This window comes from Bacillus sp. T17B1 (assembly GCF_026796395.1).
GTDB classification, from domain to species: domain Bacteria; phylum Bacillota; class Bacilli; order Bacillales; family Bacillaceae; genus Bacillus; species Bacillus spizizenii_A.
In genome coordinates this window covers 1-57,671 of sequence record NZ_JALAYA010000017.1, presented here as the reverse complement: position 1 = coordinate 57,671, position 57,671 = coordinate 1, and the positions used below count along the sequence as shown (strand labels likewise).

Genomic DNA, 57,671 nt, shown 5'->3' with positions numbered 1-57,671 from the left:
CACCGGTTGAACAAGAGAAATTGCTCATTTTCGCGGCGGGGGAATTAGCCAAACAGCGCAAGGCGCGGGGCGTTCTGCTCAACTACCCTGAGGCTGCCGCTTATATTACCTGCTTTATCATGGAAGGCGCACGTGACGGAAAGGGAGTAGCCGAGCTGATGGAAGCCGGCCGCCATGTGTTAACGGAAAAAGATGTGATGGAGGGTGTTCCTGAGATGCTGGACAGCATTCAGGTGGAGGCCACATTTCCGGACGGCGTGAAGCTTGTTACGGTACATCAGCCAATTTCTGCGGAGGTGAAGTCATGAAGCCGGGAGCATTCCAAATTGCTGAGGGAACGATTACGATTAATGAAGGCCGTGAGACACGGGAGGTAGCGGTAAAAAACACCGGATCACGCTCCATTCAAGTCGGGTCACATTTTCATTTTGCGGAAGCCAACGGGGCATTATCATTTGACCGTGAACAGGCGATCGGCATGCGCCTTGATGTTCCATCAGGCACGTCGGTCCGTTTTGAGCCGGGCGAGCAGAAAACGGTGACGCTTGTGGAAATTGGGGGCCGAAAGACAATAAGAGGTTTGAACGGAATGGCCGACACGTTTATCGATGAACGCGGCAAAGAAAAAACGTTAGCCAACTTACATCAAGCCGGCTGGATGGAGGGTGTAATCCGATGAAAATGTCAAGGGAGCAATACGCAGAGCTGTTTGGCCCGACAACGGGCGATAAAATCAGATTGGGCGATACGGATTTATGGATTGAAGTCGAAAAGGATTTCACAATATATGGTGAAGAAATGATCTTTGGGGGCGGTAAAACGATCCGTGACGGCATGGGCCAAAACGGCAGAATCACAGGGAAAGACGGCGCTTTGGATTTGGTCATCACCAACGTCACACTTTTGGATTACACAGGCATTGTCAAAGCGGATGTCGGTGTGAAAGACGGCCGGATTGTCGGCGTCGGAAAAAGCGGCAACCCTGATATCATGGACGGAGTCGATCCGCATATGGTCATCGGCACGGGTACAGAGGTGATTTCCGGCGAAGGCAAAATTTTAACAGCTGGAGGAGTGGACACGCATATTCATTTTATATGTCCTCAGCAAATGGAAGTTGCGCTTTCTTCAGGTGTGACGACGCTTTTGGGAGGCGGCACAGGACCTGCTACAGGAAGCAAAGCGACAACATGTACGTCCGGCGCATGGTATATGGCAAGGATGTTGGAAGCGGCCGAGGAGTTCCCAATTAATGTCGGCTTCTTAGGAAAAGGGAATGCATCCGAAAAAGCGCCGCTGATCGAGCAGGTAGAAGCAGGCGCCATCGGCCTTAAACTTCATGAAGACTGGGGCACGACGCCAAGCGCGATCAAAACGTGTATGGACGTCGTCGATGAGGCTGATATTCAAGTCGCCATCCATACCGATACCATTAACGAAGCGGGCTTCCTGGAAAACACGCTCGACGCGATCGGGGACCGGGTGATTCATACCTATCACATTGAAGGAGCTGGCGGCGGCCACGCCCCGGATATTATGAAGCTTGCCTCTTATGCAAACATTCTGCCGTCATCCACAACGCCAACCATTCCTTATACCGTTAATACGATGGATGAGCATCTTGACATGATGATGGTCTGCCACCATTTAGATGCGAAAGTGCCTGAAGATGTGGCATTCAGCCATTCGAGAATCAGGGCTGCGACCATTGCGGCAGAGGACATTCTCCATGACATCGGAGCGATCAGCATGACATCATCGGATTCCCAAGCGATGGGGCGTGTCGGTGAAGTGATCATCCGAACATGGCAGGTAGCCGATAAAATGAAAAAGCAGCGCGGCGCTCTTGCCGGCGAAAACGGAAACGATAATGTGCGTGCAAAACGCTACGTTGCCAAATACACAATTAATCCGGCGATTACTCACGGGCTCAGCCATGAAGTCGGCTCTGTGGAAAAAGGAAAGCTCGCAGATCTCGTTCTGTGGGATCCGGTATTTTTCGGCGTAAAACCGGAACTGGTATTAAAGGGTGGCATGATTGCACGTGCGCAAATGGGAGATCCGAACGCGTCCATCCCGACTCCTGAACCGGTGTTTATGCGCCAAATGTATGCGTCTTACGGAAAAGCCAATCGCTCAACCTCCATTACATTTATGTCTCAGGCAAGCATTGAGCGGGGGGTGGCGGAAAGCCTAGGGTTGGAAAAAAGAATTTCTCCTGTCAAAAATATAAGAAAGCTGAGCAAGCTGGATATGAAATTGAACTCAGCATTGCCGAAGATTGAGGTTGACCCAAAAACCTATCAGGTCTTCGCTGACGGAGAGGAATTGTCTTGCCAGCCTGTCGATTATGTTCCGCTCGGACAACGATATTTCTTATTCTGACAAGACGCGGCCGGAGTGCATCCGGCCGTTCTATTGACTCAAAACGGTGCACAAGAACCCCTCTGTAGTGTATATTAAATGTTGACAAACGAATTAATTGTAACTATTATAGTTACAACGGTGGTGAAAAACATGATTAACAGCCGTCTTGCTGTTGCCATTCATATTTTATCCCTCATTTCGATGGATGAAAAAGAGTCTTCAGAAACCATCGCTGGCAGCGTCAACACCAATCCTGTTGTCGTGCGAAGAATGATCAGCATGCTGAAAAAAGCGGATATTCTCACATCCCGAGCCGGGGTGCCGGGTGCAAGCCTCAAAAAAGATCCGGCTGATATTTCTCTTTTAGAAGTCTATCGGGCTGTCCAAAAACAAGATGAACTCTTTGCGATTCATGAAAACCCGAATCCGAACTGTCCGGTAGGGAAAAAAATTCAAAACGCATTGGATGAAACGTTTGAAAGTGTGCAAAAAGCGATGGAAAATGAGCTGGCAAGCAAGTCATTAAAAGATGTTATGAATCATCTCTTTTAATCAAAAGAGATGACTTCATCACCGCTAACATGTAACTAAAATTGTTACAAATAAGGAGGAAATGAATAGTGAAAATTGGAATTATTGGGGCGAGCGGAAAAGCAGGAAACGAGATTTTGAAAGAAGCGAAAACAAGAGGCCATGAAGTGACGGCCATCGTCCGAAACGCTTCAAAAGTGCAGGAACAGGATATAGCGATTTTGGAGAAAGATGTGTTCGAACTGACTTCAGAAGACATCAAGCCTTTCGATGCGGTTGTAAATGCTTTTGGAGCAGCACCTGGCCAGGAACACCTTCACGTTGAGGCAGGCAGAGTGCTAATCAACATCTTAAAGAATGCGAAAGACACAAGATTGCTTGTCGTCGGCGGAGCAGGAAGCCTGTTTGTTGATGAAGCCAAAACAACCCGTTTAATGGATACACCGGAATTTCCGAAAGAATATTTGCCGACTGCATCAAATCAAGGGGAAAACCTAAAAGATTTGCAGCAAACAGACTCCATTTCCTGGACGTTCCTCAGCCCTGCGGCATTTTTTGATCCGGCAGGAAAACGGACGGGTTCTTATCAAAAAGGAAAAGACCATGTCATCGTAAACGAAAAAGGTGACAGCTATATCAGCTATGCAGATTACGCCATTGCTGTATTGGATGAGCTTGAACAACCTGCACACAAAAATGAACGCTTCACAGTGGTAAGCGAAGCGGAATAATGAAAAACCCGGAGTTTCCTCCGGGTTTTTCTCATTAATAAGTGCTGTACGTATTATAATCGCTGAAAAGGCCGTCAGCAATCCCAAGCATTAAGAAGACAAAGAAGGCGATAATCGCAAGAAGGGATATAGCAATGCTTACGATTAAATAAATCCCTTGCATCTTTACAAACTTCGCGTAATTCTCCAGCATTAAATCTTCAGACTGTTCGCTATTGTGTTCAGCCATTTGCCCTGCTTCTTTAGCTGAACGCATCAGAAAGATTCCGGAAATAATTTGCAGTACGCCCGGCACGGCACCGATTAAAAAAAAGAACGCGCCTGAAAGCGCGGTAATTGCGCCCATAATAATAAATAAAATGCCTGTCGCTTTTCCCCATTTTGAAATGCTTATGAGGGTTTTGTTCATTGTTTCAGGATTCATGTACCTGGCTCCCCTTTACAAAAAAATACTCACTTTTCTTTTATACACTATTTGTGTGAAGTTTTGTATATAAAGAATAACATTTTTGGGATTGACCCTGACGCTGCGTGTTTGTTTACGATAGATGAAGAGGAGGGGTTATAGATGAAATACCAAGTCAAACAAGTGGCGGACATAGCAGGTGTCAGCATTCGGACGCTTCATCACTATGATGATATACAGCTTCTGAATCCTTCAGCGCTTACTGAGGCAGGGTATCGTTTGTACAGTGATGCAGATCTGGAAAGGCTCCAGCAGATTTTATTTTTCAGGGAAATTGGGTTTCGTCTGGATGATATAAAAGAGATGCTGGATCATCCGAATTTTGACCGGAGAGCAGCACTTCAGTCGCAAAAGGATATGTTGATGAAGAAAAAACAAAGAATGGAGGAGATGATTCAAACGATTGACAGGACGCTTCAGTCTATTGAGGGAGAAGAACATATGAATAAGCGGGATTTATTTGCTGGGTTAAGCATGAAAGACATTGAAGAGCACCAGCAGACATACGCTGATGAAGTCAGAAAGCTGTATGGAAGAGAAATTGCAGATGAGTCAGAGAAAAGGACATCTGCATACTCGGCGGGCGATTGGCGTGGGATCATGGCTGAAATTGATTCGATTTACAGACGTATTGCGGCACGAATGATACACGGCCCTGATGATGAAGAGGTTCAGTCCGCTGTGGGGGCGTTCCGTGATCATATTTGCCAATATCATTACGATTGCCCACTTGGCATTTTCAGAGGGCTTGGAGAAGTGTATATCACTGACGAACGATTTACAAATTCAATCAATCAATATGGAGAAGGCCTTGCCGCTTTTTTGCGGGAGGCGATCAACATTTACTGTGACCAACAGGAAAAACCCCGGCTGTAAAGGCCGGGGTTTTGGCACATCTTATAAAATTGGCGACAACAGGCGCGAGACGGATTCTTTAATTCGAATCCACAAGGGGCGCTGCAGGTATTCCTCATAGGTGTATTTTCTGGATACAAGCAAATCTTCTTTAAATGTAGAAACCAGTTTTTTCGCAATTGTGATATCATAAATAAATGCATTAACCTCAAAGTTCAGCCTAAAGCTTCGGACGTCAATATTCGCTGTGCCGACTGATGCAATTTCGTCATCCACTACGATGGTTTTCGCGTGAATAAAGCCGTTATCATAGATATAGACAGTGGCTCCGGCTTTTAACAGCTCGCCGATGTACGAAAGTGTCGCCCAGTATACAAAGGCATGATCAGGCTTGTTCGGGATCATAATGTTGACGTCAATGCCTGACAGGCACGCGATCCTTAAAGCATCCAGCAGGCTTGCGTCGGGGATAAAATAAGGCGTTTGAATCAATATGGAACGCTTTGCATTCGAAATCATTTTAATGTAGCCATTTTTAATTTGTTCCCATTCGGAATCCGGGCCGCTTGTGACAATTTGCATCCCGACGTTGCCTTTTGGGCCGTAATCAGGAAAGTGAGTCGGAATATACGTCAGCGTATGGTGATGGGAGGCCTGGTTCCAGTCAAGGATGAAACGTGTCTGGATGGCGTGCACGGCTGTTCCCTGGAGCCGGATATGCGTATCGCGCCAATAACCGAATTTCGGATTAAGCCCGAGATACTCATCTCCGACGTTAAAACCTCCGACATAACCGATTATTCCGTCTATGATGACAAGCTTTCGATGGTTCCGGTAATTCAACCTCAAGTTAATTGGCCTGAGCTTTGAAGGGAAAAAGACCTCCACATGCCCACCGGCCTCACGGAGTTCTTTAAAAAACTTCTTTCTCAGCGTTCTGGACCCGAGTTCATCATAAAGCACCCTGACCTGAACGCCTTCTTTCGCTTTTTGGATCAGAGCGTCCCGTAATTTTTTGCCTAATTCATCACCTTTATAAATATAATATTGTAAGTGGATATGATCCTTAGCCTTTTCAATATCATTCAGAAGCCGCTGAAACTTATCCCGACCATCTGTAATGACGTCAACTGAATTATCCTCTGTAAACACCGCATGGTTATTCATGATCAGCATATAAATTAAATCTTTGTTATCAAAGGTCGCCCGGTTGTTAAATTGAAATTGCTTGTTTTCTAAATCCTCAAGCTGATGCTTCAGCAGCTTTTCAATTCCGATCTTTTTTCGGTCCTCCCATTGAAACAAATGCTTACGCCTGAGATTATGGCCGAATAATAAGTATAAAATAAAGCCTAAAACGGGAATAAAGAAAAGAACAAGCAGCCACGCCCAAGATGCGCTGGCATCGCGCCGTTCTTTAAAAATGACAATAATGGCCAAAAGAATATTCAAAATGAAAAAAAGTGATAGAAGGATGGAAAAAATACTCACTTTGTAACCCCGCTCATTCATATTTATCAAGAAGATTGCCATTAGTATTCCATGTATAACAGCGATCTGATTCCCATTACAAATTATAACACTCACATTTTAAAAGAATAAAGAGCGGTGATCCAGATTCTTCGTGAAAAATACGGGCAGATTTCTTTAAAACCAGCTTGCACCTGCGTTAAAATAAACACATATGATAACGTCCGTGAAGCCTTGCAACATCAAATAAAGGGGGAGGATTACATGAACTTTTACAGAGTCGAACAAATGCCGGGGTTCATTAAAACAGAAATGCAAAAAATTCAAAAGGCCGTACAGCCTTTCATGAAAAAAACCGTCATTTACCGTTTTCTTGCGATTCCGCTTGCTGCATTCTCTCTCTTTAATTTAGCAGCTTTTCTATTTCACGCTTCAGCTGACAGGGAGTCCCTGATCAGCGCAGGCATATTCGCCCTTTTGGCGGCGCTTGGGCTGGCATTTTTCAAAGAAGCAGGCTATCAGCATAAACAAATCCAAAAAACGGTTCACATCTATATGCTGAACAGGATCAGAAAGAGCGAAATCCTTTCAGAAGAGCGGAAAGACTCCTACACGCGACAGATTAAGGAAGAACCGTTTGCGATGCGAAGTTTTGTGGAATTTTTGACCGAGGAAGACAGACGCAAAAAAATGCAATTTTAAATCAAAAAGAGCTGAACACCAGAACTGCACCCCGATTTACTGAAAAGATCAGGGTGCAGTTTTTCATGACTTTCTCTCGTTCTTTAAAGCGGAGAGGGCGAACTAAGAGGTGGTATATAAACTATAATGAATCCCATTTCAGCGGTGTTCCTGCTGCAAAATGTTTCTTAGCTGTTCTGCCGATAATGATTTCATAGAATTTTGGTTCCAAGCCATAACCGGGTCGCACGACCTTAATGTTGTCTTCTGTGAAAATATCTCCGGCTTTTATATCTTTTTTTACATAAATAGAGCGGCGGAATTTAAGCGAAACTTTTTCCTCGTCAGTGGGCCCATACGTTATCTGTCCTAATGCTTGCCACGCCCTTTCAGTTTCAACGACAAGCTGCTTTAGTTCAGAGGGTTCCAGTGAAAAGGCAGAATCTACGCCGCCATCAGCTCTTGATAAAGTGAAATGTTTCTCAATTATAGTTGCGCCTAGAGCGACACTAGCGACAGCAACTCCTGTTCCCATTGTGTGATCCGATAAACCGACTTGGCAATTGAATAATTCTTTCATATGAGGGATCGTAGAAATATTTGTATTTTCTGGTGATGCCGGGTAGGTGCTAGTGCATTTTAGAAGTATTAATTCTTTACAGCCGGCTTCTTTGGCGGCCTTTATTGATTCATCAATTTCTGCTACTGTAGCCATTCCGGTTGAAATGATAATGGGTTTACCTGTAGCAGCCACCTTTTTGATAAGAGGGATATCAGTATTTTCAAATGAGGCTATTTTATATATAGGCACACCCAGGTCTTCCAAAAAGTCGACAGCCGATTCATCAAATGGTGTACTCAAAGGGATCATTCCAAGTTCCCGGCATTTATCGAAGATTGGTTTATGCCATTCCCATGGGGTATAAGCTTGCTGATATAATGTATAGAGCGTTCTTCCGGACCAGAGACTATCCTCATCCTCAATTTTAAAATCTTTCGTATTCATATTTAATGTCATCGTGTCAGCGGTATATGTTTGTATTTTTAAGGCGTGTGCACCTGCTTTGGCAGCTTCTTCTATAATGTTAAAAGCGCGTTCTAACGATTGGTTATGGTTCCCGGACATTTCCGCAATAATAAACGGAGGATCATTTGGCCCGATTTTTCTTCCTTCTATATTGATTTCTTTCATTTTTGCACCTCCTTGTAGTTTACAGTAATAGAGGCAAAGCAAAGGACTTAGACCAAGTGGTTTTCAGATCATCAGTTCATTAAAATTTGTATCAAGGTCTTTTTTATCTATTCCTCTATCAGCTAATTTCTTCATCACTTTCTGTTTTTCCGCCATCCATTCTTCCTTTAAAAGACCGTATCTGATCACATCAAGATATCTATTATTCCTTGCGATATGGTTTCGGAAATGACCTTCTTTGCTGAAACCAAGTGATTGATGATAAGATAAACTTTTTTCGTTATTCGATAGGACTTCTCCGTATACTTTCTCAACCTCTAACTGCTGAAATGCCCATTCTAATGCTAAAAATCCCATGACAGAACCGGAGCCTTTTTGACTCTGGGCCTCTCCGATATAAAAACCCCAATAGCAGTGGTTATTTTTATGATCAACATCTTTAAAACTTACAAATCCAGTGTCTGTATGATCAATTGTAAAGATAAAATAATGTTCTGTTTTGGAGGAATTCACATTCTTGAACCATTGCTGATGCTGTTTTTCAGTAATAATTTGGTCGTTATACATTGATTGTCTGATTCTTTCATCGTTTCGCCAACGGAGAACTGTGTCCAAGTCTTTTTCTTTTAATGTCCTAAGGGAGTATTTGAACATAGATTTAGCCTTCCTTACTTTAAAATTTCGAATAAAAGGTTTTGGCGATAATCATTATTTCCTTCTAGCAGCATTCTGGCTTTTCTTGATATTTGTTGCAGGGACAAGGGGTTATTTATCATTTCTTGAATGGCTGAGGCGATATCTGATTCATGGACTGATTCTTTCGGTCCCAGATATTTAATCGCGCCTAATTGATTAAGCGTTAACGCAATCGATTCTTGATTTTCTGCGACGGTGATTACGATGGCTGGAAGGCCGAGATAACAGCGCTCCCAAGTAGTTGATCCGCCCGCACCTATTGCCAGGTCGGCATTATACATTAATTCTGCCATATGATTCACTTGGCAGTGAAAGCTGCAAAAGGAATGTTTTTTACAAATGGCTTCAATTTCATTCTTGTGAGTATTGGTATGTCCAATTACGATATCAAGCTTAATATCCTGGGGGGTAAGCTGCTGAAAGGCTTTAATCACCTTTTTCGTTTCATTAGTGGGATCACTGCCCCCAAAAAAGACAAAAATCTTTTTTACATTTCCATCGCAGTTTTTGTGATTGGGTTGAAAAGAATAAAACTCGTCTCGCAATAAGACATATTTTGGTCCTAAAAATTGTTTGCAGCTTTTGGGGACTAGATTGACATACCGGTCTTTATAATGATGATATAGATTCTGATCCAATAATATATCACAATCGTGTGAACGATCAGCTAAGTCATCAATCACCATCACTTTTTTCACATGCTTTTTTACTTTCATCTCCCAATTGATATCAATTGCGTAGTGATCAATGATAAGGGTGGAAATGTCTTTGTTCATGTCTTTCATCGCGCTAATGGTTTCAGCTGAGTCAACATACCAAGGGACACCAAGCCAATCAGAATGGGGAGTTGCTTTAGGAATGAAAACATTCTTTTTAGGTTTTGGAAGCATAATGAGATCAAACTGCTTCTCTCGGATGAGCTCCGCTAGATGACCTTGTAAGTTTCGGCAGACAAATATAATATTTGCTCCCTTTTTACGCAACGCATGAGCGAGCGTGAGGCACCTCATGACATGACCTGTTCCTATTTCAATTGAAGCATCTGTTCTGAAAAGAATATTCATCACAGCACCTCATGATCACTTGGATTTATTTTCGGTATCATTGATGGTTTCTTTTTGTTCTATTCGGGCATTGAGTAATGACCATTCCGGAAACTTATTCAATAATGTTAAGGTATCTTCTAGGCTGAAGTCAGGTTTAGTTGGGTATAGTTTTTCAATAATTTTTTTGATTAATAAAAAATCCTCCGGTGTATCTACAGTCCATCTATGCCGTTTCTGATTTTCGGTATAGGTGATATTAGCTAAGCTGAATCGATCCGGGTTCATGTAAATAAAGGGTGTAACATGTTCCCGTTCGTAGTCAAGGCTGGACTCAAGATGAGCTGTTTCTAGCGAAGAAGCAGAAAAAACCTCTATATCCATTCCGCGGGGATAGGTTCGTTGTAAGGTGTTAGACACATAATCATACTGGCCATTTGCGTCCAGGTAACATTTTATTACCTTGTCAATCACACGATAATCAATAATAGGGCAGTCAGAGGTTAGCCGGACGACAGTTTCGGCGTTGCTTAATTTTGCTGCTTCGTAAAACCTTGATAAAACATCGTTTTCTGATCCGCAATAATGAGCAAGAGATAATTTCTTACTTAACTCAACAATGGGGTTATCTATCACATTTGTTGTGGTGGCGATCACTATATCATCAATAAGTGTTGCCCTTTTGACCCTCTCAATTTGATATTCCAGCAAAGGTCTATTCAACACTTTTTTTAACACTTTACCCGGCAATCTGCTGGAGCCCATCCGTGCTTGGATAATAGCCGTTACTTTCAACTAACCACCTCCTACGAATAGTAATTTACTACTTTTTTTAATGCTTTTATAACATCGTCTGCATCTTTTTCGTTCATTGATTGAAACAAAGGCAAGGTGATCATTCCTTTATACAGCTTTTCGGCATTTGGACATAAGCCCTCTTGGTATCCTAAACGCTGATAATAGGGATGTAAATAAACAGGTATATAGTGTACGTTAACACCTATATTTTCTTTCTGCATGGCGTTGAAAATGTCATCACGACTTCCTTTAAGTGAATCTAGCTTTAAGTCAATAATGTAAAGGTGCCAGCTTGAGGTTGAGGCTGCATCTTGAATTGGGAGATGAATGTGGGGGATTGCTTTTAATTTTTCGTTATAGGTCCTGGCAAGATGTCTTCGTTTTTCAATAAAATCATCTAATTTTTGCAATTGGCTGATGCCTAATGAAGCTTGGATATCTGTCATCCGATAATTGAATCCTAGAAAGTGCATTTCGTAGTACCACGATCCATGGTTTTGGCTTAGCTTTTTAGGATCACGGGTAATTCCGTGACTGCGGAATTGGAGCAGCTTCTCATAATATTCTCTATTATTAGTTGTTATCATTCCGCCTTCGCCGGTTGTAATATGTTTAACAGGGTGGAAACTAAACATTGTCATATCACTGATTGAACCGATTGTTTCCCCTTTATATGAAGCGCCTAATGCATGTGCAGCATCTTCAATCACGATCAAGTTATTGGCTTTTGCGATTTTTTGAATCTGATCATGATTTACCGGCTGTCCTGTGAAATCTACCGGTATAATGGCCTTTGTTTTGGGAGTGATCAGCTTTTCAATAGAATGAGGGTCAATATTGTAGGTTAGCGGGTTAATATCGGCGAAAACCGGTTTGGCTCCCATGTACAGAATGCAATTGGCACTTGCCGCAAATGTGATGGGTGTCGTAATGACTTCGTCTCCCTGTGAAATTCCCGCAGCAAAGCAAGCAGCATGCAAAGCAGCTGTTCCGCTGGAAAATGCAACAGCATAGCGGCTGCCAACATAGTCTGCGACTTTTTCTTCGAATACGTCGATTGCGGGTCCGGTTGTTAAATAGTCTCCCCGTAAAACATCAACTACTGATTGTATATCATTTTCATCTAACCATTGTCTGCCGTATGGAAGATAGGAATCTCTGACAGGCTTACCGCCCGTAATTGCTAATTTATTCTCACTGGTCATCTTACATTCTCCTATTAAATGAGATTCGTACTTTTGATCCATTCTTCTGTTTTTCTTATCCCTTCCTCTAAACTGACCTGTGGGCTCCAGTTAAGAAGTTTCTTTGCTTTTTCGTAGTTACATAACAATTTTGGAATTTCACTTTGAGGATGGATATGCTCTACATGATGAATCTTTTGCTTATCGCCTACAATTAATTCTGCTAATTCATTAATAGATATATCTCTTCCAAGACCTGCGTTTATAATTTCACCGTTTGCTTTTGGGGAATAACCAGCCTGCACGACGAAATCAGCACAATCCTCTACATATAAAAGATCACGGGTTTGTGTGCCGTCACCATATATATGCAGCTTTTTGCCGTCCAATTTATTTTTTATAAAAATAGCGACTACTCCGCCTTCACCGCCTGTTTTTTGGTAAGGCCCATACGTATTAAACGGACGTATAACCACCGCAGGCAGACCGTATGCGTGATAATAGGAGAGGACCATATTTTCAGCCGCGATTTTTGATCCGGCATAAGGAGAAGCAGGTTTAATAGGGTCTGTTTCTTTAATACCTTCAGCAAATGCAGCTCGGTCATATACCATACAGGTACTCATAAAAACAACTTTTACATTATGCTTCTTGCATAATTCTAAAATGTGAAAGGTGCCAATTGTGTCGTTTTCAAATGTGGTTTTCGGATCGTCAATGCTATCTTGTACGTTTATGCTTGCACCCAAATGATAGCAAATATCAAATTTTTTCAAGAAAAGATCTTCTAATGTTTTTACATCCTTTATATCCCCATGGATAAATTCGATAAAACCTGGGTCGTTCCTCAGGTCTTCTATATTTTCTAAACGCCCATTCGATAAATCATCCAATACCCATACTTGATGACGGTCTTCTAATAATTTCTTCACAACCCATCTGCCGATAAAACCTGCTCCTCCAGTAACGAGAACCTTCATGATCATCTTCCTTCCCGAATTAAATTAAATTTTGCGATTTTAATAATGCAAGGACCTCTTCTTTTGAAATTTGCTTCTGATCATTTGAACTATAAGTCCCTTCAGTTGCTTTTTTCGCTTGGGTATACTGATTTTTCTCCCGATAAGTTGAAGGTATCACAAACATGTCAGGCAGCTCCAAAGCCGTTGTCGACTCGTCATATGTCATGAGTTCTTCATACATTTTTTCACCGGGGCGCAACCCGATTTCCTGTATTTCTATCTCATCAATCTTCATATTGTGTTTTTTACTTGTTTCTTCAACAACGACTGACACTAAGTCATGGAGTGATATAACCGGCATTTTTAATATGAAGATTTCTCCGCCCTGAGATTCCTTTAGTGCACTAATTAATAATGATGTTGCCTGATCCAGTGTCATCATAAAGCGGTTCATCTTTAAATCTGTAACAGTCACTTTTTTTTGCGTTAAGATTTGTTCTATAAACAAGGGAACTACGGAACCCCTTGAACCAATTACATTTCCAAACCGAACACATGAAAAGACCGTCGCAGCATTTCCCTTACTGTATTCTGCAGCGGAAATTAATCTTTCAGCTGTGAGTTTTGTTGCTCCATATGCATTTGTTGGTGATATTGCTTTATCCGAACTTGTAAAAACTACTTTTTTCACGTTTTGGGCAACAGCTGCTTTAATGACATTATTGGTTCCTATAATGTTGGTAAGGACTGCTTCATATGGATTGTATTCACAAGCGGGAACATGCTTCATGGCAGCTGTATGGAAGACGTAGTCAATGCTGTCCATTGCATTTAACACCCGGTCATAATCTCGCACATCTCCTATTAAAAATCTAATATTTTTTCTGGTTCCAATTTCATTTTCCAGCATAAATTGTTTATATTCATCTCTGCTAAATATACGAACAACCTTTGGCTGATCCTTAAGAATTTGTTTTAGCAGGCTTTTTCCGATCGTACCTGTTCCGCCAATTATGAGTATTTTTTTGTCTTTGAAAAACACAAGTATATTCACTTCCTTTTTCTTAAATGGATGGAAAAATGTCAGATATTGAAGTATATGCTTGTTACAAGACGCTGTGTTTACTCTCGCCTAATCGAATTCAACTATTATTTTAAAAGCCATAAAAAAGTAGAGATGAAGGGCGATATTGTAACAGGATATCGTGGGGGAGAGGAGGAAAAGCTGCTTAGTGGCCTAAGTGTATAAAAAATAGAAACAAATGCTTTGTCATCATAGAAAACGTATAACAGTCTGTCTTGATCGTTTCTAACATCTAAGATAGGGATGCTATACAAAGTATGTCGCACTGAAGAGCGTGCCTGGATGAATGACGATAACACAGAGAATTTGAGGAGAACATAAAAAAGGCATGAGTCCGGTTCAATACCGTAGTCACGCCTCTACTACTCAAATCTGTTTTTTAAGGTCAACCCCCCCCACACTTTTAATCAAACACCGGATCATCCTCTATAAATATAATATTGTAAGTGGATATGATCAGCTGACAGGGAGCCCCTGATCATCGCAGGTATATTTGCCCTTTTGGCGGCGCTTGGGCTGGCATTTTTCAAAGAAGCAGGCTATCAGCATAAACACATTCAAAAAACGGTTCACATCCATATGCTAAAAAGAGCGAAATCCTTTCAGAAGAGCGGAAAGACTCCTACACGCGACAGATTAAGGAAGAACTGTTTGCGATGAGAAGTTGTGACCGAGGAAGACAGACGCAAGAAAATGCATTAAATAAGAACTGCACTCGAAATGTTGGGATTTGGGCAGTCTAATTAAAAATGCATCATTTTTGGGGAGATATTATTTGTTCTCCGTTGGCAACAACGTTGCTTTGTTGATTTCCTCCACTAGAGAAGACTGATCGATCCATTTGGTTGACACATCTTGATTTATTTTTGAAATATGTTGGTTTGCTGATAAATATTCTCTTAGCCGGCTGAAATAGAGCGGTTCGTTTTTGACATCCAGATTTCGATATATTTGTTCAAACAACTCTAGGTCTTTAGGTTCATCCAGCGTTAAACGCCAAGATGGATAATGGAGTTCTTCTGGCAGGCTGACTTGATTGATGGAAAATAGGGAAGGGTTGTTTAAAAAATAAAAAGAAAGATATTCTGTATGGGTTAACGGTTTTGGCTGCTGCACAAGCCGATGAAGGGCTTCAACAGTAATGACATTACCGGAAATCCCCGCTGAACTTGATAATTCCTGAGTGTAATCTGCTCCTTTTTGCAAGTGCCGGTCAATTAAATATTGAAGCACTTCAGGTGAAACCACTGGGCAATCACCTGTCACACGGATGATAATATCGGCTTTTGTTAAAGCTGCGGCTTCAAGCATTCTTTCTGCCACATTTTCAGGGGCGCCTCTCACGATTCTGACCTTTCCGTTTAGAGTGAAAGCTTCAAGTGGGTCGTCTTCAGGAAGATTTGACGTTGCCAATACAACTTCATGAACACCAGGGACAGCCAGGCAATTGATCAAACAGCGCTCAACAGATGGTATTCCGTAAATAGGGAGCAGCGCTTTTTTCGGCAAACGAGTCGATTTTAGCCGGCATATCACTGCTATCGCAATTGTTGGACTTTTTATTTCGTTGGGTGTAATGGGTTGGTTTAACGATAAATCAGCAGTTGCTACTTGAGGAAATGCGTCCTCGGCTTGTAAAGGCATTAATGCATTCTCATTTCCGCATCTTTTGGCGCTCGTTTTATCCAGTGTAATGATTTCTCCTTTTTTTATTTCCCGGTTGGCTGTCACGCGTAATGATGAATCATGCAAATACTTTCTTTCGGATGCATTTACTTCAGGTGAGCCAGCAGCTATTTGGGCCTGCTGGAGCTTTTCCGTCATCAGTTTGAATTCGTTTGGCTCTAGGGAAGAATAATAATCAAACCCTTTAGCTGCCCGTTGTAGGGTAATATGTTTTTCAATAACAGCTGCCCCTGAGAAAAATGCATAGACAGGAAGGTCGGCAGCAAGTGGATGTTCTGCGTCAATGTGATCAGCAAATCCAATTTGAACCTTGTATCTTTTTTGTAGATGTTGTATTCGTTTTAGGTTAATATCCTCTAATTTTGTCGGATACCCTTGAAATCCATGCATGAGAATGAGCTGATTTTCCATATGTTGTTTTACAAGCGACATCATCTGATCGATTTCTTCTTCGTACCACCCGCCAACTCCGATGAGCACAGGCTTCTCTGTCATACCGATCGTTTTCATGATTTCCGTGGATTGAAGGATGGTGGTTGGAAGCTTTATGCCATCAATATCATGCTGCAGGTGCAAAAAGAGCTCTGCCCCCCATGAATCGAAAATATCCACCCAAATTTCTAATCCAAGTCTTTTTCCATAAGCGACACAATCTTTCCATACATCTTCATTCAAAAACAGCTCGATATACGACTCATAAGCAAAAAAACACGGTGTTGCAATACAGTCATACTTGAACCACTGAAATTTTACACCATCTGCTCCGCTTTCTGCGGCAGCCTTGATGAGTGCTTTAAGGTTCTCCTCTTTTCCTTGATGGGCGTTTGCGATTTCAGCAATGACTTTTACTTTTTCCGGCAAGCTGCTATTTTCCACATGTCTCACTCCTTAACGTTATTGAGACAATCCTGCGGTAATACAAAGTTAGCAGGAGTCAGTCCTGATTGAAAATCTCTTTCTTTTATTGAATTATATGCTTTATAAAGGGCTCGATGCTTACGCCAGCATGCTTTGATTGATTACATATATAAAAGAAAAATAGGCAAATAAAAAGGCATGGTTCCGTCTTATATGGAACTCATGCCTCGTTCAATGGCTTATTCAAACACCGGATCATCCTCATAATAATAAGGATTCGGATCATCATACGTCTTGGTGTCCTCAAAAGCAGCAATTCCGATAACCACCAGCACGAAAATGACCAAAATGATCCCGATCAGGCCAGTGACGATACTGGATGCTGTGTAAAACAGCTGCATTTTAATAAATGTCCCGTAATTCTCAAGCATGCTTTCGCCAGCGCTGCCGGCAAGGTTTCCCTCGGCTTCCGCGGCCGCTTTTGCTGAACGCATCAGAAAAACGCCCGAAATAATGAGCAGTACGCCCGGGATGGCGCCGATGACTGTCACTAAGGTAGACAGAGTAACCAGCGATCCCATAATGATCAGCAAAATGCCTGACACTTTGCCCCACTTGGCAATGTCTGATAGCGACTTGACAGCAGAGGGGCTCAGCTGGCGGCTCTCATTTTCTGCAGGTTCAATCTCCTGGTCAGCGGGGGTATTTTCTTCATTATGATTTTCAATCTCATTTTCATCTTTATCCAGACTAATCATGACAGCTCTCTCCCTAAAATTTTTAAATCGTATCTTCTGCCGTCCATTTCGGCAATGCCGGGGAATAGTCCCCATTCTGCAAACCCGTGCTTTTCAAACAGCTTCAGGCTTGGTTTATTATGTCCGAAAATGAAGGCCATAAGTGAGCGGATTCCAAGATCCGGCGCAATTCGGAGCGCTTCCTGAAGCAAATACGATCCAACGCCTTTGCCGCGGCATGCTTCGTCAATGTATATGCTGACCTCCGCTGTTTTATTATAGGCGGGCCTTCCGTAAAATGTTTCAAAGCTGATCCAGGCAGCGACGTTTCCGTTTTCGTCCTCGGCAACATAGAGGGGGCGTGCCTCTGTATGGCCCAAAAACCATTCCATCCGGTCTTCGGGAGTTACCGGTTCGGTATCGGCTGTTACCATTCGAGAAGCAATCGTTGAATTATATATCGCAACAACAGCCTCCAGATCTTTATGTTCAGCTAGACGCAATGTCATGTTCATATGTTTTTGGCACTCCTCTCAAAAAAATGACATATTTTCGTATCAGTCTGCACAAACTACATCTAAAAAAGTTTTTTTGGATAGGTGTATATATTTTCAGAAAAGTGTTCAGAATGTTGCTGAGGTGATAAACAATGAGAGAGGAAGAAAAGAAAACTTCTCAAGTCAAAAAACTTCAGCAGTTTTTTCGTAAACGCTGGGTGTTCCCTGCAATTTACTTAGTCAGTGCGGCCGTCATTTTAACAGCTGTCCTTTGGTATCAATCTGTATCAAATGATGAAGTGAAGGATCAGTTGGCTGATAACGGCGGAAACTCCGCGTATGACAACAACGACGATGCAGTTGAAGTAGGAAAGTCAATGGAAAATGTCGCAATGCCGGTTGTTGATTCTGAAAACGTTTCTGTTGTGAAAAAGTTCTATGAAACCGATGCCGCAAAAGAAGAAAAAGAAGCAGCACTCGTTACCTATAATAACACGTACAGCTTAAGCAAAGGAATTGACTTAGCTGAGAAAGACGGAAAAGATTTCGATGTTTCTGCTTCTCTGAGCGGTACGGTTGTTAAAGCTGAAAAAGATCCAGTGCTGGGATATGTTGTAGAAGTAGAACATGCCGACGGATTATCGACTGTGTACCAATCTCTTTCTGAAGTAAGTGTTGAGCAAGGTGACAAGGTAAAACAAAACCAAGTGATCGGAAAGTCTGGCAAGAACCTTTACAGCGAAGACAGCGGAAATCACGTGCATTTTGAAATCCGTAAAGATGGAGTCGCAATGAACCCGCTGAATTTTATGGACAAGCCGGTTTCTTCTATTGAAAAAGCAGCAGCTGCTGAAGAAAAAGCTGCCACTGAAGAAACAGAAGAATCTATTCAGCAATCTTCCGAGAAAAAGGATGAATCGACTGAAAAAGGAACAGAAGAAAAATCCGGTGAGAAAACGGATGATTCAACTGACAAATCTGGATCTAAAGAAAGTGGCACAACAGAAGACACTGAACAGTCTTAATGAAGAAAACGTCTATCCTTGTGATGGGCGTTTTTTCTGTTACTCTTTTCTTTGTTTCACCGTCTATGTAGTCATACATAGACACGTTCGCTATAAAGGAGGTTATTGTCATGAACCGTCTATTGCTCGCGGGCTGGATCCTTTTTATTCTGCTCTCTGTTTGTACGGAAAGCTTCAGCGGCATGATCGTATCGCGAACGGTGGCTTTTCATTTTCAGCCGTACCCTGATCTGTCTCCATTTCTAGACATAGATTTTACTGAGCTTACTGTACCTGTAGCGCTTATCCAAAAAATCGGGCACGTATTTTGTTTCTTTGTGCTGACATATTTGCTGTTGAAACAGTGGGGCAGCATAAAATCTTCTGCCGCCGGCTCTTTCGCGTTTGCTTTTTTCACAGAAGTTCTTCAGCTCTTCTTCAGCAGGAACGGCTGTATTCGGGACGTGCTCATCGATACTGTTGGAATTGTATTGTTTTGTGGTTTATATGTGTTGGCGAAGCGGAGAAAGCTTGAAATGTCCGAAAAATATGAAAGCCGGCTGTCTTAGAATCAGACGCCGGCTTTTGTTTTTTCTAGAAATTTTGATCAGTTTGTTTCTTCGTCAGTTTATTGATGATGGTTTCATAGATTCTCACAATCAAATCGACGAATGGGCGAAGCAGATCTGAAAATCTAAAGAATAGGAACCCGATAATGATGGAGACAACAAGGCTGCCCAATACATCTACCGGATAGTGATGCCCTACCCAAATTCTCGAAAAGCCTGTCAAAAGCCCGAAAATGACAAGCGGCCAGCCGATTTTGCGGTTTCTAAATAGCATCGCAATAGAAATCGCTAACGCACCTGTAGTGTGGTCACTCGGAAAGGAAGCATCCGCATCATGCGGAATTAGCGTATGCACGGTGTGCGCAACGAACGGGCGCGGTTCGAAATAAACTTGCGTAATCAAAAAGTTGATGACAAGGCCCGCAATTCCTGTAAGTCCCGCGTAAAGCACATTTTTTCTGCTTTGCGTGTTCCCGAACAGCCAAATTGCCAACAGGATAAGGGCGTAGGCGACAATCGCATATTCTGTTATGAACACCATAATCGAATCGAGAACTGAATTGTGATGAGATAGTCCATGGATGGCTTTAAATATTTCGTAATTCAAATAATCACCTTTTACATTTTTACTAATAGACTCATTATACTCATAAAAAGTTTCAAATCAAAAAAGAGTTTGTTAAAATGCGTGACGCTTGAAGAGGATTCGAAGGGAGGACAGTGTTTATGGGGGTTTTTTCTATGCGAAAAAAAGAGATCCGGAATTCCGAATCTCTTCAATAACCATTACAGTGCTTCAGGTCCTTCCTCACCGGTGCGGATATTGATTGTATTGCTGATTTCATAGACAAATATTTTACCGTCACCCGGTGATCCCGTTTTCAGAACCCTTTTAGCGGTCTCAGTCACTTGGTCAACAGGGACCTTGCTGACCACAATTTCAATTTTCAAACGCTCATAAACATTGCTTTCTATTTTTACCCCTCTATAAAGCTCCGTGTGTGCTTTTTGAAGGCCGCAGCCGTGAACATTAGAGAAGGTCAGAGAGGTGACTCCGATTTTTCCGAGTTCCTGCTTCAGCTTTTCAAAATTTGCCGGACGTGTTACAATTTCTACCTTGAACATTTGACCGCTCATAGCGTCACTCCTCACATAGAATCTTGATATGCTTTTTCGCCGTGCATCGTTAAGTCAAGCCCAAGTGATTCTTCTTCCTCGGTTGCGCGAAGAGGAAGGAAGAGTCCTACAATTTTAATAATAACGAAAGTGACAATAAAGACAAAAACATAAGTGGCGGCAATGGCTACGATTTGTTTCCAGATTAAGCTGGCATCACCGTAGAATAATCCGTCCGCGCCTGCTGTGTTAACAGAGGTTGTCGCGAATAATCCTGTCGCGATCCCGCCCCATGTGCCGCCGATGCCATGCAGTCCAAAGGCGTCGAGCGCGTCATCGTATCCGAATTTCTTTTTAAGCGAAAATACACCCCAAAAACAAACCGCCCCGCCAATGATGCCGATAATTATGGAAGCGAAAGGTGTGACAAATCCGGCAGCCGGCGTAATTGCGACAAGTCCGGCGATTGCGCCAGATACCGCTCCAAGCATCGTTGGTTTTTTGTTAATGATCCACTCTACTAAGATCCAGCCGGCAATCCCGGCTGCTGCGGCAGTGTTTGTGTTGATAAAAGCGTACATGGCCACACCATCTAAGGTCAGAGCGCTGCCAACGTTAAAACCGAACCAGCCGAACCAAATTAAAGCCCCTCCTAAGAAGGTGTAAATAAGGTTGTGCGGAGAAGACGCTGTGCCGTCTTTCCGTTTGCCGAGCACAATAGCGAGAACAAGGCCTGCCACCCCGGAGGAAATATGAACAACGTTGCCCCCTGCGAAATCGAGCGCGCCAAGCTGGCCGATCCAGCCGCCGCCCCATACCCAGTGCGCAACCGGTGTGTAAACCAAAGAAGCCCATAAAACAGAAAATAAAAGAAAAGCGCCGAATCGCATCCGTTCTGCGAAAGCCCCGGAAATAATGGCCGTAGTCAGTACAGCAAACGTCATTTGGAACATCATAAATAATGAGTGAGGAATGGTATCGCTGTAATCTCCTGGATCAAATCCGACCCCTTTCAGGCCGGCCCACTCCAGTCCGCCAATGATTGAATTGCCTGGTGCGAAGGCAAGTGTATATCCGAACAGCACCCAAACGATGGAAACGATGGCGATAGAAGAGAAACTGTGCATTGCAGTGCTTAGCACATTTTTGCTTTTTACCATTCCTCCATAAAATAACGCTAACCCCGGGGTCATCAGCCACACGAGTAAAGCGCAAAAGAACATAAAAACTGTATCGCCCATTTGCATGTCTCATTCCTCCGTATCTTTCAGAAATATTATATTTCTTCATTATAGAGAAAAAAGAATGATAAAACATTTTCATGTTAGATTTCCTAACATGGTTTTTTAGGGAATGTTATCGAGGGATGTAAAGAATGGAAATGCCATTTTTTATGAAATAAGACTTTGTATCTATAAAAGAAGCCTGTCCATATGAATAGAAAAGGGAATTGACAATTATTAGTTTATCCCATACTGTATTAAGTGTACTAAATCAACTAGTACACAGGAGGAGAGGGTGCGTATGAATAAAGGTGGCAGGCTGAGGAGAGCGGTAAGTAAATCGATTCCAGCGACGTTCCGGTTGTTTTTAGCTTTTAATTTTTTCGTGTACGGCCTGGCGAAAGTGGTGATAGGCCAGTTTGGCGAGGTGACCCCTGAAATCGAGGCGTCTGTTGGAAAGGGGTTTACAATTGCGTGGACATTTTTCGGTTATTCTCATGTTTACGAACTGTTTATAGGTTTCGGCGAAATCGTTGCCGCTGTTTTATTACTGATTCCGCGAACATCTGCATTAGGGGCAGTTGTTTTTATGCCGATTATTGTGAACATCGTCTTGATTAACTATTGTTTTGATATTGGCGTGCAGGATCTCAGCACGATATTAATGGTCATGTGTCTCATCCTGCTTTGGGTGGACCGCCGAAAATTCATGGGCATTTTCTTCAGACAGGAGCCGGTAAACGGCGGGCAGGTGATGAAGCGATGACACCCCTTATGATTACAGTGCTTGCCGGACTGTTTGTATGCACGACCTGTTACTATTACATAAAAGAAAAATCATGAGAAAAGCGCCCCTTCTGTGAGTGTCACAAGCATTATAAAAGAACTTAGGCAGGGTGAAGAGTAAAATATGCAATGAGAGAAACACTAACAGCATCAGGAGGAGACGTATATGAACACACTCAATATTGATTTTCAAAAAACTGCATTGGTTATCATTGATTTACAAAAAGGAATTGTTCCGATAGATCAAAGCGGACAGGTTGTCCCAAATGCGAAAGAGCTTATCAATGAATTTCGTAAACATAACGGATTTATCAGCTTTGTGAATGTAGCTTTCCATGATGGAGCGGATGCGCTGAAGCCGCAAACCGATGAGCCTGCACAGGGAGGTTCGGGGGAAATGCCTGCGGACTGGGCTGAATTCGTTCCGGAAATCGGTGTGCAGGATGGAGATTACACTGTGACAAAACGGCAGTGGGGCGCATTTTTCGGCACGGATTTAGATTTGCAGCTGAGACGCCGAGGCATTGATACGATTGTATTGTGCGGCATCGCGACGAACATAGGGGTGGAAAGCACAGCACGCGAGGCATTTCAGCTTGGTTATCAGCAGATTTTTATTACAGATGCCATGTCCACGTTCAGCGAGGAGGAGCATGAAGCCACACTGCGCTTTATTTTCCCGAGAATCGGTAAATCGCGGACAACGGAAGAATTTCTAGCACAAGTAAAATGATGATATCAAAAAAAAGCCGTGCTGTTTTTTTGACAGCGGTGGCTTCAGGGACGATGCTGAATCCGCTGAACTCGTCTATGATTTCTCTTGCGCTCCATAGTATCCAGCATGAATTTCATCTATCGTTTACAACGGTTTCGTGGCTGATTTCCTCGTTTTATCTTGCGAGTGCCGTGGCTCAGCCTGTAACGGGAAAGCTCGGCGACTTGATCGGGCGGAAACGCTTGTTTTTATTCGGTCTCATACTTGTTGCGGTTTCAGCCATCGGGGCGCCGTTTGCGCCAACGTTTATGACATTATTGATCATGCGGCTGTTTCAATCGGTAGGAAGCAGTGCGATTTATCCGTCAGGAGTCGGACTGATTCGGAGTCATATTCATGAGCGGCAGGCATCAGCCTTGGCTGTGCTCTCTATTTTTGCGTCTGCCATGACGGCGCTCGGGCCGACTGTCGGCGGTTTTTTGATTGTGTGGGGCGGCTGGCCGGCGATCTTTATCGTCAATTTGCCGTTTATTATCCTCAGCTTCTTATTAGGCATGTACATGTTCCCGAAAGATCAGAAAAAAGGTGCTGGAATCAAAACGATTATTCGGCAGCTCGACATTCTTGGAATTGTTTTATTTGCCGGAGGAATCATTTTGCTTCTATCTTTTCTGCTGTCATTCAGCACGTCGCCGCATGCGGTTGAAGGTGTGCTTGGCGTGCTTCTGCTCGGTGCATTTGTTTGGCGTGAGCTGAAAACGGAAAAGCCATTCATTGATGTCCGTCTGTTTAAAACACAGCGAAATTTATCATCCGTGTATATTCAATTTATTTTACTGAATGTTTTCTTCTATTGTTTATTTTTTGGGCTGCCGAGTTATTTTCAGGATGAAATGCATCTTTCTGTTCAAACGAGCGGTCTGTTTATGCTGTTTATGTCTGGCATGAGCATCGTAGTGTCACCTATTACGGGCAAATGGATCGACCGATCAGGCGTCGTGAAGCCGATCTTTGCGGGAGCGCTGCTGATGACGGCTGGGGCTGTGCTCTTAACCATCTTTTTTATCAACGCTCAGGTGATCGGGAAAGGATTTATCCTGTCAATCCTGGGTATAGGCTACGGGCTTGGAAATGTCGCGCTCCAGGCAGCGATGCTGAAAACGAGCCCTGCCAACATGGTAGGAACGTCTTCAGGGCTGTTTCAAACCTGCCGTTACTTAGGTTCTATTTTGTCTTCGGTGATCCTTGGAACTCTTTTTGGGAAAGAAATCACGGCGGCCCATTTTGATATGATGGGAATCATTATGATCATTGCGGGCGGAGCAAGCCTGTTAATGGCTGTGAGATTTGCTGCATTAATGAAAACTGCATCATGAGAAAAGAGGCAGGCACTGAGTCTGTCTCTTTTTCTTGTTCAGGCTGTTCAAATAGAATCAGGAAAATTGTATATCATAGCCAATGTTATTGTCTGACTTTTTAGTTATATTAAGTGACATCGAATGTAAGAAAACTGAACATGTGACGAAAAACAGACAATATTGAAAGGGGAGCCGGCTATGAAATTAAAAGAGAGCCCGCATCAATCCAACAGACTGAGCAATGAAGATCTGCTGCCTTTGGGACAGGAGAAACGGACATGGAAAGCAATAAACTTTGCCTCCATTTGGATGGGATGTATACATAATATACCGACCTATGCGACGGTGGGCGGCTTAATTGCGATCGGCCTTTCGCCTTGGCAGGTGCTGGCCATTATTATTACGGCATCGCTTATCTTGTTTGGGGCCCTGGCTTTAAACGGCCATGCGGGGACAAAATACGGGCTGCCGTTTCCAGTGATCATCCGGGCTTCCTACGGAATATACGGCGCGAATATCCCCGCGCTTCTGAGGGCGTTTACAGCGATTATGTGGCTTGGCATTCAGACCTTTGCAGGAAGCACGGCGCTCAACATTTTGCTTTTGAATATGTGGCCGGGCTGGGGAGAAATGGGCGGCGAGTGGAACATTCTCGGCATTCACTTATCTGGTTTGCTATCTTTTGTATTCTTTTGGGCCATTCATTTACTTGTATTGCATCACGGCATGGAGTCGATTAAACGTTTTGAGGTATGGGCAGGGCCTTTAGTGTATCTGGTATTTGGCGGCATGGTATGGTGGGCAGTCGATATTGCCGGAGGACTGGGGCCGATCTACTCTCAGCCAGGAAAGTTCCATACATTTTCAGAAACATTCTGGCCGTTTGCTGCCGGAGTTACTGGCATCATCGGCATCTGGGCAACATTGATCTTGAATATACCTGATTTCACACGGTTTGCTGAAACACAAAAAGAGCAAATCAAAGGGCAATTTTACGGTTTGCCGGGAACCTTCGCGCTGTTTGCGTTTGCCAGTATTACTGTGACCTCCGGTTCGCAAGTTGCTTTCGGCGAGCCGATTTGGGACGTTGTCGATATTTTGACGAAGTTTGATAACCCTTATGTCATCGTATTGTCCGTAATTACGCTCTGTATCGCCACGATCTCTGTAAATGTCGCGGCGAACATCGTATCGCCCGCTTATGATATAGCGAATGCCCTGCCGAAATATATTAATTTCAAACGCGGCAGTTTTATCACTGCATTGCTCGCTTTATTTACGGTTCCGTGGAAGTTGATGGAGAGTGCGACAAGCGTATATGCGTTTCTCGGCTTAATAGGCGGCATGCTTGGTCCGGTGGCAGGCGTGATGATGGCTGATTACTTTATCATTCGCAAACGTGAGCTCTCGGTAGATGACCTGTATTCTGAAACAGGGCGGTATGTATATTGTAAAGGCTACAATTACCGTGCGTTTGCAGCCACGATTTTGGGTGCGCTCATTTCGCTAATTGGTATGTATGTTCCTGCATTAAAGAGCTTATACGACATTTCCTGGTTTGTAGGTGTGCTGATTTCATTTCTTTTCTATATTGTTCTGATGCGTGTTCACCCGCCGGCATCATCGGCGACTGAAACGTTCGAGCCAGGGAAGGTTCGCCAGGCTGAATAAGAAGTTCCACAGTATATTTTACTTTTTTGAAATGGTTTTCTATAAAAGAACATTACCGCAAATGAAGGCAATACGGGTAATCATAACGTGTACCATAAGGAAGCGGATCAAGATGGGTGGAAAGAATGAATAAAATTCGTTTTCGTCATATCGAAAAGCACCTCACAATTTATGCTGATCCAATGAATCGCTTGCATCCGATAATGTTACATTAGTTTCTGATTCACCTGCGCGGCGGGTCATTGAATAACATGTCAAAAGCGGCGTTCTCATCCGTTCCACGGAGCAGGACGCCGCTTTGTATATGCAAAAAAAAAAAAGACTGCCGGCAAATCCCGGCAGCCTGAGCATTATTCTGCAATAGACACTTTTCCAGCTTCAACAGGTTTTTTCTGGCTCCACGCGTAGAGAAGCAGAGCAATCAGAACGAACAGCCCCGCTGATAAATAAATCGCAGAGAAGCCGGCAGACGCTACAAACAATCCGAACACATACGATCCTACAGCAATTCCGCTGTCAAAGAAGGTAAAGAACGTTGCCGTCGCAAAGCCTGAGCGGTGAGCCGGAGATTTTTGGATCGCCAATGTTTGCATGCAAGGAACGATTGAGCCGTATCCGAGACCGATAACCGCTCCTGAAAGCAGTAGCATCAAGCCGCTATGTGTGAAGGACAGCATACAGAGTCCCACTGAGAAAATCAATATTGAAGGGTAAATGACAATGCCCGGTCCGACTTTGTCGAACAATTTCCCTGTGAACGGGCGTGCAATCATCATTGTCACCGCGAAGCAAACAAAGAAATATCCGCTGATATTCGAAAGATCAACTGATTTGGCGAATACAGACAAATACGCTGTGACAGTTGAATAGCAGAAAGAAATAAATAATCCGACCGTCGCAATCTTAAGTGCGCCTTTTTCAAACATATCCGAGAATGAAAAACGGAATACAGTCGTACCGCTGTCTTGGTTTTGGGGCACCTTTATCAAGAACGAAACAAGTAAGCCTGCAACCATAAACAGCGCAAAGGCTGTAAAGAATACAGAGAAGTTTACGACCTTCATCAAATTCAGTCCAAGGAAAGGCCCGATTGCCATGGCGAGGTTCATAGACATAGCAAAGTATCCAAGCCCTTCACCGCGGCGTTTAACCGGAATGATGTCCGCTGCGATTGCACCTGTAACAGTCGTTAAAATGCTGAACCAGATCCCTTGGAAGAACCGCAAGCCAAGCAGCAGGTAAAAGTCATGAATCGGCATATACAGAAAAGAAGACAGGGCGAATAACGCCATTGAGACAATCGCCATTCTTTTCTTCCCGAAACGCTCAACGATGGCTCCGGAAAAAGGCCGTGTAATGATCGCTGACAGAAGGAACAGGCTGATTAACAGCCCGCCTTGTGATTCTGTGCCGCCAAGCTCTTGAAGCGTATAGATCGGCAGTACAGTTAAAAATGTATAAAAGAACACAAACACAAATAAATTGACGAGCAGGACCATAATAAAATCCTTCGTCCATATGGCATCCGTTTTTTTCAAATGTATGTCACTTCCTTATTTTCATTGTTGTAAGAACATGCGAAATAAATGAGCAAAAGCTTCCTTATCTTCATCACGGAAATCTGCAAGCAGTTCTTCCTCAAATTTCAGCATTTTCATATTGATTTCTTCGTATTTTTTCTCGGCTTCTTTTGTGAGGACAACCAGTTTTTCCCGTTTGTCTTCACCTTGCCGTCTCTGTACCCAGCCGTTTTCTTCCAGGCGTTTGATCGTCCGTGTCACAGTCGGCGCTTCCACATTTAAATAGGACCAAATCTCTTTTTGAGTCATTGGTCCGATCGTACGCAAACAATATAAAACTGACCATTGAGATGAATAAAGGCCGAATGGCTCCAGCTGTTCATTGGCTTTCTTGGCAATCAGGCGGGCGCTTTGGTTGATTTGATGAATGAGGTGTCTGTTGACGTAGGTCATTTCGGTCTCCTTCTAAAAAACTTACCTAAGTAACTAATTGCTATCTTATTGTACAGGAGCGCTGGATGGATGTAAAGCTAAAAATTTAGCGACACGAAATAAATTCACTAAAGTTGAAAAAGTTCGTTTCACCCCTTGTCCTTATTGAGTTTTTAGCATATTCCCAAAAGAATGCTAATACACTGTTACAAACCTAACAAAGAGAGTGTTTGAGGTGAGGGATCGTGGGCATATTTCACAAACTTACTTTTAAAACCATACAACGAAGAAGCGGCATAATGAACGACTCTTTACAGAATACGGATCTCATTTCACACTTCTCACATCCATTTTAGGGAGGTCGAGTGGTGTGCACGATTACATCAAAGAGCGAACAATCAAGATAGGGAAGTACATCGTGGAGACAAAGAAAACCGTTCGTGTGATAGCGAAGGAATTTGGTGTTTCCAAAAGTACAGTACACAAGGATTTAACAGAGCGTCTGCCTGAAATTAATCCTGATTTGGCAAACGAAGTGAAAGAAATACTCGATTATCATAAATCCATCAGGCATTTAAGAGGAGGAGAAGCGACAAAACTCAAATATAAAAAAGATGATATTCTCGAAGGAGAGCCTGTTCAGCAATCGTAATTCAACCATTTATTAGTTGGCATTGTCTTCTTGAAATCGTTCATAAAACATCCGCGAAAAATGTAAAGAACTTAATGCGCTTCCAACTTTTTTTCTATATTTTATGATAATATATATAATTAGGGCACAATGTGGATATTTACTGTGAAACAGATTTTCAAGGAGGATATAAATAGATGTTTGCAAGGGATATTGGTATTGACCTCGGTACTGCAAATGTACTGATCCATGTTAAAGGTAAAGGAATTGTTCTGAATGAACCTTCCGTAGTTGCACTTGATAAAAACAGCGGCAAAGTGCTGGCGGTTGGCGAAGAGGCAAGACGAATGGTTGGACGTACACCTGGGAATATTGTTGCGATCCGCCCGCTGAAAGACGGAGTTATTGCTGACTTTGAAGTAACAGAAGCAATGCTGAAGCATTTTATTAACAAGCTGAATGTAAAAGGCTTGTTCTCAAAACCGCGCATGCTCATTTGCTGCCCGACGAATATTACATCCGTTGAGCAAAAAGCGATCAAAGAAGCCGCAGAAAAAAGCGGCGGTAAACATGTGTACCTTGAAGAAGAACCTAAAGTTGCCGCTATCGGCGCGGGTATGGAAATATTCCAGCCAAGCGGTAACATGGTTGTAGACATCGGAGGCGGGACGACGGATATCGCGGTTATTTCAATGGGCGATATTGTCACCTCCTCTTCTATTAAAATGGCTGGGGACAAGTTTGACATGGAAATCTTAAATTACATCAAACGCGAGTACAAGCTGCTGATCGGCGAACGTACTGCAGAAGATATTAAGATTAAAGTTGCAACGGTTTTCCCAGACGCACGTCACGAGGAAATTTCCATTCGCGGACGGGATATGGTTTCCGGTCTTCCAAGAACGATTACAGTAAACAGTAAAGAAGTTGAAGAAGCCCTTCGTGAATCTGTAGCTGTTATTGTGCAGGCTGCGAAACAAGTGCTAGAAAGAACACCACCTGAACTTTCCGCTGATATTATTGACCGCGGCGTAATAATTACGGGCGGAGGCGCGCTCTTAAACGGCCTTGACCAGCTGCTTGCTGAAGAGCTGAAGGTACCGGTGCTCGTTGCTGAAAATCCTATGGATTGCGTAGCCATCGGCACAGGTGTCATGCTTGATAATATGGACAAGCTTCCTAAACGCAAACTAAGCTGATTTCACAAACCTCATTCTGAAAAAGAATGGGGTTTTTTTATAAAAAAGCTTCACGAATGAACGATAAATGCCGATAATAGGATAAAATACTGATTTTTATTATAGAACGAATGTTCCTGTATGACAACTGGAAAAAATGCCATTTTAGAGGTGGGAAATTTGTTAAAAGGATTATATACAGCAACATCCGCAATGATTGCCCAGCAGCGAAGAACGGAAATGCTTTCAAATAACATTGCAAACGCAAATACATCTGGATATAAAGCAGATCAAGGGTCAATGCGCGCGTTCCCTGAGATGCTGCTCAGCAGAATAGAATCAAAATCTCCGGCTGGAACATCAAGGACGGAAATCGGTTCCGTGAATACCGGTGTGTATATGCAGGAGCTTAAGCCTCTTTTCACACAGGGAAGCTTGAAGTCCACAGATCAGCCTACAGACATCACATTGGTCGAAAATCAAGTTCCGGTTAATACAGAAACCAATGAAAACGCGGCTCTTTTTTATCCGGTTCAAACAGCGGACGGAATCCGTTATTCAAAAAGCAGCACTTTTTCACTAAATGAGAATAATCAGCTGACGATCAACGGGCGTCCTATTTTATCGACGGATGGCCAGCCAATTATTGTTGATAATGAGAACTTCACTGTGTCTGAAAACGGTACTGTGACAACGAACGGACGGACAGCCGGCCAGATTGATGTCAGAATGGCGGAGGATGTCCGTAATCTGAAACGGGATGGAAACGATCTGTACAGCACGGCGGACGGCAATGATCTGCCAAGCGCAGCCGGCAATAACCAGGTATCCTATTCATTAAAACAAGGCGTCTCTGAGCTTTCGAACGTAGATGTGACAAGCGCCTATACAGAAATGACTGAAGCGTACAGATCGTTTGAGGCCAATCAGAAGGTTATTCAGGCTTACGATAAAAGTATGGATAAAGCAGCCAATGAAATTGGAAAAATCTAAGATAACGGAAGAAAAAACGGGGGACATCAACTATGCTCAGGTCAATGCTAACGGCATCAACCACCTTAAACCAGCTGCAGCAGCAGATTGACACAATCAGCAGCAACCTTTCAAACAGCAACACAACCGGCTATAAGGCAAAAGATACGAATTTTTCTGAGCTAGTCAGACAGCAATTCGATCAGGTTGATGAAAAAAATGAGGAAGTGGCAAAAGCTCGAAAAACGCCGCCCGGCTTGCGCCTTGGCGTCGGAGCGATGATGAATTCACGCCTTGTATCTGATCAAGGAAGCATTCAGAAGACGGATCGCGATCTGGATATCGCGTTTACGTTACCATACCAATATCTTCAGGTTAACGTGAATGGAAACCGCCAGTACACGAGGGACGGAGCGCTGTATGTAACGCCTTCAGCTGCAAATGCCAACCAGCTTCAGCTCGTTACTGGAAATGGGAATCCGGTGCTTGATGAATACGGCAATACAGTGAACATCGACAGCTCAATGAAAAATATCACCATCGATAAACACGGAACGTTAACCGCATCTGACGGAAACGCGGTCCAGCGGTTTAATCTCGGAGTTATCCAAGTTAATAACCCTCAAGAGCTGAAATCGGAAGGAAATAACCTGTTCTCTATTGATAATGCGGCAGCATTTGACGAGCTGAATGGCGCTAATAGACAAAACATCGGCATAGAGCAGGGCTCGCTTGAGATGTCCAATGTTGATATGTCAGAACAAATGACAGATTTGATCACGTCCCAGCGTTCATATCAGCTGAACAGCAGAACGATTACAATGGGAGATCAAATGCTCGGTTTAATCAATTCAGTCAGATAATAAGAAGTGGGCGTTTTCAATCAGCCGCGCATGATAAAAAAAGCGGCTTTTTCGAAATCGTCCTTTTTTTTGTAGTATTCCGTAATGTCTTCTAACAGCACCTCTAAATCCACCCACGCTTCAATTTTTTCTAATTCAAGCACATATTCGAGCAGCTGATCATAGGGGTCTTCAACTGATGTGTAGAGCGCTTCGAGCGTTTTTAATTTCAGATAGATGGTTTGAATGTCTACCTTTTCAGATAATTCTAAACCTTTTTGCAGGACGGCTTTCGCTTCTGAGATCTTTCCTGTTTTAAAGAGCGCTCTGACAGATTCGTACACACAGTGCAGATACGATACTGGAGAATTCGTTTCAAATTCTTGATTCCTTAATACTTTTTTAAAGTAAAGAAGCGCTTCCTGGTCTTTTTTTTCGGCTGCTTTTAAAAAGCCAAGGTTATAATAAGCGTGGCATAGCAGGTTTTCGTCATGTAATTGCTGGGTTCTCCTAATGATTTCTTTAAAAAGATGTTCAGCTTTTTCATAGCGTTCTTGGTCAATATAATTAACGGCGAGCAAAAGCTTACAGGTGATCACCTTTTTTATATAGCCGAATTGGTGTAAATAGATCTGTAATGCTTTTTTGACGTATTGGATGGAAAGCGGCGGTGATTTCATCAAGTAATAGGCGCCAGCGGTTTGATAATATAATTCAGCGGCTTCAAACGTGTTTTGAATGGCGCCCAGGTACTGTTCAGCTTTTTTAAAATGATTCACTGCAAGTTTCGGAGCTGTTTTTACCATTTCATTTAATCCTGAGAAAAAATACAGATAATATTTCAATTCATCATCCATTTTGTCTTCCAGGCCGTACAGATCATCGAATAATGAATCAAGTCCGTTCTGGTTCTCAAAAAGCAGCTGATGGCGGGCTTGAAACAATTGATAACGCAACCAAAGTTTTGTGTTCTTTTTGATCTTCGGATGGTGCTGGTCAATTTTCTCTTTCAGTGTGCAAACGTGATTCATTTTGCGTTTGCTCATTGCGGAATACCACTCATCTAACATGTTTTGCATCCTTTTTTCAATAAACTTCGAAATCATTTTCCTACCTCTTTGCTATTGGTAAAATTTATAATTATCATATCATAACTTTTGACGGCTCTCATTGACAGTAGGTTACATTTTAGCGCGGTTGAAAAAGAGATTAATTCATAATATACTTTTCAAATGTACAGATTGGATCTTTAATGATTGCTATACATACTAATGCAGATGAAGGAGATGTCAAGAGAATGCTTGATACTCAGCAGATTAAAGAAATTATTCCTCACCGTTATCCGTTTTTGCTTGTAGACCGGATTACGGAGGTTGAAGAGGGTAAACGGGCAAAAGGCTATAAAAATGTAACCGCAAATGAAGAGTTTTTTAACGGACATTTTCCTCAATATCCGGTCATGCCCGGCGTATTAATCGTAGAAGCGCTTGCTCAAGTCGGAGCTGTTGCGATGCTGATTAAAGAAGAAAACCGCGGCAGACTGGCGTTCTTTGCGGGTATTGATAATTGCCGGTTTAAAAAACAAGTCAAGCCTGGTGATCAGCTTCATCTTGAGGTTGAAATCATTCGTGCGCGCGGCACAATCGGGCGCGGAAAAGGCGTTGCCACAGTTGATGGCGAAGTCGTTTGTGAAGTCGAACTGACTTTTGCTCTCGGAGAATAAATGAAAAAAAGGCAGATGGGCAGCAGCACATTTGTCTTTTTTTTCTTTTAAAACATGAGAAAGCAGGTGATTGTATGTGGAACGAATTTAAGGCTTTTGCCATGCGCGGGAACATCGTTGACCTCGCAATTGGTGTGGTAATAGGCGGCGCGTTCGGGAAGATCGTCACATCTCTAGTCAACGATATCATCATGCCTTTGGTGGGCTTGCTGTTAGGAGGGCTTGATTTTTCAGGTTTATCGTTTACGTTTGGAGATGCTGTGGTGAAGTACGGCAGCTTTATACAGACAATTGTGAACTTCTTAATCATATCGTTTTCCATATTTATTGTGATTCGGGCTTTGAATGGGTTGAGACGCAAAAAAGAAGCAGAAGAAGAAGAGGAGGCGGAGGAAGCGTTGGATGCGCAAGAGGAGCTGCTGAAGGAAATCAGAGATCTGCTGAAGCTGCAAACAAAGTCGCCGGAATAAGAAGACTGCCGTTTCAAAACGGCAGTCATTTTTTATTTTCAATTCCTTTCATGTAATGCCGTGGGACTTTCCATTGTTTCAGCGAGATGGATGAGCATTGAAACAGAGGTTCCGGCTTCCGGAGTGCTGCTGATCTTCAATTCGCTTCCGCAAAAATGTTTCAGCCGCTGGTTAATATTTTTCAAACCGACGCTGCGATCGAAATCCGCAGATAAGAGATCTTCTTGTTTTTCAGGAGCTATGCCGGCACCGTTATCTTCTACTTTGATGTAATACTCATTCTCGCTTTGTTTTTTAGCTGTCAGCCTGACCCATCCGCCGCCTCTTTTCTTGCTGACACCGTGAAGAACGGCATTTTCCACCAAAGGCTGAATCATTAAAGGAGGAAGGATAAAGTCAATATCTTCATCTATATCAAAAAGGATGTCCAGCCGATCGCCGAAGCGTGTCTTTTCTATGGAAAGATAGGAACTGATAATAGAAAGCTCATGTTTGAATGAACTGATGGCAGATGTATTTTGGAAATCAAAGCTCATTCTTAAATAGTTGGTAAATTCCTCTGTTACGTCACGCGCTTTTTCAATATCCAAATGGCTGAGAGAAATGATCGTATTTAATACATTGTAAAGAAAATGAGGCTTGATTTGAGATTGTAAAAATGCCATTTCCATTCTAGTGGCTTGATTTGCTGTATGTTTCATCATAATCAGGTTTTTGATACGCGCCATAAATTCAGAGTAATGATAAGGCTTTTGCAATATGTCATTCGCTCCGGCAAGAAAAGCCTTGTATTTGTCATGGCCAATAATGGCTGCTGTAATCATTAGAACTGGGAGATCAACCAAGCTGAATCGATCACGAATTTCCGTGCAAACTTCGAAACCAGACATATCCGGCATCATCAAGTCTAAAATAACCAAATCAAGCTTCGTACAAGAGATGACTTCTAATGCTTCCTTACCGTTTTTTGCTGCAATTACATTGTAGGGTACACCTTCAAGCATATCGCTTAAAATTTTTAAACTGTCAAGGTTATCATCGACAATCAGAATGGTTGGAGCGTCAATTTTCTCAGAGTAATAAGGCGTGCTCAAAGAGATATCTAACATCTGAATCCCGGGTTGTAAATCAGGATGACCCTTCTTTGTCTCAGGCACAGATTCATTTTGAGCAATTGGCAATGTGAAATGGAATGCCGAACCTTTTCCCACTTCCGATTCAACCCAAATTTCTCCATTTTGGAGTTCAACCAGCTGTTTGACAATGCTTAGGCCAAGACCGGCTCCGTTGTCTTTATTCGTTTCGGCTTGCTGAAAAGACTCGAAGATGGTTTGGAGATCGGCCTCGGAAATGCCGCTTCCGGTATCCGTTACTGTCACCTTAATCATGTTATCGTCCAATCTTGAAGCAGAAAGTGTGATTTGGCCCTCCGCTGTATACTTAATTGCATTGTCTACTAGATTGGTAACAATTTGCCGAAAACGGTTTTCATCTGCGAGTACCAAAGGAAGGCCGGGTGGAATATGATTTATCATATTCAAGTTTTTATGTCTGGACAAGAGATTGTAGAAATTCATTTCCGAACAGATTAAAGTGTAAATATCAACAGGAACCTGGTGTATCTCAAGCATGCCCTGTTTTATTTTTTCTAAATCCAAGATGTCATTCACCAGATTGGACAGCCTATAGCCCATGCGGATGACAAGCTGCATATTTTCTTTCTCTTCTTCTATCGTTCTTTTTCCTTTGCCGGCCAGCAGCGTCTGGCATATATTAATAATGCTGTTCAGCGGCGTTTTGAATTCATGCGATGTTTTGGCAATAAACTCATCCTTTAGCCGGTCAATTCTGAGCAATTTCCATGACAGCACTTCATTTTCGCGGAAAGCGCCGGCGAATTGCTGTGCCATCAGTAGAACGATCGCCAGCAAAGCGATAACTGTTGGCAATGAGTAAATCGAGTTAAATGAAAAGGCCGACTTCCCACTATAAGCTGAAATGGTCGTTAAAATAACAAAAGCACTCATTGATATAGAAGCGATGGTAAGATACAGGCTTCCTTCCATTTTGCGAATCGCTGCAATTGTAAAAATATATGTAATATAAACAAGGGTCGAAACGGCTAGCACAGAATGTAATATGTATGAGGCATGGCCAATAAAACCCTTGGTTAAAAAATCTGTGATCAAGACCAGCCCGGAAGAAACAGTGGCTATGAGAATAAAACGTTTTGACACAATCTCCCGGTAAGCGAAATAGAGATAAAGAAAAACCGCAATGCTGACAAACACTGTAGAGATTGCCCTCATTGAACTTAGCAATGAAAATGAAATGGACGGGTAGAGGAGAAATATAATCCGCTCTTTTCCGATCATCAGTATAATGAACGAAAACAGAAGACACATAACAGAAAAAAACAACAAATGCTTATCCTTTTTTCTTTGCAGGAAAAAGCCCAGAAAATATAATCCCGTAATGAAAAATGCCGTAATCATGACCGTATCATTAAGAAAGGAAATTTTGTTTTCCCGCAATATTTGATCCTGAGTTCCAAAGGTAATCGGCTTTGCGATACCCCACCCCGGCGTTTTTTCAAAGTTCGAAAATTGTACGACAAGTTCATTATCACCCTTGTGAAGCGTAAAAAAGCTCGTATACGGTCTATTTTGCGCTGTGAAATCAGGTTTATTTGTAGGGCTGCCGCTTTGTCCTATGAGTTGTCCGTTAAAATAAATGCGATTTGCGCTGTAAATAAAAGACGTGCTGATCCCGAAAACCTGATTGTCTTGGTTTGATCTGATCGTCAGCTTGTACGTTCCGTAATCCACGTTAATACCTTGCTTGGCTACTTTCACATTGCTGGGGACATCAACGAAGAGGGGATCTTTTCCTTTTGCAGAAGCGATCTCTTTTGACGACAGAATCTGGTTTGGATATAAAGTCCACTCTCCGTTCAGCTGAACATTCCCATCCTTCTGAAAATCCCATTTCTCCAAATCCATGACTCCATGCTTTGCTTCAGGAAGTGTTGATCCAGAAAAATGGTCAACGGCTATAAAAGCCATAAAGAATGCGGCATAACCGAAAATAATTGAAATGAAAATAATTTTTTCTTTCATATTAGTGCTCCTTTATCCAATAGGGTTTTAAATTCCTATTTTTATTCATATTGTAAGTGTAAACTTTCAAAGATAGAAAGAAAAATAATCCAGATAAAGGGACAATTTGGCATGATATAATAAAAGTTATTTACTGGTATCTCCATTTTACATATAGGGTGTGATGTTTTGTGAAAGCGTTAATTGTTGATGATGAGCACCTGGCATTGCTTCACTTAAAAAACATGCTTGAACGGACAAACGCATTTCAATCTATAATGGCGTATCAAGATCCGATTGAAGCTCTGGAGCATCCAGAGATTCCTGCTGTAGATGCAGTGTTTCTTGATATTGAAATGCCGGGGGTTAACGGCATTGAGCTTGCTGAAGAGATTCAATCGATGAATGAAAACATCCAAGTGGTTTTCATCACGGCCTATAATGAGTTCGCTATCAAAGCGTTTGAGCTGAATGCCATTGATTATTTGCTGAAGCCCGTAAATTATAAGCGGCTCGAGACAACTGTTGAACGAATTAGAACGAATAATATGCTCAGAGCATCTGCAGAAAATACTGAGGCGCATTTTTCGATCCAATGTTTTGGAAACCTGCAGTTTTATCAAACCTTAAAGGGTGTCAAAACAAACATTCCAGTCAAGTGGAGAACGTCGAAAGCACGCGAAATATACTTATTTTTACTTCACAACCTAGGCCGCGTAGTCAGTAAAGACATGCTAATCGATCTTTTTTGGATCGATTATGATGTGACAAAAGCAAGCACCCAGCTCTACTCAACCATTTATCAGATACGGAAATTACTCAGCCAGATTCCCTTCAGCCAAACAATTGAGAAGACCGACACAGGATATATTCTTCGGCTTTCAGATGCAAAAATTGATGTTGCTGAATGGGAAAAGTCACTAAAAGAAGCTCCTCCGCTCAATACAGCTACATTACATCTGCACACGGATATTTTCATGGCCTATCAAAATCATTACCTGTTAGAGCACGGCTATTTGTGGGCAGAACCGGAAAAGACACGTCTCGCCCAGCTTTGGCTTGGAAAGGCTTATGAACTGATCGATTTCCTTATTCGTGAAATGAATGATCATCAAGCGATGGATATTTGCCTGCAGGTCGAGAAAATGGAGCCTTGCGATCAAAAAATTATGCAATACAAGCTGCAGCTATTCAACAAAAACGGGAGGGTAGAAGAGGCGATAAAAGAATATCAGCGTTACAAACAATTGAAAGATCAGGTTAATTGAAAAGAAAAAAACCTTCTTCAAACCAGTGTGTGTCGATTTCCTGCCGATGTACACTGGTTTTTTTTACAAGTCACCTAAAGGAAGGGTTTCGCCATATGTCTCCGCTAGAAATTTCAAATCTCCCATTCATTCCGTTTTTAGTTGTACAGAATTTGTATAGTTCCATTTCATACAATGTAGTTTGGTTCGGGTGGCAATTCTTAGTTTTGAAACTCATTCGGCATTAGCAAGCATTTTTGGGGGATGAGACATGACTTTATGGTCTCACGGATCAATCGGCAAGTGAAAAATAGATATGAATGGGAGGAATGAAAAGTTGAGAACGAGGAGTTTTCCCTTATGGCTGAAAAAAAGCGGGCGGATCATTATGATCATAAGCCTGGCCATCTTTTTCTTCTTCAGCCAGATCGCCAGCTATACTATTACAGCACAGGCTATGGACGTCACGTCAAGCGACAGCCAATTCTTCGATTCGGTGACGGTCAAGGAAGGCAACGACCAGGTTGTTGACGGCACAAAAGGAAACGAACCGGCATTAAAGCCGGGGGATAAAGTGACACTGACATATGAATGGTCATTAAAAAAAGGTAAAGATACAGAAAGTGAACAGGGTATCAATGTGGAGATACCTAAAAGCTTTACCTTTGATAAAGGTGCAGACGGTGAGATTACATCTGCTGACCAAGTCATCGGCAGCTATCATTTGCCGGCGGGCGGCAGCACCATGACGGTAAAAGTAACAACTGCATCCGCGGATTCTCCTGATGCCAAGGGCGCCATTACACTGTCAGCCACGTTTACTGCAGATGTAAAAGAAGATGAACATACAGTGGCAGCCCTTTTTCAACTAGGGGCAGGCAAAACCCAGCAGGTGATCATCCCTGTTAAGAAAGATAAGACACCAGATGCCGAGTCGGAAGAGCCAAAAAATGACTCTTCTGAAACTGAGGGTGATCAGGAAGGGACAGATGATAAATCTGCACCATCAGCCAGCAAGGATCAAAAAGAGGAAGAACAACAGCCGTCAGCCGACTCTAAGAGCAACGATTCCTCTCAGAGTGATGATTCAAAAAAAGTGTCATCCTCAAGTCAATCAGATTTCAGAAGTCTGCAAACTGAAGAAAAACAAATCACACAACATATTTTAACCGGCGTGACATTGACGGATGAAAACGGAGAGCCATATGACAAGAGCAATCGCGCCAGTACAGATTCTCCGGTGAACATTTCAATTGATTGGGCCATTCCTGACGATTTAGGAAAGACAATCAATGCCGGGGATCAATATGAATTTGATTTGCCTAAAGAATTTATTATGCATAATGACATTGTGAACCTGCCATTAAGCGCCGGAGACACCACATTCGGGACATTTTCTATTGATACAAACGGACATGTGGTGATGACATTTAACGGCGAGGTAAAAGAACATTCTAATGTCAAAGGCACATTGGTGATCAATACGCAGTTTAATGAGAAGAAAATAACGGGATCGACAACACAAAAGATTCCATTTCCTGTGAATTCCGATACTCCTGAGACAACGGTTTATTTCAAACCAAATGTGAGTAAAACCATTGATAAATCAGGTGTGCTGGATAAAGGCATCAACCCCGGTAACGTAACATGGACGGTCGATGTCAATAAAAAATTGGATCAAGTCAAGAATGCCAAAATCACGGAAAGTCTTCCGGACGGCTTAATCTACCGTTCAGTTAAAGTGTATGAACTTAATGTGAACATTGATGGTTCTGTCAGCAGAGGAAATGAAGTGTCTTCCGGCTATAGCGTTGATACAAAAGGAAATGTCACATTTGATGGGACAATTGATTCAGCCTTCCGCCTTGTATACGAAACTGACATTGACAATAGTGCAAAGCCGAGTGAGGGCGGAAATATAACGCTGACAAACAAAGCAGCATTCAGCGGAGACAACCTGGAACCCATTTCTGCCGAAGCCACTGTTGCAGCCAAATATGGAAAAATGATTGCAAAATCATCAACCGGCTATAATGGAGATTCTCAAACATTCAGCTGGGCTCTTTTATACAACTACGGTGAGAAACAGATCGACCAATCCAAGGCCAGCATTAAAGATTCTTTTGGAACTGGCGATTTGCATCTTGTGAAAGATTCTTTGAAGGTTATTCCTATTACCTTTGGACAGAACGGCAGCGAGCAAGCGGGAACGCCTTTAAAGGAAGGCGAGGACTATACGCTGATCGATAATGGAACCGGATTTGAAGTCAAATTTAATAAATTCATTACTAGCGCTTATAAAATCACATATCAAACAAAGGTCAATAGCGGAGTGATCATTGATAAAACGACAGCATACACCAACAGCGTGGTGACCGGAACAGGGGATTCAAAAGAAGCTTCTGGAATAGCCATTCAACAAAACCTTATCAAAGGGTATTCAAATGTTGATTATGAGAAGAAGACGGCTGATTGGACGATTACAGTTAATAAAAACAACTATGAGATGAACAATTGGACGCTGGATGATCAATTCGAAAGCGGCGGATTGGTTCTGATTGATGACTCGTTCAAAATGCAAGACACCACGAACAACAAAACGTTGGAGAAAGACAAAGACTACACATTGACAAAAAAGCCCGAACATAAAGGCTTTACTTTGGCATTGATCGGGGATTACAAAAAAACAGACAGTCAGTTTAAGATCACTTACACAACAACATTCAATGCTGACTATTCTAACGAAAGCGTCAAGAATACAGCACATTCAACATGGACTGATCAATACGGCAATGAGCGCACGAATAAGGTATCAAGCGGCTTTACGCCGAATCATCAGACGACAAACAATGGATTCAAAAATGGATCATACAACGCAGTTTCAAAGGAAATCACGTGGAAAATCGGCGTCAATTATAATGGCGAACCCACAAAAAAACCTTATATAAAAGATGCCATAACAGATCCTCAACAATTTGTGCCGGGTTCCGTTGTGGTAAAGAGCTATACAATTAATAAAAACGGCTCCATCACAGAAGGAGACGTCCTTGATCCTTCCAAGTATGAGGTCGAAGAGCCTTCAGAAAAAAATGAACGCACTCTGACAGTACACCTTAAAACGAGCGAATCGGTGCCATACCTGATTGAGTTTAAAACAACGCTCAAAGGAAAGGTCATTGATCAGAATAAGTACACAAACAAAGCGACCTACCATAATGATGGTTATGCAGACCGCACCTTGACGGGCTCTGTCTCCGTTGTGGATGGAGGAAGCCTGATTTTTAAGGGCGGAAAACAAAATGGAAGCTACATCGATTGGAGCATCAATGTCAACTCCAGCCAATCAACGCTGGATGATGTAAAAGTCACTGACACGCCGGATGAAAATCAAATACTGGATGCAGATTCTTTTAAAGTATATCAAGCAAAATATGATGAAAATGGAGTGGTCAAAGACAGCAGCGGAAATCTGACCGCGGGCGATATCGAACTTCAAAAAGACAAAGATTACACGTTAGACATCAAAACCAACAATACAACAGGTGAACAATCGTTTGTCCTGACATTCATAGGCAGCTATAAGCAAATTGACCGTGCCTATGTGATCAAATACCGGTCTCTGATTAACATAGCGGGAACGAACGGCCACGTTAAAAATAAAGTGTCCATTTCAGGAACAAATGTGAAGGAGCAGACTCAAGAAACCAGCAGCTCGATTTTTGTTGCCATTTCAAGCGGCGACGGTTCGGGATCCGGTGAAAAAGGAAGCCTGACGATCTTTAAAACAGGTGAGGACAATAAAGCACTAGAAGGCGCAGACTTTCAATTATGGTCTGAAGACGCCAAGCAGCTTCTGCGTACAGGTACGACAGATTCTGGCGGGAAGCTTACATTCGGAAATATCCGCTACGGTTCCTACGTATTAAAAGAGATAAAAGCGCCTGACGGATATAACATCAGTGATGCTTATGCAAAAGGAGTCTCTGTTAAGATAGACAGCAATTCCTCCAAGACAGGGGCGCTGTACAAAGTCGTAAATCAACAGAACAAGGTGACGCTTATCAAACAAGACGAACACAACAATCCTTTGGCTGGTGCTGTTTTCAAGCTGGAGAAAAAATCAAATGACGGCACCTATACACTTATACGAACAGATATAAAATCCGGTAAAAACGGTAAAGTAGAAATGAACGGTTTGCCGGCGGGCTACTACCGCTTGACAGAAACACAAGCTCCAGCAGGCTTTATCGTGAATACAAAAGCGATACACTTTTCAATCGCAAAGAATGAAAACAATCAAGTGTCCGATGTCAATTTAGGAGAAATGACCAATTATCAAGGGAAAGTCTCTCTAACGAAGGAAAATGCTGAAGGCCAGAAACTTGAAGGTGCAGTATTCAACATTGTCGATCAGGATGGAAATCCTGTTCAAGAGGGACTGACCTCAAATAAGGACGGAAAAATAGAGGCTTCGGGCCTTGCGCCGGGCCGTTACGCCTTTGTGGAAACAAAAGCTCCATCCGGCTATGTGCTGAACACAAAGAAAAAAGAATTTACCATCTCAGAATCTGCAGCAGGAAAGCCTGAAGCGGCAGATGCCGGAATTGCCGTTAACGATAAAGGCTCTGTTGAGCTGACGAAGGAAGATGCCGATGGCCAAAAGCTTGAAGGTGCCGTCTTTAGGATTATTGACAAGGAAGGAAATACGGTTCAAGAAGGGCTGACCTCAGATGAAAACGGGAAAATAACAGCCTCAGGCCTTGCGCCGGGACACTATGCCTTTGTTGAAACGAAAGCGCCAGCCGGCTATGTGGTAAACACGGAGAAAAAAGAGTTTACGATTTCTGATTCCGCAGCAGGAAAGCCGGAGCCAGTGGATGCCGGGGTCGCTATCAACTATAAAGGCTCTGTTGAGTTGGCGAAGGAAAATGCTGAAGGCCAAAAACTGGAAGGTGCAGTGTTCAACATTGTCGACCAGGAAGGTAATACGGTTCAAGAAAAGCTGACTTCGGATAAAGACGGAAAAGTTAAGGCTTCGGACCTTGCACCGGGACGCTACGCCTTTATTGAAACGAAAGCGCCATCTGGCTATTTGTTAAACACAGAGAAAAAAGAGTTTACCATTGCTGAATCTGCAGCAGGAAAGCCAGAATCCGCAGATGCCGGAATCGTCGTGAACGATAAAGGATCAGTTCAGCTGACGAAGCAAGATCAAGATGGAAAAGGCTTAGCAGGCGCAGTATTCAAAATCGCTGACAGCAATGGGGAAACTGTGAGAGAAGATCTAGTCTCAAAAGAAGACGGCAAAATTGAAGTTGATGGGTTAGCGCCGGGAACCTATCAATTTATTGAAAAAGAGGCGCCAGATGGATACCTTTTATCCGAAAAACCAGTGTCATTCACCATTAAAGCTGAAAATAGCGGCAAACCTGAACAAGTGAAAGTAACAGCGGTTAATGCCAAGAATCTTGTTGTACTCACCAAAGTGGATCAGCATGATAAAAACAAAGCTCTTCAGGGCGCGGAGTTCAATCTGACAGACGCCAACGGAAAAGTGCTGAAATCCGGCTTGACTACTGATGACAAAGGACAAATCACAGTACATGGTCTCAATGCTGGTGAATATCAGTTTGTCGAAACAAAAGCGCCTAAAGATTATCATTTAGACCAAACACCAATATCGTTTAAGATCACAAATACAGACACGAAACCAGTTGAAATCACCGCTGAAAACATATTGACACCAGGTGACGCGAATGTGACGAAAGTGGATCAAGACGATAAAACGATCGTTTTGGAGGGTGCTGAATTCAAGTTATTGGACGCAAGCGGCAAGCCTGTAAAAGCTGACGGCTATGGCAAAGAGCTGCCTGAACTCTGGAAAACGGATAAACAGGGGCAGTTCATAGTAAAAGGCCTTGCGCCGGGAAGCTATCAATTGATTGAAACAAAGGCACCAGAAGGTTACAAACTGGATGAAACACCGATTGAGTTCACAATAGAAAAAGGACAGCCAAAAGCTGTTGAGCTTGTTGTTTCTAATCAGAAAGTGAAAACACCAACGCCTGACAAACCGGATAAACCTACACCGGATGGAAATGTGAATGGAGATGGACATCATTCGAAAACCAATGGTAATGATTCGAACACAGACAATTCCCTTCCAAAAACCGGAGATTCTGACAGCACATTAACAGTAATGATCGGTATCCTGCTGTTAATGGCAGGAGGAGGCTTAGCTGTTGCCTCAAGAAAGAAGCAAAGAAAGGGATAAATATGAAAGCACCTGATCATTGAAGAATTGATCAGGTGCTTTTTTAAAAGTGATACAAGTCATTTTAGAAGGAAGGAAAGGAATTTTGTTTATGTACAAGAAAATGATCATTACGATGTTCATTCTTTTAGGACTGCTGCTAATCTGTTCTCCTTATTTGAAAGAAGGAATCATAGCTTATCTTAGCAAAAGCCAGAGTGAGTCGGCCTTAACTGTGGAGCAGCTGAAAAAAAATAATGAGAGAGAGGCAGATTTTGAATTTGATTCAATCACGCCACCTGATTTGATGGAAGCAATAAAGGCTGGCTTTAATCACGATCAAAAAGCAGTTATCGGGCGGATAACGATTAAAAGTGTTAATCTGGAGCTTCCGATCGTAAAAGGCACAACCAACGAAAACCTAATGATCGGGGCGGCAACAATGCGCCCGGATCAGAAAATGGGCGAGGGGAATTATCCTTTGGCTGGCCATCATTTGAAGCAAAAGAGTCTTCTGTTTGGACCTCTTGAAAACATAAAAACAGGTGCTCAAATTGTCATCACTGATTTTAAAAAAGACTATATTTATTCTGTGACATCCAAAAAAATCATGTCGGAAATGCATGCAGATGTGATTGAGGAGACAAATGAAAAAGAGATTACGTTAATCACATGTGACAAGGCGGCCGAAACCGAAGGGCGCCTCGTTGTTAAAGGGGAATTGGTTGATGCTTTTGGCCATACAAATTAAATATGCAAGAGTGAAAGCACGAAAATAAAAGCTGCCGTTTAAAAACGGCAGCTTTTTTAATATAGAACCTATTTATGCAAAATGTTGATTGTGGCGCTCTTCGCACCTGAACGGTTTCGGGGAACGTCTCCCCGCATTTTTATATCTTTTGCTTAAATGCCTCAATGAGCTTTGTTCCTGTATAGCCCTCTTTTACAAGGGATTCGAGGATGGTCTCAGTGCCTTGCTGTTTTCTTGTGACCATTTGTCCGTAGATTAAAACCTGTATGCTTTCTTCCAGCTTGACGATATTTTTCACTGCTGCTGTCAGCTGGGCGGGGCGATTGCTTTTTTTCGTGATCGTTACAAATACTTTGGCTTCAGTTTGGCTATTTTGAAGCTGCTCAAAAAAAGACAGGTGTTCTTTCGCTACAAGCGCTTCAATCAGCCAGTGATTTTCACCGTCTTCTTTATTTATAATCAGTCCGTCAATAAGGGGAAACTGTTCAATTGATTTTTCTTCCTTGTCCACTCGTTCCACATTCAAGTCAACCAGTTTAAAGGTTTTCATTTCTATTCTCACCCCGATTATTTCCAAAGATTTCTTGCCTATCATTATAACATAAACGTTTTAGAGGAAAAAATGCTACAATTCTAGGGCTAAAGAATTATGTATTAGCGAAACATTTAATAATTTCTAATTTTTCATTATACTGTAATTGACTATGGATTACGGAGAGATGTGGTATGAATCAATTTCGTTTAAAAGAAATTTATATTGACGGCATTCCTTCTGAGGACTGTTTAATTCAAAAGGAAGTAACATATATGGTAAGCCGTAAAGAAGTGTTTGAGGTTCATCTAAACAAAAAAGGAAGCGTAAGCTTTTTATACGAAACGCAAGACGGCATGGAGCAGTATAAAATTAAGGTGTCACTGCCTGAAAAAAAGCTGAGCTTTCAGTGGTTTGCATGGGATGGTTCTTCCTATGTATGTATGAATACAGAAAATTGGCTGACAAAGCAAATCTTTTTCCGGTTTTTAAAAAGTACATATTTCTTTAAAGGGAAAGAACAAAAGATGTTTTTAGCTGAAGGAAAAATGAAAACGAAAGATAAAAACAGGGGATGAAAGCCACTTTTACGCGTTTTTCTTTTCTCATTGCATCATCTACAATGCATATAACCGCAAGGAGAGGAGGAATCGCATGTTCAATCAGGTCATGCTTGTCGGACGACTTACAAAAGATCCTGAGCTTCGCTACACTTCCGCCGGTGCGGCAGTCGCACACGTTACGCTCGCGGTAAACCGCAGCTTCAAAAATGCTTCAGGTGAAATCGAGGCCGATTACGTCAGTTGCACACTTTGGAGAAAAACAGCTGAAAATACAGCGTTGTATTGCCAAAAAGGTTCTCTCGTCGGCATAAGTGGACGGATTCAGACAAGAAGCTATGAAAACGCAGGAGGCGTTACCGTCTATGTAACGGAAGTGTTGGCTGATACTGTTCGTTTTATGGACCCTAAACCCAGGGAAAAAGCTGCCGATTGACATCCTCTGATCCTCCCCGTTTTCTAGCCATTCATATGATTCTAATCTCCGCATCATCCCCTCAAAAGTGACCAGTCGACCAGACTGGTCTTTCTTTTGTATCGACTAGGAAAAATTGGTTCTTATGATGCATTTTCACTTAAAATCACTTAATAATATTGAATGAAATTGGATAAAAACTTATAATTGCTTAAAGATGATTGATAAGAAAAGGAATGAGGGCGTGTACCAAGAAGAAAGATTAGTAGCGATTTTGGATTTTTTAAAACAGCATAACCGAATTACAACGGAGCAGATTTGTAGGCTCCTTCAGGTGTCGAGGGATACAGCGAGACGGGATCTTGTGAAGCTGGAGGAACAGAATGCCATCATCCGTACAAGAGGCGGTGCCATTTTGCCGACTGTGCATCAGAAAATCCAAAGTTATTCCGGACGCTTGAAAACAGTGTCCGAGGAAAAAAACAAGATCGGCAGGCTTGCCGCATCGCTCATTCATGATGGTGACCGGGTAATTTTAGACGCTTCTACAACCGTTCAGGCATGTGCAAAGCATTTGAATGCGGATGGTTGTACGGTAATCACCAACTCGATTAATCTCGCAGAAGTACTGTCCGATAAAGAGGGAATTGAAATCTATCTGCTTGGAGGCAAGCTGGAAAAGGAGCACCGCTTTCTTTACGGTGCCTCTGTAATTGAAAAGCTCTCAAGCTACCACGTAGATAAAGCGCTGATCGGTGTGGTCGGCATCTCCGAACATGGCATTACAATTGCGCATGAAGAGGATGGCATGGTGAAGCGAAAAATGATTCAGCAGGCAAAGCAGGTGATCGCGCTTGCAGATCATTCGAAGCTGGGGAGCACCAGTTTTTATCAGTATGCGGACCTGAGTGAAATCGATCTCTTAATCACAGACAGGCTGCCTCATCAGGCGTTTTGTGACTTGCTTGACCGTAACGGTGTGGAACTACTCGTGACAGAGCAGGATGAAGGAAAGGGCTGACAAACGTGAAATTGATTGCGATTGATTTAGATGGAACCTTACTCAATAGCAAGCATCAGGTAAGCGTGGAAAATGAAAACGCGCTGCGGCAGGCGCAGCGGGATGGCATAGAAGTAGTGGTGTCAACTGGGCGCGCTCATTTTGATGTCATGTCGATCTTTGAGCCGCTCGGGATCAAAACATGGGTCATCAGCGCAAACGGCGCCGTCATTCACGATCCTGACGGCAGGCTTTATCATCAGGAAACCATTGATAAACAGCGGGCGTATGACATTCTCTCATGGCTTGAGTCTGAAAACTATTATTACGAGGTATTCACAGGTTCAGCCATATATACGCCACAAAACAGCAGGGAACTTCTTGAGGTTGAGCTGGACCGATTCAGGAGCGCGAATCCGAAAGCGGATCTTTCTGTCCTAATGCAAGCGGCCGAGGTGCAATACAGCCAATCCGGCTTCGCTTACATCAGCTCGTTTCAAGAGCTGTTTGAGTCTGATTACCACATCGATTTTTATAATATTCTCGGTTTTTCTTTCTTCAAAGAGAAGCTTGAGGCAGGCTGGAAAAGATATGCGCATGCTGAAGATTTGACGCTTGTCAGTTCGGCTGAGCATAACTTTGAGCTTTCTGCCCGCAAAGCTTCCAAGGGACAGGCGCTGGTGAGGCTTGCGGAACGGCTGAATATCCCGATTGAAGAAACCGCAGCTGTCGGTGACAGCTTAAATGACAAATCGATGCTAGAGGCGGCGGGAAAAGGTGTAGCGATGGGCAATGCGCGGCAAGATATCAAGGCGATGGCAGACGCCATCACCTTGACCAATGACGAACACGGCGTCGCACATATGATTAACAATTTGCTGTAGGTTTATATGCTGCACCAAAAGTGCATCCTGTTGGTAACCGGCGTAACGGATTCTTTGGAAATTCGGCGTGACGGCTATGAACGGAAAAAAGCTGGCTCTTTCAGGAGCCAGCTTTTTTAATCATCGCGCTGAGGCGCTTAATGTAAACAATTCTTCGAGTTCCTGTGTAGAAAGCTCGGTAATCCAGTTTTCACTTTGGATAATTTGATCGTTCAGCGTTTGCTTCGATTCGAGCATGACATCAATTTTTTCCTCAATTGTTCCTGTCGTAATCATTTTATGAACGTGGACAAAACGCTCCTGGCCAATGCGGTATGCCCGGTCAGTGGCCTGGTTTTCAACCGCCGGGTTCCACCATCTGTCATAATGGATGACGTGATTGGCGGCGGTCAAATTAAGTCCGGTGCCTCCGGCTTTCAGTGAAAGAATGAGTGTCGGGTATTCTTTCTTCTGAAATTTCTCAACGAGTGTATCCCGCTCTTGCTTGGAGAGACTCCCGTTTAAAAACTGCACAGGTTCGCCGAACGTTTTTTCAATTAGCCTTTTCATCATGTTCCCCATCTGAATGTATTGCGTAAAAATGAGGCAGCTTTCGTTTTGGGCGCGTATCGCTGTCATGAGTTCCAGCAATTTTTCGAGCTTGACTGATCTGCCGGCCAGCAGCTCTGTTTGATCTTCTTTTAAATAGAGCGCGGGGTGATCGCATATTTGCTTGAGACGTCCGAGCATGCTGAGGATCAACGCTTTTCGCTGCATGCCGGTCAGTGACGTCATATGGTCAAATGTGTCTTTGACAAGCTGCTCATAAAGTGATGCCTGTTCGGCTGAAAGCGGAATAAATTCTTTTTCTTCCAGCTTCTCAGGAAGATTAAGGGCGACCTCCTCATCCCGTTTCGTCCGCCGGAGAAGGAATGGGCGGATTAACTGCTGAAGCTGTCCGATTCTCTTTTCGTCCCGGTCTTTTTCAATCGGCAGCACATAACGTTTATGGAAGCCTGTCAGACTGCCGAGGTAGCCTTTATTCATGAAGTCAAAAATGGACCACAGTTCAGTTAAGCGGTTTTCCATTGGCGTGCCGCTTAGCGCGATATGGTGAAGCCCTTTCAGCTTTCTGATTGCCCGTGATTGCTTCGTATGCGCGTTTTTAATATTTTGCGCTTCATCAAGGCAGATTGTGTTCCATGTCACAGAAGTCAGCTCTTCCGAATCGGCGTGCGACAATCCGTATGAAGTGAGTACCACATCTGCGTTTTCATAATGCGCGGCGAAATCATCACCTTTTGGACGGCGCGGCCCATAATGGAGCGCGACAGACAGGTCAGGAGCAAAGGTTTGAAGCTCCCGCTGCCAGTTGCCGAGCACGGATGTCGGCGCGATAATCAAATTCGGCGTTTTTTGTCGGCCGCTTTCCTTTACGTGCAGGAAATAGGCGATCATTTGAATCGTTTTCCCAAGTCCCATATCGTCAGCCAGACAGGCGCCAAAACCGCTTTCTCGCAGAAATAGCAGCCAGTTCATGCCGTATTTCTGATAGGGGCGGAGAGTTCCTTGGAAAGAAGGGCTGACTTCGTGTTCCGGCAGGTTTTCCGCGGCTGTAAGCTTCCGAATCAGTGACCTGAGCTGTTTGGACAGATCAAATTGAATGCCAGCAAATGCGGATGTATCCATCAACTCTGAATCTTCAAGCCCGCCTTCCCCCTGATCCATTAATTCGCGCGCCAGAATATCAGACATGTGGAGTCCTTCCGATTCCGCTTTTTCCATCAGTCGTTTCATTTGTTTGATAAACTGCGGATCGATTTTTACCCATTGCCCGCGTATATTAACGAGGCGTCTGTTGCTGGCGACAAGCTCATTAAATTCAGCCTCAGTCAGCTCAATTCCATTTGTTGCAAACCGCCAGTTGAAATCAAGCAGCGCATTCATGCCGACAAATGACTCGCCGCGCGGGGCGGACGACACCTTTGCCTTCAGCATCATGTTACTGTCTCTGACAATCTGCCACCAGGATGGGAGAAGAATTTCCACGCCCATATCGACAAGCGTCTCACTCGCTTCTGACAGGAAGATCCAGGCTTCTTCCTCTGAAATCAGCGTTGTCCCGGAATCAAATGACAGCCACGGAACCGTTCTGTGAAAGCGGTCCTGCTCACGTGCGATTTTATCGCTATACGCCTGCCACGATTTCTTAAGGCTCTTCAGCCCGTCAAAAAATTCAACAGCGCCGCTCTTTTTATCCCGTAAAAACATCTCGATTTTCCAATCGTCTCCGTCAAAGTCTGGCTCATTTAAGCGCAGGCCGACTGTAAATGGAGATTGATCGTCAATCCAGCCGATCCCTTCAAGAAAATCCTTCTCATCGAGAAAATGTCCGCGGAATGTCGTGACCGCAGGCGATTTCTCCTTAATGTATTCCCATTTTTCCTGCAGGCCATCGTCGTATTGGATATAGTCCTGCACTGCAGCGGAGAACCAATCCGCAGTAAAGCCATCTAGTATATTGTCGCGGTCCTTCCAGCGAAAAACACCGTTTGTCCATGCTTCATAGTCAGGCAGAAAATCGCCGTCTGCGATAAATTCATAGATGGTCGATGCCGCCTCGATCAGCGGCTCCGTTTCATCTGTAAGCTGCACGGAGCTGAATGAGTTGAACGAGTTTTTGCCGAGAAGCTCTACAGTCATCCATGGAGAAAGCAAAACAGCGGTTGTCCCGATGAAGCTGACGTCCTCAAGAAAGGTTCCATAAAATGAGGATTCATGCCATTGGAACAAATGCCTTTTCATATGGCTGTAGGGAAGTGGCTGCTCATTCTCATCAAAGGCTGAGAGCGTAAATGACCCATCTTCCATTTGTTCTACGTGGATGAGAATTTCTTTAAGACTCGCCATCAATCAACTTTCCTTTCTGCAGTTCTTCTTGAAGCGCGCGCAGGCGCTTGTAATGCGTGCTCAGCTGCTGAATATACCGCTCCCACACCTTCAGTTTCTTCGCTTTTCTGTACAGGGTGCGCAGTTTTTTCAAATACCGGGCGGCTTCCTTGTACGAGCTGCGGTTTTTCTGATCGATAAAAAAGGCCACTTCTCTGTGGTAAGCCGGGATCAGCGCCTCCGGATCGCTCGCTGCAATTTCCTTCAGCATCATTTTATCCATTTCATAGATGGAAAAGCCGACAAGGCTGTGAATTTCAATCCACTCGGCATATCGTTTTTTCTCATATAAATGATGGCTGTATTCTGTGAACGTAAACGGCAGACAGCCTGCAGCATAGCGTTCAAACAGCGCTTGGTCATTGGTTTGCTTCACATAGGCATTCAGCAGAAGGGACAATTCACTAATCACGTCGCGAATCTCTTTAAACGGTTTATCCAGTTTCGTATAACCCATCGCAATCGGTTCAATCCGCTGGTACCATGTTTTCAGCCGTTTCCAATCCTTCTTGGCCGTGATTTCACTCAGCCACTGAAACGTATACGGCAGCGCTTCCGGCGGGAATTCATCGGCTTCCGCAAAAATAACGTCATCATTCTTCTGCAGGAATTCCAAGTGAAGGCGCCCGAATTGCAATTCAGGTGAGAAACGCCGTCCGGCTTCTTTTTTCAAAATCTCCTGTTCGCGCGCCACCCATTTTGGCCGCGACAGCAGCGCGCTCCAAATTTCACCGAAGATGCGGATGCGTTCATATTGAAAAATATCTTCTTTCAACAGCAAATGTCGGATAACTTCCGGTGTTTTTTCCAAAAACGGATCTAGCGCAAATGACAGCGCGTATGTTTTTAATTTATCAATAGAGCTGTAGATCGTATCCATCAGCTGTTCAACATATGGATTGAGGGAATAAAAGTCTTGCTCAGGGTTCAATTTGCCCGCTTCAATCAATGTGAACATCCGAAGCCAAACCGCAATCGCGGAATGAATCTGGTACAGGCTTTTCAGCTCGGGTTTGTTCGGCGCATGCTTTTTTAATGCGGACAGGTAGCCGTAATAGAGGCCCTGCATGTTTTGGCTGCTTTCCGGCGTCCGTGCCTGCCAGAGAGAGAACTCTGAATCAAAAAAAGCGAGCCAGCTTGAAAGCGATTCTTCATTAGGCAGCACCTTTTCCTGGAATTGACGGCGGACGAGTTCTTTGCTTTCCTCCAGCTTTTCCCTCTCAAGCCAATACGCTGTAAGCGTACCCACACGCTCAAACATTGCATATACATATAAAAAAACAGCCAGCATATGGCGGCAGATTCTTCCGGACGGACATGAACAGCCGCTTTTGGCTATGACAAACAAGTTCAATGTGACCCGCACAGGCACAACATCCTGCACGTAAGCCGTAACTTCCGTCGGACTCACTGCTTGTAAACGATAGACTGAATCCTGCCGATATAAAATAAGGGCTTTTTTGATCAGCTGAACATTTTCCTCATTGTAAGGAAGGAGTTCTTTCAACTGTTCAGCAGATGCCAGCACATCGTCTTTAGAAATCATATTCTGAAGCATGATTATCGCTCCTAACCGAGTCACGTAATAAAAAGATCCAATTTCTCTATTATATCGCAACACATCGGCCTGAAAAAGTTTTTCCTAAAAAAGGACATAAAAAATGGGATGTGTCGAATGATGTATTAGAGATTGCAAATTGATAACCGGCATCATATAATAATCGTGTTTTCAACTTAATGGAAGCTGAAAGGAATAAAAATGATGAGTGAAAAGAAATTGAATCAAGAAGAATTTCTGAAAATTTTGATGCATGCACATGAAATTGGTGAGCAGTCATCTGAAATGACGACGAAGGAAATGCTTGAAAATTTAATTTCTCATATTAAAAATGGATATGCAACGTAAGAATCCCGCACGCCTTTTGCGGGATTTTTTTATGCGTGATGACATAACTGGAATTAGGGTACAGGTCTGTCAAAACAGTGTGTAAAGCGCTTTCATTTTAATTGTCACACAACGTTTTATGAAAAAAATGTCGAATAATGTCATGGAAAAGCTGGAGAATTGCGGTTTGTACGTTGTATAATCGTAGATGGAAAAGGATGCTATAAGAGATTTGGAGGTATCATGGGAGAATCTACTAGTTTAAAAGAAATAATATCAACGTTAAGAAAACACATGCTTTTGATTATGATTGTAACCGCAGCTACAACTGCTGCCGGCGGACTCATCAGTTTCTTCGCACTTACACCCATCTATGAAAATTCAACTCAGATTCTGGTCAATCAATCGAAAAACGACCGAAAAGAAGTCCAATTTAACGATGTCCAAACCAATCTTCAGTTAATCAATACGTACAACGTCATCATTAAGAGCCCTGCCATCTTAGACGAAGTTATTAAAGATATGGGCCTGTCGATGACATCGCAAGAGCTGAATGACAAAATTACCGTATCCAGCGAACAGGACTCCCAAGTGGTCAACATATCAGTCAAGGATGAAAATGCGGAAACAGCGGCTCATATAGCCAATACCATCGCATCTGTCTTTCAAGACAAAATCACATCCATTATGAATGTTGACAATGTCAGCATTCTGTCAACAGCCGAGGTTACAGGACATCCGTCACCTGTATCGCCAAAGCCGCTTCTTAACATTGCCATCGCGTTTGCGGCGGGATTGGCGGGAAGCATCGGACTGGCCTTCCTGCTTGAGCTTTTGGATAATACGATCAAATCGGAAGAGCAGCTCGAATCCTTGCTGGACATACCGGTTTTAGGGACGGTTTCCACGATTGCGAATAAGCAGAAAACAGCGAAGAGCCTACACGGTATCCAATCTAAAAAAGTGAGGAGTGAACATTTTGGCGCTTAGAAAAAGCAGAGGCTCTTGGAAGCGGAGGAATGTCATTGCGATGACAGAGCCGAAATCCTTAAACTCTGAACAATATAGAACGATTCGTACGAATATCGAATTTGCTGCAGTGGACCGCCAAATGAAATCAGTAATCATCACATCGGCCTGTCCCGGTGAAGGAAAATCAACGACGGCAGCTAACTTGGCTGTCGTATTTGCCCAGCAGGGAAAAAAGGTGCTCCTCATTGATGCTGATTTGCGAAAACCAACAGTACATACGGCCTTTCAGCTTGAAAATATGATTGGATTAACAACAGTTTTATTAAAGAAAAGCTCATTGGAGCAGGCTGTACAAGCCTCAAATGAAAAATATCTTCATGTGCTGACGAGCGGCCCGATCCCGCCGAATCCGGCTGAGCTTCTCTCCTCAAAATGGATGAAGGAGCTTGCAGACGAGGCGTGTGCGGCATATGATATGGTCATTTTTGATACGCCGCCTATTCTTGCTGTAGCGGATGCGCAGATTTTAGGCAACGTGGCTGATGGTTCTGTTTTGGTTATTTCAAGCGGGAAAACAGAAAAGGAACAAGCCGCAAAAGCGAAAGAGGCACTTGAATCGTGCAAGAGCAAGCTCCTTGGGGCGATTATGAACGGCAAAAAGCTTTCGAAGCACTCTGAATACGGATATTACGGAAACAAGGAAAATTTCATGCAAAATAAATAACGTGCAACTTGCCCGTTATTTATTTTTGCAAAAAAGGAGGCGAAGACATGATAGATATTCACTGTCACATTCTTCCGGCAATGGATGACGGGGCAAGCGATTCAGCCGACAGTATAGAAATGGCAAGAGCTGCTGTTTATCAGGGAATCCGGACCATCATTGCGACACCGCATCATAAGAACGGTGTGTATGAAAACGGTCAAGCCGCAGTCAGAGAAGCGGCAGATCAGTTAAACAAACGTTTAATCAAAGAAGACATCCCTTTAACCGTGCTTCCGGGGCAGGAAATCAGAATTTATGGCGATTTGGAACGCGACCTTGCTGAACAGCAGCTGCTTACGCTGAACGATACGAAATACATCCTGGTTGAGTTTCCATTTGATCAGGTTCCCCGGTATGCGGAACAGCTTTTTTATGATTTGCAGCTGAAAGGATATATTCCGGTTATCGCCCATCCAGAGCGCAACAGGGAAATTCGCGAAAACCCGTCCTTGCTGTATCATCTTGTCGAAAAAGGAGCGGCATCTCAAATAACTTCAGGAAGTCTTGCGGGCACTTTCGGAAAACAGATGAAAGCATTTTCTCTCCGGCTGGCTGAAGCCAATTTGATTCATTTCGTTGCCTCAGATGCTCATAATCTGAAAACAAGAGACTTTCACTACCAGGAAGCCCTTCATGTTCTTAAGAAAGAATTTGGTCCGGAATTTCATTATATGCTGACAGAAAACGCCGAGCTTCTCCTTCAGAATCAGACGATCTACAGGCAGCCTCCGCAGCATATCAAAAGAAGAAAATTATTTGGTCTCTTTTAACAGCCGGTTCTCATTTCACCACTTTCTTTCTGAGAGCGATATAATAGGGTATTGTATGATTGAATCACATGTCAGAAATCTGTACAGGCTGTACCCGACAGGCTATGCGGGAGATCATCCGCATTCATGATAGGATGTTCTCATACGATTAAACGAAAGCTGCAAAGCAGCAATTTAACTGTTGGAGGGAAACAATGAATATAACAGTCATCGGAACAGGCTATGTCGGTCTTGTGACAGGTGTTTCTCTTTCTGAGATTGGACATCATGTAACCTGCATTGATATTGACGCTCACAAGATTGATGAAATGAGAAAAGGCATTTCCCCCATATTTGAACCGGGTCTTGAAGAGCTGATGAGAAAAAATACAGCTGATGGACGGCTGAATTTTGAAACGAGCTATGAGAATGGCTTGGCAGAGGCAGACATTATTTTTATAGCGGTCGGCACACCGCAGAAGAGAGATGGTCACGCCAATCTGGAGCATATTACAGATGCGGCCAAACGCATTGCCCGGCATGTCAAACGGGATGCCATCGTGGTCACGAAAAGCACAGTGCCCGTCGGGACAAACGATTTAATTGAAGGGCTGATCTCTAAACATCTTGCGGAGCCTGTCAGCATTTCGGTCGCATCCAATCCGGAATTTTTACGTGAAGGATCGGCGATCTATGACACGTTTCATGGCGACAGAATCGTGATCGGAACGGCGGATCAGAAAACAGCCAAGACGCTTGAGGAGCTTTTCCGTCCGTTTCAAATCCCGATTTATCAAACGGATATCAGAAGCGCCGAGATGATCAAATATGCCTCAAATGCTTTTCTGGCCACTAAGATCAGTTTTATAAATGAAATTTCGAATATATGTGAAAAGGTCGGAGCCGATATTGAAGCAGTCGCGTACGGTATGGGACAGGATAAGCGGATTGGGAGCCAGTTCTTAAAAGCCGGCATAGGCTACGGCGGCTCTTGTTTTCCGAAGGACACAAACGCGCTCGTGCAAATTGCCGGCAATGTCGAGCATGATTTTGAACTGCTGAAATCGGTTATTAAAGTCAACAATAATCAACAGGCGATGCTGGTTGATAAAGCGCTGAACAGGCTCGGCGGGGTGACGGGAAAAACGATTACCCTGTTAGGACTGTCATTTAAACCGAATACGGACGATATGAGGGAAGCGCCATCGATTGTCATAGCAGACCGTCTCGCTGCGCTCGACGCCCGTATAAAAGCCTACGACCCCATTGCCGAAAGCCATGCGAGGCATGTTCTCCCGCAGGCTGTTGAATATAAGGAGACGATCGAGGAAGCTGTCAAAGGCTCCGACGCCGTCATGATTTTAACCGACTGGGCTGACATTAAACAATTCCCATTAGCAGCTTACCAGGATTTAATGGAGACGCCGCTCATTTTTGACGGCAGAAACTGCTACACATTGGCTGAAGCAGCTGCCGCAGGTGTGGAGTATTACTCTGTGGGACGGAAGGCGGTTGTTCCATCAGGTGCAATTCAATAATTGGAAAAGAGAAAACTGGCTGGCTGATATTATCCCCTCTAAGTA

At 43.2% G+C, this 57,671-nt stretch carries 55 protein-coding genes and 1 pseudogene (1 of these 56 running past the window's edge); 33 read left to right on the top strand and 23 right to left on the bottom strand.

Translation table 11 applies throughout. The features are described 5' to 3' along the window. From ureA to MOF34_RS09240, 5 genes are all read left to right on the top strand, one after another. A protein-coding gene (gene ureA / locus MOF34_RS09260; RefSeq protein WP_003227724.1) for an urease subunit gamma crosses the window boundary here: on the top strand, nt 1-308 show its 3' portion. The gene continues 10 nt to the left of window position 1, outside the view; only the last 308 of its 318 coding nucleotides appear in the window; the start codon falls outside the window, past its left edge; its stop codon occupies nt 306-308. After that, nucleotides 305-679 (top strand): urease subunit beta, encoded by a 375-nt coding sequence (ureB, locus tag MOF34_RS09255; RefSeq protein WP_019716007.1) that lies wholly within the window; start codon nt 305-307, stop codon nt 677-679. The genes ureA and ureB overlap by 4 nt, the downstream gene beginning before the upstream one ends. After that, on the top strand, nt 676-2,385 hold the full coding sequence (gene ureC, locus MOF34_RS09250) for an urease subunit alpha (protein ID WP_268399930.1): 1,710 nt from the start codon (nt 676-678) through the stop codon (nt 2,383-2,385). Before ureB ends, ureC begins: the two co-directional genes overlap by 4 nt. Before the next feature lie 132 nt (nt 2,386-2,517). After that, nucleotides 2,518-2,919: an Rrf2 family transcriptional regulator gene (locus tag MOF34_RS09245; RefSeq protein WP_268399929.1), complete on the top strand. Its 402-nt coding sequence runs from the start codon at nt 2,518-2,520 to the stop codon at nt 2,917-2,919. A gap of 68 nt (nt 2,920-2,987) precedes the next feature. Beyond that, nucleotides 2,988-3,629 carry an NAD(P)-dependent oxidoreductase gene (locus MOF34_RS09240; RefSeq protein ID WP_019716004.1) on the top strand — a complete coding sequence of 214 codons (642 nt, stop codon included), beginning with the start codon at nt 2,988-2,990 and terminating at the stop codon, nt 3,627-3,629. 34 nt (nt 3,630-3,663) lie between these two features. On the opposite strand, the gene MOF34_RS09235 is transcribed toward MOF34_RS09240, so the two are convergent. Further along, nucleotides 3,664-4,053 carry a DUF5362 family protein gene (locus tag MOF34_RS09235; RefSeq protein ID WP_268399927.1) on the bottom strand — a complete coding sequence of 130 codons (390 nt, stop codon included), beginning with the start codon at nt 4,051-4,053 and terminating at the stop codon, nt 3,664-3,666. 144 nt (nt 4,054-4,197) lie between these two features. On the opposite strand from MOF34_RS09235, the gene MOF34_RS09230 reads away from it, so the two are divergent. Next, a complete protein-coding gene (locus tag MOF34_RS09230; protein WP_268399925.1) occupies nt 4,198-4,971 on the top strand; it encodes a MerR family transcriptional regulator in 774 nt (257 codons plus the stop codon). Between the two features lie 21 nt (nt 4,972-4,992). Here MOF34_RS09230 and cls read toward each other — a convergent pair whose 3' ends face one another. Continuing rightward, nucleotides 4,993-6,441: a cardiolipin synthase gene (gene cls / locus MOF34_RS09225; RefSeq protein WP_268399923.1), complete on the bottom strand. Its 1,449-nt coding sequence runs from the start codon at nt 6,439-6,441 to the stop codon at nt 4,993-4,995. Between the two features lie 243 nt (nt 6,442-6,684). Here cls and MOF34_RS09220 point away from each other — a divergent pair, with 243 nt between their 5' ends. Further along, the gene (locus MOF34_RS09220; protein WP_268399921.1) at nt 6,685-7,122 is read left to right on the top strand and encodes a DUF5392 family protein; all 438 of its coding nucleotides are present in this window, start codon (nt 6,685-6,687) and stop codon (nt 7,120-7,122) included. Between the two features lie 121 nt (nt 7,123-7,243). On the opposite strand, the gene pseI is transcribed toward MOF34_RS09220, so the two are convergent. From pseI to MOF34_RS09185, 7 genes are all read right to left on the bottom strand, one after another. Next, nucleotides 7,244-8,293 carry a pseudaminic acid synthase gene (gene pseI, locus MOF34_RS09215; protein ID WP_268399919.1) on the bottom strand — a complete coding sequence of 350 codons (1,050 nt, stop codon included), beginning with the start codon at nt 8,291-8,293 and terminating at the stop codon, nt 7,244-7,246. A 63-nt stretch (nt 8,294-8,356) separates the two neighbouring features. After that, nucleotides 8,357-8,947 carry a UDP-4-amino-4,6-dideoxy-N-acetyl-beta-L-altrosamine N-acetyltransferase gene (pseH, locus tag MOF34_RS09210; RefSeq protein ID WP_268399917.1) on the bottom strand — a complete coding sequence of 197 codons (591 nt, stop codon included), beginning with the start codon at nt 8,945-8,947 and terminating at the stop codon, nt 8,357-8,359. Between the two features lie 14 nt (nt 8,948-8,961). After that, nucleotides 8,962-10,053, bottom strand: coding sequence for a UDP-2,4-diacetamido-2,4,6-trideoxy-beta-L-altropyranose hydrolase (pseG, locus tag MOF34_RS09205; RefSeq protein ID WP_268399915.1), 1,092 nt, complete (start codon nt 10,051-10,053; stop codon nt 8,962-8,964). 15 nt (nt 10,054-10,068) lie between these two features. Beyond that, entirely contained in the window at nt 10,069-10,827 is a 759-nt protein-coding gene (locus tag MOF34_RS09200) for a glycosyltransferase family protein (RefSeq protein WP_268399913.1), read from the bottom strand. Between the two features lie 11 nt (nt 10,828-10,838). Next, complete coding sequence (gene pseC, locus MOF34_RS09195) at nt 10,839-12,035, bottom strand: UDP-4-amino-4,6-dideoxy-N-acetyl-beta-L-altrosamine transaminase (protein ID WP_268399912.1); 1,197 nt, start codon at nt 12,033-12,035, stop codon at nt 10,839-10,841. 14 nt (nt 12,036-12,049) lie between these two features. Then, the gene (locus tag MOF34_RS09190; RefSeq protein ID WP_268399910.1) at nt 12,050-12,994 is read right to left on the bottom strand and encodes a GDP-mannose 4,6-dehydratase; all 945 of its coding nucleotides are present in this window, start codon (nt 12,992-12,994) and stop codon (nt 12,050-12,052) included. Between the two features lie 19 nt (nt 12,995-13,013). After that, nucleotides 13,014-14,018 (bottom strand): SDR family NAD(P)-dependent oxidoreductase, encoded by a 1,005-nt coding sequence (locus MOF34_RS09185; RefSeq protein WP_268399908.1) that lies wholly within the window; start codon nt 14,016-14,018, stop codon nt 13,014-13,016. Between the two features lie 516 nt (nt 14,019-14,534). Here MOF34_RS09185 and MOF34_RS09180 point away from each other — a divergent pair. Continuing rightward, nucleotides 14,535-14,720 (top strand): DUF5392 family protein, encoded by a 186-nt coding sequence (locus tag MOF34_RS09180; RefSeq protein ID WP_419901028.1) that lies wholly within the window; start codon nt 14,535-14,537, stop codon nt 14,718-14,720. Between the two features lie 111 nt (nt 14,721-14,831). Here the strand turns inward: MOF34_RS09180 and MOF34_RS09175 are convergent, their stop codons facing one another. The 3 genes from MOF34_RS09175 to MOF34_RS09165 all read right to left on the bottom strand — a co-directional run bounded on the left by MOF34_RS09175 (nt 14,832) and on the right by MOF34_RS09165 (nt 17,850). After that, a complete protein-coding gene (locus MOF34_RS09175; RefSeq protein ID WP_268399906.1) occupies nt 14,832-16,622 on the bottom strand; it encodes an N-acetylneuraminate synthase family protein in 1,791 nt (596 codons plus the stop codon). 221 nt (nt 16,623-16,843) lie between these two features. Beyond that, the gene (locus MOF34_RS09170) at nt 16,844-17,362 is read right to left on the bottom strand and encodes a DUF5362 family protein (RefSeq protein ID WP_268399904.1); all 519 of its coding nucleotides are present in this window, start codon (nt 17,360-17,362) and stop codon (nt 16,844-16,846) included. Continuing rightward, nucleotides 17,359-17,850 carry a GNAT family N-acetyltransferase gene (locus tag MOF34_RS09165; protein ID WP_080010384.1) on the bottom strand — a complete coding sequence of 164 codons (492 nt, stop codon included), beginning with the start codon at nt 17,848-17,850 and terminating at the stop codon, nt 17,359-17,361. The genes MOF34_RS09170 and MOF34_RS09165 overlap by 4 nt, the downstream gene beginning before the upstream one ends. Nucleotides 17,851-17,990: 140 nt before the next feature. Here MOF34_RS09165 and spoIIQ point away from each other — a divergent pair, with 140 nt between their 5' ends. Together spoIIQ and MOF34_RS09155 are read left to right on the top strand one after the other, a co-directional pair. Next, nucleotides 17,991-18,863: a stage II sporulation protein spoIIQ gene (gene spoIIQ, locus MOF34_RS09160; protein ID WP_268399902.1), complete on the top strand. Its 873-nt coding sequence runs from the start codon at nt 17,991-17,993 to the stop codon at nt 18,861-18,863. Nucleotides 18,864-18,973: 110 nt separating this feature from the next. Continuing rightward, the gene (locus MOF34_RS09155) at nt 18,974-19,411 is read left to right on the top strand and encodes a VanZ family protein (protein WP_268399901.1); all 438 of its coding nucleotides are present in this window, start codon (nt 18,974-18,976) and stop codon (nt 19,409-19,411) included. A 25-nt stretch (nt 19,412-19,436) separates the two neighbouring features. Here MOF34_RS09155 and bcrC read toward each other — a convergent pair whose 3' ends face one another. The 3 genes from bcrC to amtB all read right to left on the bottom strand — a co-directional run bounded on the left by bcrC (nt 19,437) and on the right by amtB (nt 21,774). Further along, a complete protein-coding gene (gene bcrC / locus MOF34_RS09150) occupies nt 19,437-20,018 on the bottom strand; it encodes an undecaprenyl-diphosphate phosphatase BcrC (RefSeq protein WP_268399899.1) in 582 nt (193 codons plus the stop codon). A 179-nt stretch (nt 20,019-20,197) separates the two neighbouring features. Continuing rightward, nucleotides 20,198-20,548 (bottom strand): P-II family nitrogen regulator, encoded by a 351-nt coding sequence (locus tag MOF34_RS09145; RefSeq protein WP_003221829.1) that lies wholly within the window; start codon nt 20,546-20,548, stop codon nt 20,198-20,200. Nucleotides 20,549-20,559: 11 nt separating this feature from the next. Then, on the bottom strand, nt 20,560-21,774 hold the full coding sequence (gene amtB, locus MOF34_RS09140) for an ammonium transporter AmtB (RefSeq protein ID WP_268399897.1): 1,215 nt from the start codon (nt 21,772-21,774) through the stop codon (nt 20,560-20,562). Between the two features lie 277 nt (nt 21,775-22,051). On the opposite strand from amtB, the gene MOF34_RS09135 reads away from it, so the two are divergent. The 4 genes from MOF34_RS09135 (at nt 22,052) to pucI (ending at nt 26,280) form a co-directional block, all read left to right on the top strand. Next, nucleotides 22,052-22,516, top strand: coding sequence for a hypothetical protein (locus tag MOF34_RS09135; RefSeq protein ID WP_268399895.1), 465 nt, complete (start codon nt 22,052-22,054; stop codon nt 22,514-22,516). 186 nt (nt 22,517-22,702) lie between these two features. Next, on the top strand, nt 22,703-23,269 hold the full coding sequence (locus tag MOF34_RS09130) for an isochorismatase family protein (RefSeq protein WP_268399893.1): 567 nt from the start codon (nt 22,703-22,705) through the stop codon (nt 23,267-23,269). Further along, nucleotides 23,269-24,627 (top strand): MFS transporter, encoded by a 1,359-nt coding sequence (locus MOF34_RS09125; RefSeq protein ID WP_268399951.1) that lies wholly within the window; start codon nt 23,269-23,271, stop codon nt 24,625-24,627. Before MOF34_RS09130 ends, MOF34_RS09125 begins: the two co-directional genes overlap by 1 nt. A gap of 180 nt (nt 24,628-24,807) precedes the next feature. After that, nucleotides 24,808-26,280: an allantoin permease gene (gene pucI, locus MOF34_RS09120; protein WP_019715981.1), complete on the top strand. Its 1,473-nt coding sequence runs from the start codon at nt 24,808-24,810 to the stop codon at nt 26,278-26,280. Nucleotides 26,281-26,630: 350 nt separating this feature from the next. On the opposite strand, the gene MOF34_RS09110 is transcribed toward pucI, so the two are convergent. Together MOF34_RS09110 and MOF34_RS09105 are read right to left on the bottom strand one after the other, a co-directional pair. Then, a complete protein-coding gene (locus tag MOF34_RS09110) occupies nt 26,631-27,818 on the bottom strand; it encodes an MFS transporter (protein ID WP_268399891.1) in 1,188 nt (395 codons plus the stop codon). Between the two features lie 21 nt (nt 27,819-27,839). Next, nucleotides 27,840-28,253, bottom strand: a complete 414-nt coding sequence (locus MOF34_RS09105; RefSeq protein WP_268399889.1) for a MarR family transcriptional regulator — start codon at nt 28,251-28,253, stop codon at nt 27,840-27,842. A gap of 224 nt (nt 28,254-28,477) precedes the next feature. On the opposite strand from MOF34_RS09105, the gene MOF34_RS09100 reads away from it, so the two are divergent. The 5 genes from MOF34_RS09100 (at nt 28,478) to flhP (ending at nt 31,876) form a co-directional block, all read left to right on the top strand. Next, nucleotides 28,478-28,588: a protein usd gene (locus MOF34_RS09100; protein ID WP_010886628.1), complete on the top strand. Its 111-nt coding sequence runs from the start codon at nt 28,478-28,480 to the stop codon at nt 28,586-28,588. A 14-nt stretch (nt 28,589-28,602) separates the two neighbouring features. Further along, entirely contained in the window at nt 28,603-28,884 is a 282-nt protein-coding gene (spoIIID, locus tag MOF34_RS09095; protein ID WP_019715977.1) for a sporulation transcriptional regulator SpoIIID, read from the top strand. Between the two features lie 176 nt (nt 28,885-29,060). After that, the gene (mbl, locus tag MOF34_RS09090; protein WP_003227776.1) at nt 29,061-30,062 is read left to right on the top strand and encodes a cell shape-determining protein Mbl; all 1,002 of its coding nucleotides are present in this window, start codon (nt 29,061-29,063) and stop codon (nt 30,060-30,062) included. Between the two features lie 159 nt (nt 30,063-30,221). Next, nucleotides 30,222-31,034, top strand: coding sequence for a flagellar hook-basal body complex protein FlhO (gene flhO, locus MOF34_RS09085; protein ID WP_268399887.1), 813 nt, complete (start codon nt 30,222-30,224; stop codon nt 31,032-31,034). 32 nt (nt 31,035-31,066) lie between these two features. Then, entirely contained in the window at nt 31,067-31,876 is an 810-nt protein-coding gene (gene flhP, locus MOF34_RS09080) for a flagellar hook-basal body complex protein FlhP (RefSeq protein ID WP_268399884.1), read from the top strand. 20 nt (nt 31,877-31,896) lie between these two features. Here the strand turns inward: flhP and MOF34_RS09075 are convergent, their stop codons facing one another. Next, on the bottom strand, nt 31,897-32,961 hold the full coding sequence (locus tag MOF34_RS09075; protein WP_268399883.1) for a tetratricopeptide repeat protein: 1,065 nt from the start codon (nt 32,959-32,961) through the stop codon (nt 31,897-31,899). A 191-nt stretch (nt 32,962-33,152) separates the two neighbouring features. On the opposite strand from MOF34_RS09075, the gene fabZ reads away from it, so the two are divergent. After that, entirely contained in the window at nt 33,153-33,578 is a 426-nt protein-coding gene (gene fabZ, locus MOF34_RS09070; protein ID WP_003221796.1) for a 3-hydroxyacyl-ACP dehydratase FabZ, read from the top strand. Nucleotides 33,579-33,652: 74 nt separating this feature from the next. Next, nucleotides 33,653-34,048, top strand: a complete 396-nt coding sequence (gene mscL / locus MOF34_RS09065) for a large conductance mechanosensitive channel protein MscL (protein ID WP_029317133.1) — start codon at nt 33,653-33,655, stop codon at nt 34,046-34,048. Nucleotides 34,049-34,086: 38 nt separating this feature from the next. Here mscL and MOF34_RS09060 read toward each other — a convergent pair whose 3' ends face one another. Next, nucleotides 34,087-35,052, bottom strand: a complete 966-nt coding sequence (locus MOF34_RS09060) for a histidine kinase (RefSeq protein WP_268399949.1) — start codon at nt 35,050-35,052, stop codon at nt 34,087-34,089. A 177-nt stretch (nt 35,053-35,229) separates the two neighbouring features. Beyond that, a pseudogene (locus tag MOF34_RS21020) lies at nt 35,230-35,958 on the bottom strand (sensor histidine kinase); the annotation flags it as partial. A gap of 1,379 nt (nt 35,959-37,337) precedes the next feature. Between MOF34_RS21020 and MOF34_RS09050 the strand changes: the two are divergent. The 3 genes from MOF34_RS09050 (at nt 37,338) to MOF34_RS09040 (ending at nt 45,397) form a co-directional block, all read left to right on the top strand. Beyond that, complete coding sequence (locus MOF34_RS09050) at nt 37,338-38,414, top strand: response regulator (protein WP_268399882.1); 1,077 nt, start codon at nt 37,338-37,340, stop codon at nt 38,412-38,414. 316 nt (nt 38,415-38,730) lie between these two features. Next, nucleotides 38,731-44,667 carry a SpaA isopeptide-forming pilin-related protein gene (locus MOF34_RS09045; RefSeq protein ID WP_268399881.1) on the top strand — a complete coding sequence of 1,979 codons (5,937 nt, stop codon included), beginning with the start codon at nt 38,731-38,733 and terminating at the stop codon, nt 44,665-44,667. 91 nt (nt 44,668-44,758) lie between these two features. After that, nucleotides 44,759-45,397 carry a class A sortase gene (locus tag MOF34_RS09040; RefSeq protein ID WP_268399878.1) on the top strand — a complete coding sequence of 213 codons (639 nt, stop codon included), beginning with the start codon at nt 44,759-44,761 and terminating at the stop codon, nt 45,395-45,397. A 139-nt stretch (nt 45,398-45,536) separates the two neighbouring features. Here MOF34_RS09040 and MOF34_RS09035 read toward each other — a convergent pair whose 3' ends face one another. Beyond that, nucleotides 45,537-45,947: a YwpF-like family protein gene (locus tag MOF34_RS09035; protein WP_019715968.1), complete on the bottom strand. Its 411-nt coding sequence runs from the start codon at nt 45,945-45,947 to the stop codon at nt 45,537-45,539. 176 nt (nt 45,948-46,123) lie between these two features. On the opposite strand from MOF34_RS09035, the gene MOF34_RS09030 reads away from it, so the two are divergent. From MOF34_RS09030 to MOF34_RS09015, 4 genes are all read left to right on the top strand, one after another. Then, nucleotides 46,124-46,507 carry a hypothetical protein gene (locus MOF34_RS09030; RefSeq protein ID WP_268399876.1) on the top strand — a complete coding sequence of 128 codons (384 nt, stop codon included), beginning with the start codon at nt 46,124-46,126 and terminating at the stop codon, nt 46,505-46,507. Nucleotides 46,508-46,583: 76 nt separating this feature from the next. Further along, nucleotides 46,584-46,925 (top strand): single-stranded DNA-binding protein SsbB, encoded by a 342-nt coding sequence (gene ssbB / locus MOF34_RS09025; protein WP_268399874.1) that lies wholly within the window; start codon nt 46,584-46,586, stop codon nt 46,923-46,925. A 223-nt stretch (nt 46,926-47,148) separates the two neighbouring features. Further along, nucleotides 47,149-47,925 carry a transcriptional regulator GlcR gene (gene glcR, locus MOF34_RS09020; protein WP_268399873.1) on the top strand — a complete coding sequence of 259 codons (777 nt, stop codon included), beginning with the start codon at nt 47,149-47,151 and terminating at the stop codon, nt 47,923-47,925. A 5-nt stretch (nt 47,926-47,930) separates the two neighbouring features. Next, nucleotides 47,931-48,788 (top strand): Cof-type HAD-IIB family hydrolase, encoded by an 858-nt coding sequence (locus MOF34_RS09015; protein WP_268399872.1) that lies wholly within the window; start codon nt 47,931-47,933, stop codon nt 48,786-48,788. Between the two features lie 120 nt (nt 48,789-48,908). On the opposite strand, the gene MOF34_RS09010 is transcribed toward MOF34_RS09015, so the two are convergent. Together MOF34_RS09010 and MOF34_RS09005 are read right to left on the bottom strand one after the other, a co-directional pair. Then, the gene (locus MOF34_RS09010) at nt 48,909-51,677 is read right to left on the bottom strand and encodes a DEAD/DEAH box helicase (RefSeq protein ID WP_268399871.1); all 2,769 of its coding nucleotides are present in this window, start codon (nt 51,675-51,677) and stop codon (nt 48,909-48,911) included. Beyond that, nucleotides 51,664-53,274 (bottom strand): SWIM zinc finger family protein, encoded by a 1,611-nt coding sequence (locus MOF34_RS09005; protein WP_268399870.1) that lies wholly within the window; start codon nt 53,272-53,274, stop codon nt 51,664-51,666. Before MOF34_RS09005 ends, MOF34_RS09010 begins: the two co-directional genes overlap by 14 nt. A gap of 204 nt (nt 53,275-53,478) precedes the next feature. On the opposite strand from MOF34_RS09005, the gene MOF34_RS09000 reads away from it, so the two are divergent. From MOF34_RS09000 to uglF, 5 genes are all read left to right on the top strand, one after another. Next, a complete protein-coding gene (locus MOF34_RS09000; RefSeq protein WP_003242876.1) occupies nt 53,479-53,622 on the top strand; it encodes a hypothetical protein in 144 nt (47 codons plus the stop codon). Nucleotides 53,623-53,844: 222 nt separating this feature from the next. After that, complete coding sequence (locus tag MOF34_RS08995; protein WP_268399869.1) at nt 53,845-54,591, top strand: YveK family protein; 747 nt, start codon at nt 53,845-53,847, stop codon at nt 54,589-54,591. Beyond that, a complete protein-coding gene (locus tag MOF34_RS08990) occupies nt 54,581-55,297 on the top strand; it encodes a CpsD/CapB family tyrosine-protein kinase (protein ID WP_268399867.1) in 717 nt (238 codons plus the stop codon). Before MOF34_RS08995 ends, MOF34_RS08990 begins: the two co-directional genes overlap by 11 nt. A 47-nt stretch (nt 55,298-55,344) precedes the next feature. Continuing rightward, nucleotides 55,345-56,109, top strand: a complete 765-nt coding sequence (locus MOF34_RS08985; protein ID WP_268399866.1) for a tyrosine-protein phosphatase — start codon at nt 55,345-55,347, stop codon at nt 56,107-56,109. Between the two features lie 194 nt (nt 56,110-56,303). Beyond that, nucleotides 56,304-57,626, top strand: a complete 1,323-nt coding sequence (gene uglF / locus MOF34_RS08980) for a UDP-glucose 6-dehydrogenase UglF (RefSeq protein ID WP_268399864.1) — start codon at nt 56,304-56,306, stop codon at nt 57,624-57,626. Nucleotides 57,627-57,671 lie beyond the last annotated feature (45 nt).

Excerpts from the sequence above, each read along its gene's own strand:
- ureB (WP_019716007.1), top strand. The coding sequence starts at position 305 with ATGAAGCCGGGAGCATTCCAAATTGCTGAGGGAACGATTACGATTAAT.
- ureC (WP_268399930.1), top strand. The coding sequence starts at position 676 with ATGAAAATGTCAAGGGAGCAATACGCAGAGCTGTTTGGCCCGACAACG.
- MOF34_RS09245 (WP_268399929.1), top strand. The coding sequence starts at position 2,518 with ATGATTAACAGCCGTCTTGCTGTTGCCATTCATATTTTATCCCTCATT.
- MOF34_RS09235 (WP_268399927.1), bottom strand. The coding sequence starts at position 4,053 with ATGAATCCTGAAACAATGAACAAAACCCTCATAAGCATTTCAAAATGG.
- MOF34_RS09230 (WP_268399925.1), top strand. The coding sequence starts at position 4,198 with ATGAAATACCAAGTCAAACAAGTGGCGGACATAGCAGGTGTCAGCATT.
- MOF34_RS09220 (WP_268399921.1), top strand. The coding sequence starts at position 6,685 with ATGAACTTTTACAGAGTCGAACAAATGCCGGGGTTCATTAAAACAGAA.
- pseI (WP_268399919.1), bottom strand. The coding sequence starts at position 8,293 with ATGAAAGAAATCAATATAGAAGGAAGAAAAATCGGGCCAAATGATCCT.
- pseH (WP_268399917.1), bottom strand. The coding sequence starts at position 8,947 with ATGTTCAAATACTCCCTTAGGACATTAAAAGAAAAAGACTTGGACACA.
- pseG (WP_268399915.1), bottom strand. The coding sequence starts at position 10,053 with ATGAATATTCTTTTCAGAACAGATGCTTCAATTGAAATAGGAACAGGT.
- pseC (WP_268399912.1), bottom strand. The coding sequence starts at position 12,035 with ATGACCAGTGAGAATAAATTAGCAATTACGGGCGGTAAGCCTGTCAGA.
- MOF34_RS09190 (WP_268399910.1), bottom strand. The coding sequence starts at position 12,994 with ATGAAGGTTCTCGTTACTGGAGGAGCAGGTTTTATCGGCAGATGGGTT.
- MOF34_RS09170 (WP_268399904.1), bottom strand. The coding sequence starts at position 17,362 with ATGATTAGTCTGGATAAAGATGAAAATGAGATTGAAAATCATAATGAA.
- MOF34_RS09165 (WP_080010384.1), bottom strand. The coding sequence starts at position 17,850 with ATGACATTGCGTCTAGCTGAACATAAAGATCTGGAGGCTGTTGTTGCG.
- spoIIQ (WP_268399902.1), top strand. The coding sequence starts at position 17,991 with ATGAGAGAGGAAGAAAAGAAAACTTCTCAAGTCAAAAAACTTCAGCAG.
- MOF34_RS09155 (WP_268399901.1), top strand. The coding sequence starts at position 18,974 with ATGAACCGTCTATTGCTCGCGGGCTGGATCCTTTTTATTCTGCTCTCT.
- MOF34_RS09145 (WP_003221829.1), bottom strand. The coding sequence starts at position 20,548 with ATGAGCGGTCAAATGTTCAAGGTAGAAATTGTAACACGTCCGGCAAAT.
- amtB (WP_268399897.1), bottom strand. The coding sequence starts at position 21,774 with ATGCAAATGGGCGATACAGTTTTTATGTTCTTTTGCGCTTTACTCGTG.
- MOF34_RS09135 (WP_268399895.1), top strand. The coding sequence starts at position 22,052 with ATGAATAAAGGTGGCAGGCTGAGGAGAGCGGTAAGTAAATCGATTCCA.
- MOF34_RS09130 (WP_268399893.1), top strand. The coding sequence starts at position 22,703 with ATGAACACACTCAATATTGATTTTCAAAAAACTGCATTGGTTATCATT.
- MOF34_RS09125 (WP_268399951.1), top strand. The coding sequence starts at position 23,269 with ATGATATCAAAAAAAAGCCGTGCTGTTTTTTTGACAGCGGTGGCTTCA.
- pucI (WP_019715981.1), top strand. The coding sequence starts at position 24,808 with ATGAAATTAAAAGAGAGCCCGCATCAATCCAACAGACTGAGCAATGAA.
- MOF34_RS09105 (WP_268399889.1), bottom strand. The coding sequence starts at position 28,253 with ATGACCTACGTCAACAGACACCTCATTCATCAAATCAACCAAAGCGCC.
- mbl (WP_003227776.1), top strand. The coding sequence starts at position 29,061 with ATGTTTGCAAGGGATATTGGTATTGACCTCGGTACTGCAAATGTACTG.
- flhP (WP_268399884.1), top strand. The coding sequence starts at position 31,067 with ATGCTCAGGTCAATGCTAACGGCATCAACCACCTTAAACCAGCTGCAG.
- MOF34_RS09075 (WP_268399883.1), bottom strand. The coding sequence starts at position 32,961 with ATGATTTCGAAGTTTATTGAAAAAAGGATGCAAAACATGTTAGATGAG.
- fabZ (WP_003221796.1), top strand. The coding sequence starts at position 33,153 with ATGCTTGATACTCAGCAGATTAAAGAAATTATTCCTCACCGTTATCCG.
- mscL (WP_029317133.1), top strand. The coding sequence starts at position 33,653 with ATGTGGAACGAATTTAAGGCTTTTGCCATGCGCGGGAACATCGTTGAC.
- MOF34_RS09060 (WP_268399949.1), bottom strand. The coding sequence starts at position 35,052 with ATGCTTGAAGGTGTACCCTACAATGTAATTGCAGCAAAAAACGGTAAG.
- MOF34_RS09040 (WP_268399878.1), top strand. The coding sequence starts at position 44,759 with ATGTACAAGAAAATGATCATTACGATGTTCATTCTTTTAGGACTGCTG.
- MOF34_RS09035 (WP_019715968.1), bottom strand. The coding sequence starts at position 45,947 with ATGAAAACCTTTAAACTGGTTGACTTGAATGTGGAACGAGTGGACAAG.
- MOF34_RS09030 (WP_268399876.1), top strand. The coding sequence starts at position 46,124 with ATGAATCAATTTCGTTTAAAAGAAATTTATATTGACGGCATTCCTTCT.
- ssbB (WP_268399874.1), top strand. The coding sequence starts at position 46,584 with ATGTTCAATCAGGTCATGCTTGTCGGACGACTTACAAAAGATCCTGAG.
- MOF34_RS09010 (WP_268399871.1), bottom strand. The coding sequence starts at position 51,677 with ATGGCGAGTCTTAAAGAAATTCTCATCCACGTAGAACAAATGGAAGAT.
- MOF34_RS09005 (WP_268399870.1), bottom strand. The coding sequence starts at position 53,274 with ATGCTTCAGAATATGATTTCTAAAGACGATGTGCTGGCATCTGCTGAA.
- MOF34_RS09000 (WP_003242876.1), top strand. The coding sequence starts at position 53,479 with ATGAGTGAAAAGAAATTGAATCAAGAAGAATTTCTGAAAATTTTGATG.
- MOF34_RS08995 (WP_268399869.1), top strand. The coding sequence starts at position 53,845 with ATGGGAGAATCTACTAGTTTAAAAGAAATAATATCAACGTTAAGAAAA.
- MOF34_RS08985 (WP_268399866.1), top strand. The coding sequence starts at position 55,345 with ATGATAGATATTCACTGTCACATTCTTCCGGCAATGGATGACGGGGCA.
- uglF (WP_268399864.1), top strand. The coding sequence starts at position 56,304 with ATGAATATAACAGTCATCGGAACAGGCTATGTCGGTCTTGTGACAGGT.